The sequence below is a fragment of the Mesorhizobium sp. B283B1A genome, assembly GCF_020165735.1.
Classification (GTDB): Bacteria; Pseudomonadota; Alphaproteobacteria; order Rhizobiales; family Rhizobiaceae; genus Mesorhizobium; species Mesorhizobium opportunistum.
This window is the reverse complement of record NZ_JAIUIQ010000022.1, coordinates 55,747-113,417: the sequence shown is the minus strand read 5'-3', so window position 1 is coordinate 113,417 and position 57,671 is coordinate 55,747. Positions and strand designations below refer to the sequence as shown.

General features: G+C 63.8%; 46 protein-coding genes (2 of these 46 only partly in view). 27 read left to right on the top strand and 19 right to left on the bottom strand.

The genetic code is table 11. The annotated features are described in order from the left end of the window. The 4 genes from LB577_RS19970 to LB577_RS19955 form a co-directional block, all read right to left on the bottom strand. Positions 1–134 carry the 5' portion of a DUF983 domain-containing protein gene (locus tag LB577_RS19970; RefSeq protein WP_031257380.1) on the bottom strand. 319 nt of this gene lie to the left of the window's left edge, so only the first 134 of its 453 coding nucleotides appear in the window; its start codon is at positions 132–134; the stop codon falls past the left edge of the window. Further along, a complete protein-coding gene (rnr, locus tag LB577_RS19965) occupies positions 134–2,452 on the bottom strand; it encodes a ribonuclease R (protein ID WP_224688007.1) in 2,319 nt (772 codons plus the stop codon). Before rnr ends, LB577_RS19970 begins: the two co-directional genes overlap by 1 nt. A 6-nt stretch (positions 2,453–2,458) precedes the next feature. Then, on the bottom strand, positions 2,459–5,071 hold the full coding sequence (gene topA / locus LB577_RS19960) for a type I DNA topoisomerase (RefSeq protein WP_224688006.1): 2,613 nt from the start codon (positions 5,069–5,071) through the stop codon (positions 2,459–2,461). Between the two features lie 339 nt (positions 5,072–5,410). After that, positions 5,411–5,788, bottom strand: a complete 378-nt coding sequence (locus tag LB577_RS19955; RefSeq protein WP_224688005.1) for a hypothetical protein — start codon at positions 5,786–5,788, stop codon at positions 5,411–5,413. A 280-nt stretch (positions 5,789–6,068) separates the two neighbouring features. Here LB577_RS19955 and LB577_RS19950 point away from each other — a divergent pair, with 280 nt between their 5' ends. The 5 genes from LB577_RS19950 to LB577_RS19930 all read left to right on the top strand — a co-directional run bounded on the left by LB577_RS19950 (position 6,069) and on the right by LB577_RS19930 (position 11,504). Beyond that, positions 6,069–6,815: a cytochrome c biogenesis CcdA family protein gene (locus LB577_RS19950; RefSeq protein ID WP_224688004.1), complete on the top strand. Its 747-nt coding sequence runs from the start codon at positions 6,069–6,071 to the stop codon at positions 6,813–6,815. Positions 6,816–6,977: 162 nt separating this feature from the next. Next, on the top strand, positions 6,978–8,336 hold the full coding sequence (gene glmU / locus LB577_RS19945) for a bifunctional UDP-N-acetylglucosamine diphosphorylase/glucosamine-1-phosphate N-acetyltransferase GlmU (protein WP_224688003.1): 1,359 nt from the start codon (positions 6,978–6,980) through the stop codon (positions 8,334–8,336). A 173-nt stretch (positions 8,337–8,509) separates the two neighbouring features. Further along, positions 8,510–10,333, top strand: coding sequence for a glutamine--fructose-6-phosphate transaminase (isomerizing) (gene glmS / locus LB577_RS19940; RefSeq protein WP_224688002.1), 1,824 nt, complete (start codon positions 8,510–8,512; stop codon positions 10,331–10,333). 32 nt (positions 10,334–10,365) lie between these two features. Next, on the top strand, positions 10,366–10,668 hold the full coding sequence (locus tag LB577_RS19935; protein ID WP_031250641.1) for a HigA family addiction module antitoxin: 303 nt from the start codon (positions 10,366–10,368) through the stop codon (positions 10,666–10,668). Between the two features lie 80 nt (positions 10,669–10,748). Beyond that, positions 10,749–11,504 (top strand): DUF502 domain-containing protein, encoded by a 756-nt coding sequence (locus LB577_RS19930; protein WP_023780589.1) that lies wholly within the window; start codon positions 10,749–10,751, stop codon positions 11,502–11,504. Here LB577_RS19930 and recG read toward each other — a convergent pair. Next, a complete protein-coding gene (gene recG / locus LB577_RS19925) occupies positions 11,456–13,564 on the bottom strand; it encodes an ATP-dependent DNA helicase RecG (RefSeq protein ID WP_224688001.1) in 2,109 nt (702 codons plus the stop codon). The two genes, LB577_RS19930 and recG, sit on opposite strands and share 49 nt — an antisense overlap. A gap of 92 nt (positions 13,565–13,656) precedes the next feature. Here recG and LB577_RS19920 point away from each other — a divergent pair, with 92 nt between their 5' ends. From LB577_RS19920 to LB577_RS19910, 3 genes are all read left to right on the top strand, one after another. Then, entirely contained in the window at positions 13,657–13,944 is a 288-nt protein-coding gene (locus tag LB577_RS19920) for a succinate dehydrogenase assembly factor 2 (RefSeq protein ID WP_023780587.1), read from the top strand. Positions 13,945–14,015: 71 nt separating this feature from the next. Continuing rightward, positions 14,016–17,513 (top strand): transcription-repair coupling factor, encoded by a 3,498-nt coding sequence (gene mfd / locus LB577_RS19915; protein WP_224688000.1) that lies wholly within the window; start codon positions 14,016–14,018, stop codon positions 17,511–17,513. A gap of 135 nt (positions 17,514–17,648) precedes the next feature. Beyond that, positions 17,649–19,022, top strand: a complete 1,374-nt coding sequence (locus tag LB577_RS19910) for a class II 3-deoxy-7-phosphoheptulonate synthase (protein ID WP_224687999.1) — start codon at positions 17,649–17,651, stop codon at positions 19,020–19,022. Positions 19,023–19,128: 106 nt separating this feature from the next. On the opposite strand, the gene LB577_RS19905 is transcribed toward LB577_RS19910, so the two are convergent. Beyond that, positions 19,129–20,199, bottom strand: a complete 1,071-nt coding sequence (locus LB577_RS19905) for a GGDEF domain-containing protein (protein WP_224687998.1) — start codon at positions 20,197–20,199, stop codon at positions 19,129–19,131. A 404-nt stretch (positions 20,200–20,603) separates the two neighbouring features. Between LB577_RS19905 and LB577_RS19900 the strand changes: the two genes are divergently transcribed. Both LB577_RS19900 and LB577_RS19895 read left to right on the top strand, forming a co-directional pair. Continuing rightward, positions 20,604–21,020: a GFA family protein gene (locus tag LB577_RS19900; RefSeq protein ID WP_023763649.1), complete on the top strand. Its 417-nt coding sequence runs from the start codon at positions 20,604–20,606 to the stop codon at positions 21,018–21,020. Positions 21,021–21,098: 78 nt separating this feature from the next. Next, a complete protein-coding gene (locus LB577_RS19895) occupies positions 21,099–21,458 on the top strand; it encodes a diacylglycerol kinase (RefSeq protein ID WP_013895235.1) in 360 nt (119 codons plus the stop codon). Positions 21,459–21,478: 20 nt separating this feature from the next. Here LB577_RS19895 and LB577_RS19890 read toward each other — a convergent pair whose 3' ends face one another. Next, on the bottom strand, positions 21,479–22,066 hold the full coding sequence (locus tag LB577_RS19890; protein WP_224687997.1) for a DedA family protein: 588 nt from the start codon (positions 22,064–22,066) through the stop codon (positions 21,479–21,481). Next, positions 22,063–22,623, bottom strand: coding sequence for a DUF1003 domain-containing protein (locus tag LB577_RS19885; RefSeq protein ID WP_224687996.1), 561 nt, complete (start codon positions 22,621–22,623; stop codon positions 22,063–22,065). Before LB577_RS19885 ends, LB577_RS19890 begins: the two co-directional genes overlap by 4 nt. An 86-nt stretch (positions 22,624–22,709) precedes the next feature. Between LB577_RS19885 and LB577_RS19880 the strand changes: the two genes are divergently transcribed. Further along, on the top strand, positions 22,710–23,426 hold the full coding sequence (locus LB577_RS19880) for a DNA-3-methyladenine glycosylase I (RefSeq protein WP_224687995.1): 717 nt from the start codon (positions 22,710–22,712) through the stop codon (positions 23,424–23,426). A gap of 75 nt (positions 23,427–23,501) precedes the next feature. Beyond that, a complete protein-coding gene (locus tag LB577_RS19875) occupies positions 23,502–25,178 on the top strand; it encodes an NAD+ synthase (protein ID WP_224687994.1) in 1,677 nt (558 codons plus the stop codon). Positions 25,179–25,333: 155 nt separating this feature from the next. Here the strand turns inward: LB577_RS19875 and LB577_RS19870 are convergent, their stop codons facing one another. Further along, positions 25,334–25,864 carry a dihydrofolate reductase family protein gene (locus tag LB577_RS19870; RefSeq protein WP_023763655.1) on the bottom strand — a complete coding sequence of 177 codons (531 nt, stop codon included), beginning with the start codon at positions 25,862–25,864 and terminating at the stop codon, positions 25,334–25,336. A gap of 473 nt (positions 25,865–26,337) precedes the next feature. Here LB577_RS19870 and LB577_RS19865 point away from each other — a divergent pair, with 473 nt between their 5' ends. The 3 genes from LB577_RS19865 (at position 26,338) to gltX (ending at position 31,114) form a co-directional block, all read left to right on the top strand. Next, positions 26,338–28,143 (top strand): ABC transporter ATP-binding protein, encoded by a 1,806-nt coding sequence (locus LB577_RS19865; protein ID WP_224687993.1) that lies wholly within the window; start codon positions 26,338–26,340, stop codon positions 28,141–28,143. Positions 28,144–28,368: 225 nt separating this feature from the next. After that, complete coding sequence (locus tag LB577_RS19860; RefSeq protein WP_224687992.1) at positions 28,369–29,547, top strand: hypothetical protein; 1,179 nt, start codon at positions 28,369–28,371, stop codon at positions 29,545–29,547. Between the two features lie 193 nt (positions 29,548–29,740). Beyond that, positions 29,741–31,114, top strand: a complete 1,374-nt coding sequence (gene gltX, locus LB577_RS19855) for a glutamate--tRNA ligase (RefSeq protein WP_224687991.1) — start codon at positions 29,741–29,743, stop codon at positions 31,112–31,114. On the opposite strand, the gene LB577_RS19850 is transcribed toward gltX, so the two are convergent. The 3 genes from LB577_RS19850 to LB577_RS19840 all read right to left on the bottom strand — a co-directional run bounded on the left by LB577_RS19850 (position 31,032) and on the right by LB577_RS19840 (position 35,595). Further along, a complete protein-coding gene (locus LB577_RS19850; RefSeq protein ID WP_224687990.1) occupies positions 31,032–32,255 on the bottom strand; it encodes a DUF2865 domain-containing protein in 1,224 nt (407 codons plus the stop codon). The genes gltX and LB577_RS19850 overlap by 83 nt on opposite strands. Positions 32,256–32,311: 56 nt before the next feature. Beyond that, on the bottom strand, positions 32,312–34,654 hold the full coding sequence (locus LB577_RS19845; protein ID WP_224687989.1) for an NADP-dependent malic enzyme: 2,343 nt from the start codon (positions 34,652–34,654) through the stop codon (positions 32,312–32,314). Between the two features lie 161 nt (positions 34,655–34,815). Further along, positions 34,816–35,595, bottom strand: coding sequence for an SDR family oxidoreductase (locus LB577_RS19840; RefSeq protein WP_023763661.1), 780 nt, complete (start codon positions 35,593–35,595; stop codon positions 34,816–34,818). 119 nt (positions 35,596–35,714) lie between these two features. On the opposite strand from LB577_RS19840, the gene LB577_RS19835 reads away from it, so the two are divergent. Beyond that, a complete protein-coding gene (locus LB577_RS19835; protein ID WP_013895247.1) occupies positions 35,715–36,530 on the top strand; it encodes a UDP-2,3-diacylglucosamine diphosphatase in 816 nt (271 codons plus the stop codon). Positions 36,531–36,655: 125 nt separating this feature from the next. Beyond that, complete coding sequence (locus tag LB577_RS19830; RefSeq protein WP_224687988.1) at positions 36,656–37,870, top strand: MFS transporter; 1,215 nt, start codon at positions 36,656–36,658, stop codon at positions 37,868–37,870. Here LB577_RS19830 and dgcA read toward each other — a convergent pair. Next, on the bottom strand, positions 37,841–38,824 hold the full coding sequence (gene dgcA, locus LB577_RS19825; RefSeq protein WP_224687987.1) for an N-acetyl-D-Glu racemase DgcA: 984 nt from the start codon (positions 38,822–38,824) through the stop codon (positions 37,841–37,843). The genes LB577_RS19830 and dgcA overlap by 30 nt on opposite strands. A 77-nt stretch (positions 38,825–38,901) precedes the next feature. Between dgcA and LB577_RS19820 the strand changes: the two genes are divergently transcribed. From LB577_RS19820 to LB577_RS19805, 4 genes are all read left to right on the top strand, one after another. Then, a complete protein-coding gene (locus LB577_RS19820; RefSeq protein WP_224687986.1) occupies positions 38,902–40,089 on the top strand; it encodes an ABC transporter permease in 1,188 nt (395 codons plus the stop codon). A 1-nt stretch (position 40,090) separates the two neighbouring features. Next, complete coding sequence (locus LB577_RS19815; protein WP_224687985.1) at positions 40,091–40,900, top strand: ABC transporter ATP-binding protein; 810 nt, start codon at positions 40,091–40,093, stop codon at positions 40,898–40,900. 14 nt (positions 40,901–40,914) lie between these two features. Next, positions 40,915–42,288, top strand: a complete 1,374-nt coding sequence (locus tag LB577_RS19810) for an MCE family protein (RefSeq protein WP_224687984.1) — start codon at positions 40,915–40,917, stop codon at positions 42,286–42,288. A gap of 79 nt (positions 42,289–42,367) precedes the next feature. After that, a complete protein-coding gene (locus tag LB577_RS19805) occupies positions 42,368–42,976 on the top strand; it encodes an ABC-type transport auxiliary lipoprotein family protein (protein WP_031257385.1) in 609 nt (202 codons plus the stop codon). Between the two features lie 40 nt (positions 42,977–43,016). Here LB577_RS19805 and LB577_RS19800 read toward each other — a convergent pair whose 3' ends face one another. Both LB577_RS19800 and LB577_RS19795 read right to left on the bottom strand, forming a co-directional pair. Next, positions 43,017–43,631 (bottom strand): 3'-5' exonuclease, encoded by a 615-nt coding sequence (locus tag LB577_RS19800; RefSeq protein ID WP_224687982.1) that lies wholly within the window; start codon positions 43,629–43,631, stop codon positions 43,017–43,019. A gap of 185 nt (positions 43,632–43,816) precedes the next feature. Next, positions 43,817–50,113: a kinesin gene (locus tag LB577_RS19795; RefSeq protein WP_224687981.1), complete on the bottom strand. Its 6,297-nt coding sequence runs from the start codon at positions 50,111–50,113 to the stop codon at positions 43,817–43,819. 271 nt (positions 50,114–50,384) lie between these two features. Between LB577_RS19795 and LB577_RS19790 the strand changes: the two genes are divergently transcribed. The 3 genes from LB577_RS19790 (at position 50,385) to LB577_RS19780 (ending at position 52,285) form a co-directional block, all read left to right on the top strand. Next, positions 50,385–50,753, top strand: a complete 369-nt coding sequence (locus LB577_RS19790) for an Hpt domain-containing protein (RefSeq protein ID WP_013895256.1) — start codon at positions 50,385–50,387, stop codon at positions 50,751–50,753. Positions 50,754–50,850: 97 nt separating this feature from the next. Beyond that, positions 50,851–51,171, top strand: a complete 321-nt coding sequence (locus tag LB577_RS19785) for a 2Fe-2S iron-sulfur cluster-binding protein (protein WP_013895257.1) — start codon at positions 50,851–50,853, stop codon at positions 51,169–51,171. A gap of 82 nt (positions 51,172–51,253) precedes the next feature. Continuing rightward, a complete protein-coding gene (locus LB577_RS19780; protein WP_224687980.1) occupies positions 51,254–52,285 on the top strand; it encodes an NAD(P)/FAD-dependent oxidoreductase in 1,032 nt (343 codons plus the stop codon). A gap of 15 nt (positions 52,286–52,300) precedes the next feature. On the opposite strand, the gene LB577_RS19775 is transcribed toward LB577_RS19780, so the two are convergent. After that, entirely contained in the window at positions 52,301–53,779 is a 1,479-nt protein-coding gene (locus LB577_RS19775) for an MDR family MFS transporter (RefSeq protein WP_224687979.1), read from the bottom strand. A gap of 220 nt (positions 53,780–53,999) precedes the next feature. Then, a complete protein-coding gene (locus LB577_RS19770) occupies positions 54,000–54,623 on the bottom strand; it encodes a DUF922 domain-containing Zn-dependent protease (RefSeq protein WP_224687978.1) in 624 nt (207 codons plus the stop codon). Positions 54,624–54,836: 213 nt separating this feature from the next. On the opposite strand from LB577_RS19770, the gene folP reads away from it, so the two are divergent. The 3 genes from folP to folK all read left to right on the top strand — a co-directional run bounded on the left by folP (position 54,837) and on the right by folK (position 56,650). Further along, positions 54,837–55,721: a dihydropteroate synthase gene (folP, locus tag LB577_RS19765; RefSeq protein ID WP_224687977.1), complete on the top strand. Its 885-nt coding sequence runs from the start codon at positions 54,837–54,839 to the stop codon at positions 55,719–55,721. Between the two features lie 73 nt (positions 55,722–55,794). Next, complete coding sequence (gene folB / locus LB577_RS19760; protein WP_224687976.1) at positions 55,795–56,154, top strand: dihydroneopterin aldolase; 360 nt, start codon at positions 55,795–55,797, stop codon at positions 56,152–56,154. Next, positions 56,138–56,650 (top strand): 2-amino-4-hydroxy-6-hydroxymethyldihydropteridine diphosphokinase, encoded by a 513-nt coding sequence (folK, locus tag LB577_RS19755; protein WP_224687975.1) that lies wholly within the window; start codon positions 56,138–56,140, stop codon positions 56,648–56,650. The genes folB and folK overlap by 17 nt, the downstream gene beginning before the upstream one ends. 12 nt (positions 56,651–56,662) lie before the next feature. Here folK and LB577_RS19750 read toward each other — a convergent pair whose 3' ends face one another. After that, positions 56,663–57,208: a DUF924 family protein gene (locus tag LB577_RS19750; RefSeq protein WP_224687974.1), complete on the bottom strand. Its 546-nt coding sequence runs from the start codon at positions 57,206–57,208 to the stop codon at positions 56,663–56,665. Between the two features lie 13 nt (positions 57,209–57,221). Then, a protein-coding gene (locus tag LB577_RS19745; protein ID WP_224687973.1) for a monovalent cation:proton antiporter-2 (CPA2) family protein crosses the window boundary here: on the bottom strand, positions 57,222–57,671 show its end. Its footprint extends 1,386 nt past the window's final position; the window shows 450 of its 1,836 coding nt (coding positions 1,387–1,836); the start codon falls outside the window, past its right edge; it ends in the stop codon at positions 57,222–57,224.

Below are 57,671 nucleotides of genomic sequence, written 5' to 3'. Positions count from 1 at the left end.
AGCTTGCCTTCGCCGCAATTCGGGCAGCGGCCCAGCAGGCCGCGCTTCATCGCCGTCCACAGCGGGCGGGCAACCCGGCCCGAATGATGTTCGCCGCCGAAAACCTGTTCTTGCATCCCTAATTCTTTTGGCATCATCGTCTCCTGCCGCGCGAACCCGGTCGCGATTGCGACGCGCGGGCGCGGCCCTTGGCCTTGTGAAACGACTTGACGGAGCCTGGCAGGGGCTTCGGGTCGGTCAACATCTCGAAGCGCATCGCGCCGGCCATCGGTGCCACCTCGACGAGCCGGACCTCGACCCGATCCGCGAGCTGGTAGCCTTTGCCCGAGCGTTCTCCAAACAGGGAGCGGGCCGTTTCGTCGTATATATAGTAATCGCCGCCCAGAGTTGACACCGGGATGAAACCATCGGCGCCATACTGCGGCAATTGGACAAATAGTCCCGATTTGGTGACGCCGGAGATGCGGGCGTCGAAGCGGTCGTCGATACGCTCGGCGAGGTAGGCGGCGATAAGCCGGTCGACCGTATCGCGTTCGGCAGCCATTGCGCGGCGTTCCGTGCCGGAGATCAGCACCGCGACGTCCTCGAGCCGGGCTTCTTCGTCGCGCGTCAGTCCGCCCGGGCCGAGGCCGAGTGCGGCGATAAGTCCGCGATGCACGATGAGGTCGGCATAGCGGCGGATCGGCGAGGTGAAATGCGCGTAGCGCCTGAGGTTCAGGCCGAAATGGCCGATATTCCCAGGCGAATATTCGGCCTGGCTCTGCGAACGCAGCACCACTTCGTTGACCAGCCCTTCATTGTCGGCGCCGCGCACCCGCTCCAGGATGCCGTTGAACTGGCTGGGCCGCATCTGCGCGCCGCGCGCCAGCGACAGCCCAAGCGTCTGCAGGAATTCGCGCAGCGATTCCTGCTTGGCGAGCGACGGTGCGTCGTGGACGCGGTAGACCAGCGCCTGCTTCTTGGCCTCGAGCGACTCGGCGGCGGCGACATTGGCCTGGATCATGAATTCTTCGATCAGCTTGTGGGCATCGAGCCGCTCCGGCACGATGACGCGGTCTACCGTGCCGTCAGCTTTAAGCAGGATCTTGCGCTCCGGCAGGTCGAGTTCGAGCGGCTGGCGGCCGTCGCGTCCGCGCTTGAGGATCGCATAGGCATCCCACAACGGCTTCAGCACCGTGTCGAGGATCGGGCCGGTCTTGTCGTCCGGCACGCCGTCGATCGCCGCCTGCGCCTGCGGGTAGGCCAGCTTGGCCGCCGATTTCATCATGATGCGGTGGAAGGAGTGCCTGATCTTGTGACCGTCGGCGGAGAAGGTCATGCGCACCGCCAGCGCCGGGCGGTCCTGGCCCTCGCGTAGCGAACAGAGATCATTGGAAATGCGTTCGGGCAGCATCGGCACGACGCGATCCGGGAAATAGACCGAATTGCCGCGCTTCAAGGCTTCGCGGTCGAGCGCCGTGCCATAGCGCACATAGGCGGCGACATCGGCGATGGCGACCGTGACGACCACTCCGCCCGGATTCTTCTCATCGAGGTCCGGCGTGGCGAACACCGCGTCGTCATGGTCCTTGGCGTCGGCCGGATCGATGGTGACCAGCGGCAGGTCTCGCCAGTCCTCACGGTGATCGAGCGTTGCCGGCTTGACGGCCTCGGATTCGGCGATGACGTCGGCCGGGAAAATGTGGGGAATGTCGTGGGCGTGGATGGCGATCATCGAGACCGCCTTTTCGCTGGTCAGCGAACCCAGCACATTGAGCACCTTGGCCTGGGGCAGACCGTAGCGCGAGGCGCGCGCGGGCTCGACCTCGACCAGATCGCCGTTTTTGGCGCCGTTCTGGAATTCCTTGTTTACGATCAGTTCCGGCTGGCGCCGTTCCACCGGTTCGATGCGAAAGGTGCCGTCCTTGAGCACGCGGAAGACGCCGAGAACGGCATCGGTGCGTTTCTCGAAGATCTTCATCACCCGGCCGGTATAGGCAGGGCCGCCCAGGGCGACATTCGTCTCGTCGGCGGGAAAGGTCTTGGCCAGCACGCGGTCGCCAATGCCGGGCGCCGGTCCACCACCACTGCGCGACAGGCGGATGGACACGATGGGCGGCGGTCCATTGGCCGTGTGTTCGATGGGACGCGCCAACAGCACGCCGTCGGCGTCACGGTCGAAAATATCGAGGACCGTGACGTGGGGCAGGGCGCCAACGCGGGCCAGCCCCTTGCGTTCCTTGGTCAGGACACCTTCGTCCTGCAGGTCACGCAAAATGTCCTTCAGCCAGATGCGGTCGTCGCCGTGCAAGGCGAACGCCTTGGCGATGTCGCGCTTTCCGGCGCGATCGGGATTTTCGGCGATGTAGCGCAGGATCTCGTCACGCGAGGGCCGGTAATCGTCCTTGACCTTGGCCCTGGTGTCGGCGGTGCGCGGATCGCCGTGGCTTCTTCCGGTGATCTTGCGCGCCACGCCGTGCTACCCTTTTTTCTTCGCGGCCGGCTTCTTGGTCGCCGCTTTCTTGGTTGCCGGGGCTGCTGCCTTGCGGAACGGCTTCTTGCCGCCGCCGCCCTTGGCTTCCCTCTCGGCGATCAGCGCCAGCGCATCCTCGATCGTCACCGATTGCGGATCCTTGCCCTTGGGCAGCGTAGCATTGACCTTGCCGAAATTGACGTAAGGCCCGTATTTGCCGTCGCGAACGACGATCTTGCCACCGCCGTCCGGATGGTCGCCCAGTTCTTTCAAGGCAGCGGCGGTGCCGCCGTTGCGGCCGCCCTTGGCCTTCGATTGCTTCTCGGCAATCACCGTGACGGCGCGGTTGAGGCCGATCGAGAACACGTCCTCGATGCTGTCGACATTGGCGTAGGTGCCGTCGTGCAGCACGAACGGACCGTAACGACCGAGCCCGGCCGAGATCATCTTGCCAGATTCGGGATGTTTTCCCACATCGCGCGGCAATGACAGCAGTGCCAGCGCTTTCTCATGGTCGATGGATTCCGGCGTCCAACCCTTGGGCAGACTGGAGCGCTTGGCTTCCTTGCCGTCGCCGCGCTGGATGTAGGGGCCGAAGCGGCCTGAGCGCAGCGTGATTTCCTCGGCCGTGTAAGGATCCTTGCCGAGCACCTTGGTGCCGTCCTCGCCGCCACCATTCTCGCCATTGGGGTTGGCGGCGTCGCCGAGCTGGCGGGTGAAGGAGCATTCCGGATAGTTCGAACAGCCGACGAAAGCGCCGAACTTGCCGAGCTTCAGCGATAGATTGCCGGTGCCGCATTTCGGGCAGATGCGCGGGTTCGAGCCGTCCTCGCGCGCGGGAAATACCAGCGGCGCCAGCTCCTCGTTCAGCGCATCGAGCACGTCGGTGACGCGCAGTTCCTTGATATCGGCGACGGCGCCTGAAAAATCCTTCCAGAAGTCGCGCAGCACGTCCTTCCAGGCGAGCTTGCCGTCGGAAATCTCGTCGAGCTTTTCCTCGAGCGAGGCGGTGAAATCATATTCGACATAGCGCTCGAAGAAGCTCTCCAGGAAGGCCGACAGCAGCCGCCCCTTGGCCTGCGGCACCAGCCGGCGCTTGTCGATCGTGACATAATCGCGGTCTTCGAGCGTCTTCAGGATCGCGGTGTAGGTCGACGGCCGTCCGATGCCGAGTTCTTCCAGCTTCTTGATCAGCGACGCCTCGGAATAACGCGGCGGCGGCTCGGTGGTGTGCTGGGTGGCGTTGATCGCCTGGCGGGCGAGCTGCTCGCCGGCGCGGATCTCGGGCAGGCGGCGGTTTTCCTCGTCCTCCGCGTCGTCTTCCTTCTGGTCGGTGTAGGCTGCGATGAAGCCGTCGAAGCGGACGACGGAACCGACGGCGCGAAGCTCGGCGGTGCGCGAGCCGTTCACCGCCTCGATCTCGACGGTGGTCCGCTCGATCTCGGCCGGCTGCATCTGGCTGGAGATGGCGCGCTTCCAGATCAGCTCATAGAGCCGCATCTGGTCGGAATCGAGGTACTGCCTGACCGATGCCGGGGTGCGCATGAAATCCGTCGGACGGATCGCCTCGTGCGCTTCCTGCGCGTTCTTGGCCTTGGTCGTGTAGACGCGCGGCTTTTCCGGCAGGTATTTCGGACCGAATTCCTTGGCGATCGCATCGCGGGCAGCGTCGATCGCTTCCGGCGCCATCTGCACGCCGTCGGTTCGCATATAGGTGATCAGGCCGGTGGTTTCGCCGCCAATCTCCATGCCTTCATAGAGCCGCTGCGCCACCTGCATGGTGCGGGTGGCGGAGAAACCGAGGCCCGAGGAAGCCGCCTGTTGCAGCGTCGAGGTGGTGAAGGGCGGGCCCGGATTGCGCTTGGTCGGCTTGGCCTCGACGGACAGCGCCTTGAAGGTGGCACCCTCGAGCATCGCCTTGATGTCGTCGGCCTGCGCCTTGTTGGCAATGTCGAGCTTCTGCAGCTTCTTGCGCTCGAAGGCGGTGAGCCGGGCTTCGAAAGTCTCGTTGCGGGGCGTGCCGAGGATGGCGGCGATCTGCCAATATTCCTCGCGGATGAAGCGCTCGATCTCGGATTCGCGGTCGCAGACCAGGCGCAGCGCCACCGACTGGACGCGGCCGGCCGAGCGGGCGCCCGGCAATTTGCGCCACAGGACCGGCGACAGCGTGAAGCCGACGAGATAATCGAGCGCCCGGCGGGCCAGATAGGCATCGACCAGCGGCGCATCGATCTGGCGCGGATTGGCCATCGCTTCCAGCACCGACGACTTGGTGATGGCGTTGAAGACGACACGGCTGACCGGCTTGTCCTTCAGCGCACGCTTCTGCTTCAGCACTTCCAGCACGTGCCAGGAGATGGCTTCGCCCTCGCGATCCGGGTCGGTGGCGAGGATCAGGCCATCGGCATCCTTGACCGCCTTGGCGATGTCGGCGAGGCGCTTGCCCGAAGCGGTGTCGACCGCCCAGGACATGGCGAAATCCTCGTCCGGACGCACCGAGCCGTCCTTGGCCGGCAGATCGCGGACATGGCCGAACGAGGCCAGAACCTTGTAGTTCTTGCCGAGGTATTTGTTGATTGTCTTTGCCTTGGCCGGCGATTCGACGACGACGACGTCCATGAGGTCTCTTATTCAGCTGTGATGCGCCAGAAGAATTCCGCTGCGCGCGACGAAATCTCGTTCCTGTTGCCGCTCACATGGCCGCGCTTTCGCATCCGGTCAAGGGGAAGCGCCCAAATTGCGGGGATGCCGGCAGCAATACACTCTTAGAGTGTATGGAGAAAATCACAGAATTTGGCTGAGAAAAACGATGGTCGCAAATTGGCGAAAACGACCGAGCTCCGTTTCGATGAGTCGAGGAATGCCGTCCCTCGATCATGAGGCCGGCCGCCGACGGTATCGAAGGATGCCCGGCGACCAGCTGATGCCCCGCCAACAGGCGTGAAGCGGGAAGGAGGCTCAGTCGGCCTTGACGACGTGCCAGACGCCGGCGACACCGTCACCGCTCATGTCGCCAGCCTTCTTGTCGTTGACGAAGGTGTAAACCGGCTTGCCGTCATAGGCCCACATCTTGGTGCCGTCGGTGCGTTTGACAACGCTCCATTCGTCGTCCGCCTTGGCGCTGGCCGCGGCCTTCAGCGGCGGCCAGTTGGCGGCGCATTTGTCGTAGCAGTTCGACTTGCCCTTGCTGTCCTTGTCATAGGTGTAAAGCGTCATGCCCTTGGCATCGGTGTAGATCTTGGTGCCGCCGACATCGGCTTCCTTCCACGCCTCGGCGGCGAAGGATGCGGCGGTGCTGAGCAGAAGCGCGGCCAGCCCTGCGGTTATGATTTTCATGGAAACCTCCCTGATATGTGGAGACGCGCGGGAAATCGCGGTCTCGTTGTGTCAACGCCTGCCGGCCGGAGGTTCTTCCCGAAAGGGCTTGTGGGATATCGGTTGCTGGGCTTTGGTTGTCAGTAACAATTCCCTCGTTTCGGTCGTACTTGGTTGGGTGGGGTCAGCGAGATTGCCCGAACAGCGACTGGTTGCCACACATTGGTGATTGGCGCACAGGCCAGGGCTTCGCTATATCGGCGCCCAAACAGTATCGTCGCCGAAACAGCAGGGTTTTGGAATGGCATTGGATATCGGCTATGTCAGCGCGGTCGGGGCGGGCGCCATCTCGTTCCTGTCGCCTTGCGTGCTGCCGCTGGTGCCGCCCTATCTCTGCTACATGGCCGGTGTCTCGGTCGACGATTTTCGAGGCAATACAGGTGCGACGGCGCGTGAAGGCACGCGCGGCGCGCTGCTCTATTCCTCGATCGCGTTCGTGCTCGGCTTCTCGACCGTGTTCGTGGCGCTCGGCGCGGGCGCCTCGACCATCGGCCGGCTGCTGCGCGTCTGGCAGGAGCCGCTGGCGATGGGTGCCGGCGTGCTGATCATCCTGATGGGCCTGAATTTCCTCGGTATCCTGCGCATCCCGCTGTTGTCGCGCGAGGCGCGCTTCCAGTCGCAGGGCAAGCCGGCAAGTGCTGTCGCCGCCTATGTCATGGGACTGGCCTTCGCCTTCGGCTGGACACCTTGCATCGGCCCGGTGCTGGGACCGATCCTGACGCTGGCCGGCGGTCGCGAAACCGTGGGCGAGGGCGCGCTGCTGCTCGCCGCCTATTCGCTTGGGCTTGGCATACCCTTCCTGATCGCGGCGCTGTTTTCCGGCGCCTTCATGCGTTTTCTCGGCAAATTCCGCGTCCATCTCGGCCGAGTGGAAAAAGCAATTGGTGCGCTGCTGGTCGTTGCCGGCGTGTTTTTCCTGACCGGCGGGGTGCAGGCCGTATCGTACTGGCTGCTGGAAAATTTCCCCGTGTTGGGGCGGCTGGGCTAGCGGTCCGGCCGCAGGACGGGCGTTTAACGGACCGGGCGGTAGACCTACTGATTAAAAGCCACCTGCTCCGCCATCTCACCGGAATTTAACCGCATTGGTGCAGCATGGCGCCACTGCTAGCATGCTTTGATTCCCAACGCTTTTTCATATGGTTGTCCATCCATGAGCCAGAGAACCTGCCTGTCGATCATCCTCGCCGCCGGCGAAGGCACGCGCATGAAGAGTGCGCTGCCGAAGGTGCTGCACAAAATCGCCGGCCTGCCGATGGTCGCGCATGTGGTGAAGGCCGCGGAAGCCGCCGGGGCCGGCGACCAGGCGCTGGTGATCGGCCATGGGGCGGAGGAAATGCGCAAGGCCGCGGCAAAATTCGCTGTGAAGGCCGAGACCTTCGTGCAGGAAAAACGGCTTGGCACCGCGCATGCCGTGCTGGCTGCGCGCGAAGCGATATCAAGGGGTTACGACGATGTCCTGGTGATGTTCGGGGATACGCCGCTGATCGACCCGGGGGCGCTGACCGTGGCGCGACTGAAGCTGGCGGAAGGTGCTGCCGTCGCCGTCATCGGCTTCCGTACACCCAATCCAACCGGCTATGGCCGGCTGATCGAAAAGGGCGGCAAACTGGTCGCCATCCGCGAGGAGAAGGATTGCAGCGAGGAAGAGAAGAAGATCACCTTCTGCAATGGCGGGCTGATGGCGGTGGCCGGTAGCCAGGCGCTGAAGCTGCTCGACGCGGTCGGCAACAAGAACGCCAAGGGCGAATATTACCTCACCGACATCGTCGAGATCGCTAGCGGGCAAGGCCTCGATGTGGTTGCGACCGAAGCCAGCTTTGAAAATGCGCTCGGCATCAACAACCGCGCCGAACTGGCGCAAGCCGAGGGTATCTGGCAGGCTCGCCGCCGGCATGAGGCGATGCTATCGGGCGTGACGCTGATCGCACCGGAAACCGTGTTCTTTTCGCACGACACCGAAATCGGCGCCGACACCGTCGTCGAGCCGAATGTCTGGTTTGGGGCGGGTGTAAAGATCGCCGGCGGCGCCAAGATCCATGCCTTCAGCCATATCGAAGGCGCCACTGTCGCGGGCAATTGCGATGTCGGTCCGTTCGCACGACTGCGGCCGGGCGCCGATCTGCGGGAAAAGGCAAAAGTCGGCAATTTCTGCGAGGTCAAGCAGGCTGTTATCGAGGAAGGCGCCAAGGTCAACCATCTGACCTATGTCGGTGATGCGCGTGTCGGCGCGGGGGCCAATATCGGCGCCGGCACCATTACCTGCAACTATGACGGCTACTCGAAATTCTTCACCGACATCGGCGAGGGCGCCTTCATCGGCTCGAATTCCTCGCTGGTCGCGCCTATTACAATCGGCAAGGGCGGCTATATCGCCTCCGGTAGCGTGATCACTGAAAGCGTGCCCGACGATGCGCTGGCTTTCGGGCGCGCCCGCCAGAAGACGATTCCCGGCAAGGGCAAGGAATTGCGCGAGCGCTTTGCCTCGGCCGCGGCTGCCAAAAAGAAGTAAGACCGGCCTTCAAAAACTGAACGATTGCGGTAACCGGATTGCAAGTGCGCTGTGTCATGATGCATGCGTGCAGAAGCGTCCGTTACAGCGGACGAAATGCAATGTGACTTTCGCGGCGAACCGGCCATCCCTAAATAACGCTGGTTTTCCACGGGGAATTGGGGGCTGTCTGCATGTGCGGTATCGTTGGAATCGTCGGCCACTCGCAGGTCGCGCCCCTCATTGTCGATGCGCTCAAGCGGCTCGAGTATCGCGGCTATGACTCGGCCGGCGTCGCCACTATCGAGAAGGGTGAGCTCAGCCGCCGCCGCGCCGAAGGCAAGCTGGTCAACCTCGAACGCCGGCTCAAGGACGAGCCGCTCGAAGGCACCATCGGCATCGGCCATACACGCTGGGCGACCCATGGCGTACCCAACGAGACCAATGCGCATCCGCATTTTTCCGCCGGCGTCGCCATCGTCCACAACGGCATCATCGAGAATTTCGCCGAGTTGCGCGACGAACTGATCCGCGACGGCTACTCTTTCTCGTCGCAGACAGACACCGAGGTCGTTGCCCATTTGGTGGCGCGCGAACTGGCCAAGGGCCTGAAGCCGGTCGAGGCCGCGCATCAGGCGCTGAAGCGGCTGGAAGGCGCCTTTGCGCTGGCCATCATGTTCAAGGGCGACGAGGATCTGATCGTCGGTGCCCGCAACGGTCCGCCCCTGGCCGTCGGCCATGGCGATGGCGAGATGTTCCTGGGCTCGGACGCCATCGCGCTCGCGCCGTTCACCAATTCGATCACCTATCTCGAAGACGGCGACTGGGCGGTGGTGCGCCGCGGCGGCGTCGCCATCTTCGACATCGACGGCAAAAAGGTTGCCCGCAAGCGCCAGCAGTCGCTGTCGACCAGCTTTATGGTCGACAAGGGCAATCGCCGCCATTTCATGGAGAAGGAAATCCATGAGCAGCCCGAGGTGATCTCGCACACGCTGGCCCACTATGTGGATTTCGTCTCCGGCGTCTCCAAGCCGCTCGACCTGCCGTTCGATTTCGCCAAGATCGACCGGCTGGCGATCTCCGCCTGCGGCACCGCCTATCTCGCCGGCCTGATCGGCAAATACTGGTTCGAGCGCTATGCGCGGCTGCCGGTCGATATCGATGTCGCCTCGGAATTCCGCTACCGCGAAATGCCGCTGTCGGCCAACGATGCCGCTTTCTTCATCTCGCAATCGGGCGAGACCGCCGACACGCTGGCCTCGCTGCGCTACTGCCGCAAGGCCGGCATGAAGATCGGCGCCGTCGTCAATGTGCGGGAATCGACCATGGCGCGCGAATCCGACGTCGTGCTGCCGACACTTGCCGGACCCGAGATCGGCGTCGCCTCGACCAAGGCCTTCACCTGCCAGCTGTCCGTTCTGGCCGCGCTTGCGGTGCGCGCCGGCGTGGCCCGCGGCACAATCTCGAAGGAACAGGAGAAAACCCTGGTGCGCGCGCTTTCGGAAGCGCCGCGCTATGCCAACCAGGTGCTCAAGCTCGAAGAACAGATCGAGCGCATCGCACGCGAACTGTCGCGCTACAAGGACGTGCTCTATCTCGGCCGCGACACCAATTTCCCGCTGGCCATGGAAGGCGCGCTGAAGCTCAAGGAAATCTCCTACATCCACGCTGAAGGCTATGCCGCGGGCGAGTTGAAGCATGGCCCGATCGCGCTGATCGACGAGAATATGCCGGTCATCGTCATCGCGCCGCATGACCGCATCTTCGAGAAAACCGTTTCCAACATGCAGGAAGTGGCGGCGCGCGGCGGCAAGATCATCCTGATCACCGACAGCAAGGGCGCGGCACAGGTAAGCGTGAAGACGATGGAAACGATCGTGCTGCCGGATGTGCCGGAAATCATCTCGCCGATCATCTATGCGCTGCCGATCCAGATGCTGGCCTATTTCGCCGCCGTGTTCATGGGCACCGACGTCGACCAGCCGCGCAATCTGGCGAAATCGGTGACGGTGGAGTAAGTTTTACCTCTCAAATCGGGAGGTTGAGCCGAATGGCATCGAAGTTCGCCCGTCCAGTTCACCCCGGAGAATTCCTGCGTGAAGAATATCTCGTTCCCCTTGGCATGAGCGCTGGCGCCCTCGCAAAAAAGCTCAATCTTCCGCGTACCCGTATCGAACGCATTGCCAAGGAGGAGATCGGCTTGACCCCCGACACTGCTTTGCGACTGGCGCGGTTTTTCAACACCACGCCTCAATTCTGGATGAATTTTCAGCAGGCTTACGAGCTTGAGACCGAAGCGAAGAAACTAGCGTTGGAACTTGAGAAGATAGAACCGCTGGAAGCGGCGGCATAATCGGGCCTTTAAAAACTTCGCAGTTCCAAACGGCTTTGCTGTTCACTAATGTTGCGCTGCAACCCGCGCCCCGGTGAACCATGTCCGACGCTCCGAAGACTTCTGGCATGACCCGGCTGAGGAACTATTTCCTCACAGGCTTCGTCGTCTGCGCACCGCTGGCGATCACCGCCTATATTGCCTGGTCGTTCATTGGCTGGGTCGATTCCTGGGTAAAACCTTATATTCCCGCGCGTTACAGCCCCGATACCTACCTGCCGTTCCCGGTGCCGGGCTTCGGGCTGATCGTCGCCCTGATCCTGATCACGCTGATCGGCTTCCTGACGGCCAACATCGTCGGCCGCGCCATCGTCAATTTCGGTGAGCGCATGCTTGGCCGCATGCCGCTGGTGCGCGGCATCTATGGCTCGCTGAAGCAGATTTTCGAGACCGTGCTGTCGAACAAGGGCGACATGTTCCGCCAGGTCGGGCTGGTCGAGTATCCGCGCAAGGGCGTCTGGTCGCTGGTCTTCGTCGCCAGCGAGAAAGAGACCGAGATCAACCAGAAGCTTGATCAGGAAGGCGATCCGCTGATTGCCGTGTTCATGCCCTGCACGCCGAACCCGACCACCGGCTTCCTGATGTACGTGCCGAAGTCGGACATCGTGCTGCTCGACATGACGATCGAGGACGGTGCCAAGCTGATCGTGTCGGCCGGACTGGTGGCGCCCGAGGTCAAGCAAATGGTTGTCGTGAATGGTGAGCCTATCGAGGGAATGCTTGCCAACCCATCGGTTGCCGCCTTGGCTCATCCGGCGCGCAGGAGCCGAACGGCTTCGTCGCGACCGAACAAATAGAGCAACAGGCGCAGCGCCTCGCCGCGGTCGGATTGCAGCTCAGGGTCGCGCGACAGGATCAACCTTGCATCGTCGCGGGCAGCTTCCAGAAGATCGGCATGAGCCTCGATACGCGCCACCTGGAAGCCCGGCGTGCCGGACTGGCGGGTGCCCAAAAGCTCGCCTTCACCGCGCAATTTCAGGTCTTCCTCGGCGATCAGGAAGCCGTCCTCCGTCTCGCGCATCGCCGACAGCCGGCGTTTAGCGGTCTCGCCGAGCGGATCCTTGTAGAGCAGCACGCAGGAGGACGGCTTGTCGCCGCGTCCGACACGACCGCGCAGCTGATGCAACTGCGCCAGGCCAAAGCGCTCGGCATGCTCGATGACCATGACGGTGGCATCGGGCACGTCGACGCCGACCTCGATGACCGTGGTGGCGATCAGGATGCGTGTCTCGCCCTGCTTGAAGGCGCGCATCGCCTCGTCCTTCTCCGCACCCTTCATGCGGCCATGGACAAGGCCGATACGATCGCCGAACAGCGGTTTCAGCGAGGCGAAACGATCTTCCGCCGACATCAGCTTGATCTCTTCGGATTCTTCGACCAACGGACAGATCCAGTAGATCTTCTGGCCGCCGGCGACGGCGTCCTCCATGCGGCCGACCAGTTCGTCCAGGCGCTCCAGCGGCAGCGTGACGGTTCGGATCGGCTGGCGGCCGGCCGGCTTTTCCGTCAATTTCGACACGTCCATGTCACCGAAGGCGGTCAGCACCAGCGTGCGCGGGATGGGTGTCGCCGTCATCACCAGCATGTCGGGCGCATCGCCCTTGGCGGTGATGGCAAGTCGCTGGTGGACGCCGAAGCGATGCTGCTCGTCGATGACGGCCAGCACCAGGTCGTGGAAAGTTACCGTTTCCTGGAACAGCGCGTGGGTGCCGACGACGATGTCGATCTCGCCGCTGGCCAGGCCGGCCAGCGTGTCGGCGCGTTCGCGGCCTTTCTCGCGCCCGGTCAGGATTGCGATGCGCAGGCCTATGCTGGCGGCAAGCGGGGCGATCGTCGCCAGATGCTGGCGCGCCAGGATTTCGGTCGGCGCCATCAACGCCGCCTGGCCGCCAGCCTCGACGGCGCACGCCATGGCAAGCAGCGCGACAACCGTCTTGCCGGACCCGACATCGCCTTGCAAAAGCCGCAGCATGCGCTCGGGGTCGGCGAGGTCGGCATTGATTTCGGCCAGTGCGAATTCCTGGGAAGCGGTCAGCGAATAGGGAAGCGCGGCGCGGAGTTTCTCTACGATGCTGCCGTCGCCGACCAGGGGACGGCCAGACAAGCGGCGGATCTTTGCCCGCACCAGCGCCAGCGATACCTGGCCCGCCAGCAATTCGTCATAGGCGAGGCGCCGCCAGGCGGCTCCGTCGATGGAGACGTCGATCGGATCGGCCGGGTTGTGGATGCGGGCGAGCGCATCGCCAAAGGTCGGAAAGGTGTGCCGGCGCATGAAGGCGCTGTCCTGCCACTCGGGCAATTCCGGCAAGCGGCCGAGCGCCTGGCCGATCGCCCGGCGCAGCACCTTGCCGGACAGCCCCGCGGTGAGCGGGTAAACCGGTTCGACCAGCGGCAGGTTTTCCGCCTCGCTGGCCAGGGCGATATGGTCGGGATGGACCATGGTCGGGCGGCCGTTGAACCATTCCATGCGGCCCGAGACCACGACATGCCCGCCGACCGGCATCGCCTTTTCGAGGTAGGAGGCATGGGCATGGAAGAAGGTCAGGCCGATTTCGCCGGTATCGTCATGGGCAAAGACCCGGTAGGGCACCGACCGGTTGCCGCGCGGCGGCGGCTGATGACGGTCGATGCGCACCTCGAGCGTGACGATCGCGCCTTCGGCGGCGAGCGCGATGCCCGGCCGGTTGCGGCGATCGATGACGGTGTGCGGCAGCACGAACAGAAGGTCGCCGGCGCGCGCCGCGCGATCGCCGAGGTCGGCGGCGACGACCTTCTCGATCAGCGCGCCGACCTTCGGCCCGACGCCGGCGAGCGAGGTGATCGGGACAAAGAGGGGGTCGAGGATGGAAGGACGCATGATGTCAGCTTATGTCGCGACGGCAGCAGCGCAAGGCTGACAGCCCCTTCTATCCACGCTATATGCGCCGCAGCAAGTGAGGATGCGCCACAATGACCGGAACGAAACGATCAAGCGAGGGGCTGGACGTCCACCGCCGCAAGCTCTTGTTCCGCTCCTGGCATCGCGGCTTGCGCGAGATGGATCTGATCCTCGGCACCTTCGCCGATGCCGAGATCGCCGCCTTGACGGCCGAGGAGATCGACCAATATGAGAGGCTCCTCGACATTCCCGACACCGAATTCCTGCCGCTGATAACCGGCGAACGCCCGGTGCCGGCGGATATCGACTGCGTCGTCCTGCAAAAGATCCTGGCGTCCCGCCGGACCATGATTTTCTGAACACAAGCAATTCCCAGGAAAAGTCCCAAGCAGTTTTCCTGGGAATTGCGACAAAACAAGACCGTGATTTGATGAGCCTCATTCCCACCATTGGTCTGCCGAAGGGCCATGCCGGCCAGTTCATCGTCGACGGTGTCGCCGATGGCTACGAAGCCTTCGCGCTGGTGCAGGCCGCGCTGGAGATCGCGCCCGACAAGCCGGTATTGTTCGTGGCGCGTGACGGCCAGCGCCTGCCGGCAATCATCGAGGCGTTGTCCTTCGCGGCCCCCGGCCTTCCGGTGCTCGAATTGCCGGCCTGGGATTGCCTGCCCTATGACCGCGTTTCGCCCGGTTCGGATGCCGCGGCCAAGCGCCTCGATGCGCTGACTGCCATGATCGCGCTGGCCAGGAAGCCGCACCGCGCCGTCATCCTCACCACCGCCAATGCGCTGCTGCAGCGCATTCCGCCGGCAGAGCTTGTCGAAGCGCAGACCTTTCACGCCAGGCCAGGCAACCAGATCGACATGAACGCGCTGGTGTCGCGGCTGGAAACGTCGGGCTTCGAACGGGTGCCGACGGTGCGCGGTATCGGCGAGTTCGCCGTGCGTGGCGGCATTCTCGACCTGTTCGCGCCGGGATGGACCGAGGCGCTGAGGCTCGATTTCTTCGGCGATACGCTGGAATCGATCCGCGTCTTCGATGCCGCCACGCAGCGTACCACCGGCCAGCGCAAGTCGATGGCGCTGCAGGCGATGAGCGAGGTGGCGCTGACGCCCGAAACCATCAGCCGCTTCCGCCGCGCCTATATCGAAGCTTTCGGCGCGCCGCAGCGTGATGACGGTCTCTATGCGGCGGTCAGCGAGGGCAGGCGTTTCGCTGGCATGGAGCACTGGCTGCCGTTCTTCTACGAGCGACTGGAGACCGTGTTCGACTATCTGCCCGACACGCCTGTCGTCTTCGACCACCTGGCGCACGAGGCGTTGGCCGAACGCCATACGCTGATTCTCGACCATTACGAGGCGCGCAAGAAGCAGGCGGACGCCGCACTGAAGGATGCGGTGCCCTACAAGCCGGTGGCGCCAGATCTGCTTTATCTCTCGCCGGAAAACCTGATCGCCTCGCTCGGGCCGCGCGACGCGATCGACTTCACGCCCTTCGACGCGCCCGATGCCGGCGCCAAAAAGGTCTACCACGCCGGTTCGCGCCATGGCCGCAGCTTCGTCGAGGAGCGCGCCGATCCGAACGTCAATGTTTTCGACGCCGTCGTCAGGCACATCGCCGACGAGCGCGCGGCACGCCGCCGCGTCGTCATCGCCGGCTGGACCGAAGGCTCGCTCGACCGGCTTGGCCAGATCCTGGCCGAGCATCATCTCGGCAACCTCAAACAGGTCGATACGCTGGCCGAAGCCGAACAACTCGAGCCGGGGCAAGCGGCCTTGGCCGTGCTGCCGCTGGAATCCGGTTTCGAGACCGAAAAACTGGTCGTCGTCGCCGAACAGGACATTCTGGGCGACCGGCTGATCCGCCGCTCGAAGCGCAAGAAGCGGGCATCCGACTTCATCGCCGAGGCATCGGCCTTGTCGGCCGGCGATATCGTCGTCCATGCCGACCACGGCATCGGCCGCTTCATCGGCCTGCGCACCATCGAAGCCGTCGGTGCGCCGCATGACTGCCTGGAAATCCACTATGCTGGCGACGACCGGCTGTTCCTGCCGGTGGAAAACATCGAGCTTCTGTCGCGTTACGGCTCCGACACAGCCGAGGCGACGCTGGACAAGCTCGGCGGCGGCGCCTGGCAGTCGCGCAAGGCGAAGCTGAAGAAGCGCTTGCTCGACATGGCCGGGCAACTGATCCGCATCGCCGCCGAGCGGCAGATGCGCGCCGCACCGGCGCTGGTGCCGGCCGAAGGCCTTTATGACGAATTCTCGGCCCGTTTCCCGTATGAGGAAACCGACGACCAGCAGACGGCGATCGACTCGGTCAGGGATGATCTCGGCGCCGGCAAGCCGATGGACCGGCTGATCTGCGGCGACGTCGGCTTCGGCAAGACCGAAGTGGCGCTGCGCGCCGCCTTCATCGCCGCCATGGAAGGGTTCCAGGTCGCAGTGGTGGTGCCGACGACGCTGTTGTCGCGCCAGCACTTCAAGACCTTTTCGCAGCGGTTTTCCGGCCTGCCGATCCGTGTTGCCCAAGCCTCGCGGCTGGTCGGCGCCAAGGAACTGGCCGAAACCAAGAAAGGCATTGCCGAGGGCCAGGTCGATATCGTCATCGGCACCCATGCGCTGCTCGGGTCTGCCATTTCGTTCAAGAATCTCGGCCTGCTGATCATCGACGAGGAGCAGCACTTTGGCGTCAAGCACAAGGAACGGCTGAAAGACCTGAAGACCGACGTCCACGTGCTGACGCTGTCGGCGACGCCGATCCCGCGCACGCTGCAACTGGCGCTGACCGGCGTGCGCGAATTGTCGCTGATCGCCACCCCGCCGGTCGACCGCATGGCGGTGCGCACCTTCATCTCGCCCTTCGATCCGCTGGTCATCCGCGAGACGCTGCTGCGCGAGCGCTATCGTGGCGGACATTCGTTCTATGTGGTTCCACGAATCAGCGATCTCGCCGAAATCCATGATTTTCTGCGTGAATCCGTGCCGGAACTGAAGGTCGCCGTGGCCCATGGCCAGATGCCGCCAGGCGAACTCGACGACATCATGAATGCGTTCTATGACGGCCAGTACGACGTGCTTCTGTCGACGACCATCGTCGAATCTGGCCTGGATATCCCGACCGCCAACACGCTGATCATCCATCGCGCCGACATGTTCGGCCTGTCGCAGCTCTACCAGCTGCGCGGCCGCGTCGGGCGCTCGAAGGTGCGCGCCTATGCGCTGTTCACCCTGCCGGCCAACCGCAAGCTGACCGACACGGCCGAGCGCCGGCTGAAAGTGCTGCAGTCGCTCGACACGCTGGGCGCCGGCTTCCAGCTCGCCAGCCACGATCTCGATATCCGTGGCGCCGGCAACCTTCTGGGCGAAGAACAGTCCGGCCACATCAAGGAGGTCGGCTTCGAACTCTACCAGCAGATGCTGGAAGAGGCGGTGGCCGAGGTGAAGGATTCCGGCGAGGTCCAGGATGGCGGCTGGTCGCCGCAGATCGCCGTCGGCACCGCGGTGATGATCCCGGAAAGCTATGTGCCCGACCTGCAGCTCAGGCTGGCGCTCTACCGCCGTCTCGGCGATCTCGAAAACACCGAGGAGATCGACGCTTTTGGCGCCGAGCTGATCGACCGTTTCGGCCCGCTGCCGGACGAGGTGAAGCATCTCTTGAAGATCGTCTTCATCAAGGCGCTCTGCCGCAAGGCCAATGTGGAAAAACTCGACGCCGGGCCGAAAGGCGTCGTCATCCATTTCCGCAAGCGCGAATTCTCCAACCCGGTCGGGCTGGTCAAGTTCATTGGCGAACAGGGGTCATTGGCCAAGATCCGGCCTGACCACAGCGTCGTCTTCACTCGCGACTGGCCGACGGCCGAGAAGCGGCTTGCGGGCTCCGCGGTCGTCATGACGCAGCTGGCGCGACTGGTGGAGAAGGCCGCCTAGCCGCCGGCCATCATTCGCCAGCGCTGAAATTCCGGTCTAGAATAGAAAATCGGCTTCGTGTATGGAGCCGCCACCCCTATAGGGGCTGGAAATGGCGGGCGAGGGTGCTTGCCGGAAAGAGCGTTGGGTGCAGCGATGACGAAATGGTCGCCGAATTCGTGGAGAGCAAAGCCGATCAAGCAGGTTCCTGCTTATCCGGATCTTGGCGCGCTGAAGAACACGGAGGCCCAGCTCGCCACCTTTCCGCCGCTGGTCTTTGCAGGCGAGGCGCGCAAGCTGAAGAAGCAGCTCGCGGTTGTTGCCGCCGGCGAGGCCTTCCTGCTCCAGGGCGGCGACTGCGCCGAGAGTTTTGCCGAACATGGCGCGGACAATATCCGCGACTTCTTCCGCGTCTTCCTGCAAATGTCGGTGGTGCTGACCTTTGCCGGCGCGCAGCCGGTGGTGAAGGTTGGCCGTGTTGCCGGCCAGTTCGCCAAGCCGCGCTCGTCCGACAACGAGACCAAGGGCGAGGTGACGCTGCCAAGCTATCGCGGCGACATCATCAACGGCATCGAATTCGATGCCAAATCGCGCATTCCCGATCCCGCCCGCCAGGAAATGGCGTACCGCCAGTCGGCCGCGACGCTCAACCTTCTGCGCGCTTTCGCGCAGGGCGGCTATGCCAGCCTGGAGAACGTGCATCGCTGGATGCTCGGCTTTGTCTCCGACAGCCCGCAAGGCGAGAAGTACGAGTCGCTCGCCAACCGCATCACCGAGACGATGGACTTCATGAAGGCCGTCGGCATCACCTCGGAAACCAACTATGCCCTGCGCGAGACCGATTTCTACACCAGCCACGAGGCGCTGCTACTCGGCTACGAGGAGGCGCTGACCCGTGTCGATTCGACCTCCGGCGACTGGTACGCCACGTCAGGCCACATGATCTGGATCGGCGACCGCACCCGCCAGCCCGACCATGCCCATGTCGAGTATTGCCGCGGCATCAAGAACCCGCTCGGCCTGAAATGCGGCCCGTCGCTTACGCCGGACGGCTTGCTGGAGCTGATCGACCTGCTCAATCCGGACAATGAGCCCGGCCGGCTGACGCTGATCGCGCGCTTCGGTTCCGACAAGGTCGCCGACCATCTGCCGAAGTTGGTGCGCGCGGTGCAGAAGGAAGGCCGCAGCGTCGTCTGGTCGTCGGATCCGATGCACGGCAACACCATCGAGGCCGCCGGCTACAAGACGCGGCCTTTCGACCGCATCCTGAAGGAGGTGCAGACCTTCTTCGAGGTGCACCGCGCCGAAGGCACGCATCCGGGCGGCATCCATGTCGAGATGACCGGCAAGAACGTCACCGAATGCACCGGTGGCGCGCGCGCCATCACCGCCGAGGAACTGCAGGACCGCTACCACACGCATTGCGACCCGCGCCTCAATGCCGATCAGGCGATCGAACTGGCGTTCCTGGTGTCGGATCTCCTGAAGAAGAGCCATCCGGTGCGGCACAAGCAGGTCGTGAACGGCTGATTGCTGCCAGGCTGGACTGACGCAAAGAAAAGGCGCCTGGGAAATCCGGCGCCTTTTCCGTTTGTGGTCAAATACTTGCCGAGCCGACAGGGCGGGATGGAAGGCTTCAGTCCTTCTTGTAGAGAAGCCAACTCTTGCCGGCGCGGCCGGCCATCGTCGAATGCTTGGTGACGCGGTTGCGCCCGCTGACCTTGGAACGGTAAAGCGCCCGGTCGGCCTTGGTGTAGAGGTCTTCGGGGCCATCGGCCTCGGATGCCATGCAGATGCCCATGGAGACGGTGACGGTGCCGTAATTGGCGCCGGTCTGGCTGCTGGTGAACGGCGTCTGCTCGATCAGCGCACGGATGCGCTCCGAGATCTCGTAGGTGGCGTCCTCGCTGGCGCCCTCGATGATCAGCGCGAACTCCTCGCCGCCGGTGCGGGCGACGAACATGTCGCCGCGAATGCTGGTCTGGAAAATCTCGGCGATGATCTGGATGATCTTGTCGCCGACCGGATGGCCGTAGCGGTCGTTGATGTCCTTGAACCGATCGATGTCGGCAAGGATCAGGGCATTGAACAGGATGCCATTGTTGCTGTTGTAGATTCTGGTGATTTCCTTGTCGAAGGCGCGGCGGTTCCAGATCTGGGTCAACGGGTCGGTGTCGGCCAGCCGCTTGTATTCCTCGAGCTTCGACTTGACGCTCTCGAGTTCGGCGGTCTTGTCACGGAGTGTCGATGCAATCTGCCTGCCATGATCGATCGTCGAACTGGTGGCGACCGACATGGCGTTGGCGATCTTCTGCAAGAGGTCCTGCGACAGTAGGCTGCGGCCGCTGAGGCCGCTCGAAGTCTCGTCGAGGATCCTGCCGTATTTCTCGATGTGGCTGCGCTCGCTCCGCAGGAGTGATGCGACTTCCTCAAGCTCCCTGGCGATGACGTCCCGCGCATGCTCAACGATGCCGGGGCCATGGTTGTGGGCAAAGAAGGTGCGCCCGATCTGATCCAGCTCATCCTGCGTCGGCCGGCTGCTCAGCGACACGACGGCGAGACTGAGCTCGCGGTTGGTGCCGCTCAATGCCTCGTAGAAAATCTCGTAGTTGCGCGGCACGCCGAGCACGCCAAGCTGGCGCATGGTCGTGACGACGGTGCTGGCGATATCGGTGTTTCTTTCGGTCTGGGTGGCTGCCGGCTGCATGTCTGATCCACTCTTCCCCTCGGATCCCGGCGAAGATTTGCGGGTCCACTTATCGCCGACATGGGGGAATGCTACCGACATTCCAGAACGAGACGCGAAGAGGCGCGTCCCCACCCGCAACCTTCACACGACATGACCATAGATGCGCCAGCGCTAAAGTTTCCTTAATTCGCGTAAAATCCGCAGGTTTTTCTCCGGCTACGGCTGTAAAGGCTTCTGCCTGCCACCAACAATCCGAAAACAATGCCGGTTTGGCAGCCTGAGTTCGCAGGCCTGTTACGCTGTTGGAGAAACCGAATTTCGGATTTGCTGCACCAGAGCATGTCGCATTTGCTTGCGTGCGGCCGGCGCAAAGCTGGAATCCTGGCGGTGAGGACGATGCCGCGTTTTCGGAGGAGGTTGGAATGAGTGACAGTCACCAGGGATCTTGTCTGTGCGGAGCGGTCCGCTTCCGGACGCGCGGCGCGCTGCGCGGCGTTGTCTATTGTCACTGCTCGCAGTGCCGCAAGCAGAGCGGCCATTTCTACGCCGCGACCAATGTCGCCGACGCCGATATCGTCATCGAAGGTTCGGAAAGCATCACCTGGTACGAGGCGTCCTCCTTCGCCAGGCGGGGCTTTTGCAAGGCATGCGGGTCGGTGCTTTTCTGGAAGCCGGGGGATCAAGACTACATTTCGGTCATGGCGGGATCGTTCGACAGGCCGACGGGCCTCAAGGGCGACTGTCATATCTTCGTTGGCGACAAGGGCGACTATTATTCGATCGACGACGGGCTGCCGCAGTTTGAAAAGTCGACGCCATCGATACCGGTCGCGGAATGAATTTTGGACGAGACGGCTTATTCCATTGATCGGGCCATTGCTTTATCCCGTGCCGGTGGTTCGGAGAGGGATTTGGGCATGCAGCGGCTGATCGACGCTTTTATCAATTCGGTGCGAGCGTTTCGCAAGCTGGCCGCCAACGAGAAGGCATTCCAGCAGGAGCTGACGCTCCTTGCGCTCGCCTTGCCGGCAGGGTGGTTCGTTTCGGTCTCGTGGCGCGGTTATGCGTTGCTGATCGGCGCGGTTCTGCTGCTGATCATGGTCGAGGTCTTGAACACCGGCATCGAGGCGGCCTGCGACGCCTTCAGCCGCGAGTTCAATGTCGACATCCAGCTGGCCAAGGATTGTGGTTCGCTGGCGGTGCTGATTTCGGTGGTCATCGTCGCCGGCGTCTGGGGCATTGCGCTCATCGAGCGGCTCACCGGCTTTCCCATCTGACCCATCTGACGTCCGCGACATCACTGCTCGTGGCCGCGCTCCTGCTTGGCGATATGGTGGGCGACCAGCCAGGCAAGTACGGCCACGGCGAGGCCGATGCCAAGTCCGATGAACAGCCGCTCGTGGCGCATCAGCGCCTGGCCGATCAAATGCTCGGCCCCCAGTCCAAAGACATAGCCGATCGAGCTGAACAGCACCGCCCAGATCATCGACGAGATGGCATTGAGGATGACGAAGCGCGGTGCGGCTATGGTCGAAAGGCCGGCCGCGATGCCGCCGACCAGGCGCATGCCGTAGACGTAGCGGTTCGACAGCACGAAGATGTTGGGATGGGTGTTGAGCAGGCGGTAAGCGCGGCGGAAACCGGGCCGGCCGCGCAGCCTGACGACATGGCGATTATCGGCGAAACTTCTGCCCAGGATGAAGAACAAGGTGTCGCCGGCAAAGGCCCCGAGGGCTGCCGCGACAACGGCATGCCACAGCACGAAAACGTCCTGGTGGGCGAAGAAGCCGCCGAGTATGGCAGCACTTTCCCCTTCGGCAACGCAGCCGAGAAAGACGGCAAGCAGGCCATACTGTTCGATGAAATGATGGATCGCGTCGGTCATGAAGCCGACTGTTGCGACAGCCTCTCGTCGATCCTCGTGACGAGATCGGCCAGCCGCGCGATCTCTTCGCGCATGCCGAGGATCTGGCTGTGGCGCAGCTCATCCAGCTTTTCGTGCAGTGCCATGATCTCGATCTCGGCCTTCAGGTTGACCTCGTAGTCATGGGCGGCATCGATGCGGTCGCGTTCGGTCTGGCGGTTCTGCGCCATCATGATCACCGGCGCCTGCAGGGCGGCGACCATCGACAGCACCAGGTTGAGGAAGATGAACGGGTAGGGGTCGAAAGCATCGCGCGACAGCAGCCAGACATTGCCGGTGGTCCACAGGGCCAGAAAAGCCAGGAAGGCCAGGATGAAGGACCAGGAGCCGCCGATGCGGGCGATCGTATCGGCGAGGCGGTCGCCGAAGGTCTGGTGGAAAGCCACCGCCTTGTTGGTGTCCCTGGAGATCGTGGTGCGCTCGAGCGCCGATTGCAGCACCCGGCTTTCCAACGGGCTGAGGCCGTCCGGCCGACGCTTGAGCCAGCGGTTCGCCAGTTCATCGATCGTCTTGTTCATGGCCATCTCCATCGTCGGTGGAGATAGACGTAGAGGCTGCCGGCCCTGACGGGAAGTGGTACATTCAGGCAGACAGCGAGGGACCGATGGCCGATTTCAAGAAAATTCGCCTGCGCGCGGCAAAACGCAAGGGCGGCGAGGCCGAGCTTGCGACGCTGCTGGGGCCTGTGCCCGACAATGCAGCCGTGGCCGACATACCGGACGATCGCATCCTCTCGACCATGGCCGAGCGCGTTTTCGCGGCGGGTTTCGTCTGGCGCGTCATCGAGCAGAAGTGGCCGGGCTTCGAGGAAGCGTTCCTGCGTTTCGAGCCGAAGCGGCTGTTGTTCCAGCCTGACGATTTCTGGCACGAGTTGGTTTCCGACCAGCGCATCGTGCGCAACCCGCAGAAGATCAGGTCCGTCCGGGAAAATGCGGCCTTCGTCGAACGCGTATCCAGGGAACATGGCGGCTTCGGCAATTTCCTCGCCGATTGGCCAGCCGATGATCAAGTCGGGCTGATGGCCTATCTCGGCAAGCACGGCAGCCGGCTCGGCGGCAACACCGGCCAGTATTTCCTGCGCTGGCTGGGCTGGGACGCCTTCGTCATTTCGGCCGATATTTCCGCAGCCCTTCGCGATGCCGGCCTCGACATCGCCGATAGTCCGACCTCGAAGCGGGACCTCGACAAGATCCAGGCACAGATCAATCGATGGGTGGCGGACACCGGCCTGCCGCGCCGGCACATTTCGCGCATCCTGGCGATGTCGATCGGCGAGAACCATTCGCCACAGTCGTTGCGCGAGTATGTGGGCGACGATTGAACGCCAAAGCCTGGCCCGAATTGGTCCAAACGAACGCCATTGCGAGGCCAATTCCGCCGCGCTAAACCGGAAAGCATGACCAAGAAGCTCGACATCCTGCGCATCGCGATCGCCCAGCTCAACCCGACCGTCGGCGATGTCGCCGGTAACCTTGCCAAGGCGCGGGAGGCGAGGGCGGATGCCGCGCGCCAGGGCGCCGACCTCGTGCTCTACACCGAACTTTTCCTCGCCGGCTATCCGCCGGAGGATCTGGTGCTGAAGCCGGCCTTCCTGAAAGCCTGTGAGAAGGCTGCGCAGGACTTTGCCGCCGACACTGCCGATGGCGGCCCCGGCGTCATCATCGGCACGCCGCTGAAGCGCAGGAGCGGCACCCACAATTCGATCGTCTTCGCCGATGGCGGCAAGATCATCGCCGAGCGCTACAAGCTCGACCTGCCGAACTATGGCGAGTTCGACGAGAAGCGCGTCTTCCAGGCTGGGCCGGAGATCCAGGGGCCGGTCAACTTCCGCGGCGTGCGGGTGGGGATTCCGATCTGCGAGGACATCTGGGGCGAAGTCGGCATCTGCGAGACGTTGGCCGAAAGCGGGGCGGAAATCCTGCTGGTGCCGAACGGTTCGCCCTACTACCGCGCCAAGATCGATGTCCGCCACCAGGTCGTCATCCGCCAGGTCATCGAATGCGGGCTGCCGATCATCTATGCCAACCAACTCGGCGGCCAGGACGAGCTGATCTTCGACGGTGCGTCGTTTGCCATCGGCGCCGACAAGACGCTCGCATTCCAGATGAGCCAATTCGAGGACGCGGTCGACGTCACGACCTGGAAGCGCACGGACGACGGCTGGGCCTGCGCGGAAGGGCCAATGTCGAAAATCCCCGAACGGGAAGAGGCCGACTACCGCGCCTGCATGCTGGGCCTGCGCGACTACGTCAACAAGAACGGCTTCAAGAATGTCGTGCTTGGCCTGTCCGGCGGCATCGATTCGGCGATCTGCGCCGCCCTTGCCGTCGATGCGCTCGGCGAGGAGCGGCTGCGCGCGGTGATGATGCCTTACCGCTACACGTCGAAGGATTCGCTGAAGGACGCCGAGGACTGTGCCCGCGCGCTCGGCTGCCGCTATGACATCGTGCCGATCTTCGAGCCGGTCGAGGGCTTCCTGCATGCGCTGACGCAGCTTTTCGAGGGCACCAAGGAAGGCATCACCGAAGAAAACCTGCAGAGCCGCGCGCGTGGCACCATCCTGATGGCGATCTCCAACAAGTTCGGCTCGATGGTGGTCACTACCGGCAACAAGAGCGAGATGTCGGTCGGCTATGCCACGCTCTACGGCGACATGAATGGCGGCTTCAATCCGATCAAGGACCTGTACAAGATGCAGGTCTACGCGCTGTCGCGCTGGCGCAACAGCCATGTGCCGCCAGGCGCGCTCGGGCCTTCCGGCGAGGTGATCCCTAAGAACATCATCGACAAGGCGCCGTCGGCGGAGTTGCGCGAAAACCAGACCGACCAGGATTCGCTACCACCCTATCCGGTGCTGGACGACATCCTCGAATGCCTGGTCGAGAACGAGATGGGGGTCGACGACATCGTCGCGCGCGGCCATGACCGGGCGACGGTGACGCGCATCGAGCACCTGCTCTACATCGCCGAGTACAAGCGCCGGCAAGCGGCACCGGGTGTGAAGATCACCAGGAAGAATTTCGGCCGCGACCGCCGCTATCCCATCACCAACCGATTCCGGGATCGCGGCTAGAGCAATTCCAGGAAAAGTGTGAAACGGTTTTCCCGGGAAAAGCGCGTTGCGCTTTCCCTTAGGAATTGCGTTAAAACAAAGAGTTAGAGCAGTTCGCCGTTTCCGTGAAACGGCGAACTGCTCTAGGGGATCGATGCCGGATGCGCGTTGGCGGATCAGGCAGGAACGTAGGTCAACCTGATCACGTCGTCGTCAATCAGATCGCTGGCCACAAAGCGAAGCGGCGGCCGAGGGCCGGCGAAGAACGGCTTGCCGTGACCAAGCACGACCGGGTGGAAGTAGAGTTGGTACTCGTCGATCAGACCAAGGTCGGTCACGCTTCGGGCAAGGTTGGGGCCAGACAGCGAAATCTCCCCAGCGAGATCAGCCTTCAGCCCACGGATCACCGCCTCGACGTCGTCCTGGACAAGTGTGGCATTGGGGCCGACTGATTTCAGCGAGCGCGACACAACCCATTTCGGTTGGTTTCGCCACGCCGCCGCGAACTCGTGTCCTTCCGCGCTCCACTCGGGACGGTCTTCGTCCCAATAACGCATGACCTCGTACATGCCGCGACCGTACACACTGCCGGTAATGGCGCGCACTTGCTCTATCCAGTGACGAAAGATCGTGGGGCGTGAGGGCATTGCCAGGTGGTCGACGTAACCATCGAGGGACTGGTTCATCCTGAAAATGAGCTTGGCCATGCTGCAAGGTCTCCAACCCGGGGTTTTCAGCATAATCAGGCCCGCAGTTACGCAGAAGCGAGATTGGGCGCAAACTGTGCGCCGACGGCACGCGGCTAAGCGTCCACCAGCGGTTGTTGCAAAATAACCTCAGTAGCTGGACCAGATATACTTTCGGGCATGGGCTGGTCTTGGCGATGCGTCAGGCTGTCATTATAAGGGCCGTTCCGCGATTCATTTGCGGGAGGTCCGAATGGCAGTATTTCAAATGGTAATGCGAGGCCGCGAAGCTTAGGTCTCATCCAGCGCTCCGCGAGGGTCTGTCTCTCGTGCCGAAGCCGGATCGAGCTCAGGCTTATGCCGATGCCGGTCGCCGCCCTCCCGAGGGCTCGACGCCAATATGCCACTCCGCATCCCGGGCACCATCTGCCTCAGCGCGGCTTTTCAATTTTCGACCTTACTGGGATCGGGCTCGTTTGCGCCCGAATGACATCATGGCTCGTTTTAAGATCGATCTGCGCGCGAGCGCCTTTCGCAGCGTTCTTGGCTTCACGCTCACTCATTGGCGGCGCCAGCGATGGCGGCTGTCGCTCATCATGGGTGGGTTTCTGCTGTCGACGCTGGCCGATGTGCTGACGCCGCTCTATTCCGGCCGGCTGGTCGACGCCGTCGCCAGCAGCGCCGGCGCGGATGCCATTGCCTGGAATGCCGCGATGACGGCGTTTTCCATCCTGATGGCGCTCGCCCTGACCGGCGTCGTGCTGCGCAACCTGGCCTTCATGGGAATCGTCGAGCTGACGCTGAAGATGATGGCCGACATCGCCGCCGATGCCTTCCATCGCGTCCAGCGTTTTTCCACCGACTGGCATGCCAACAGCTTTCCCGGCTCGACGGTGCGCAAGGTGACGCGCGGCATGTGGGCGCTCGACCTGCTCAACGACACGATCCTCATCGCGCTGCTGCCGTCGGTTGTCATGCTCGTCGGCTCGACGCTGCTGCTTGGCTGGTTCTGGCCGCTGATGGGCGCGGTCGTCGCGGCAGGCTCGGTGCTGTTCATCATGGTGACGGCGATGCTGTCGCTCGGCTATGTCGCGCCGGCGGCGAGGCTTGCCAACACCTGGGACACGCGCCTCGGCGGATCGCTGGCTGACGCGGTGAGCTGCAACGCCGTGGTCAAGGGTTTTGGCGCCGAGGAGCGCGAGGAGCGCCGCCTTGCCAAGGTGGTTGCCAAATGGCGTGCGCGCACGCGGCGCACCTGGGTGCGCGGCACCATCAACGGCACCACGCAAGGAGCGCTGCTGCTGGCCATGCGCGCCGCGGTGATCGGCCTGGCGCTGATGCTGTGGTCGTGGGGGCAGGCGAGCGCCGGCGACGTCGCCTTCGTGCTCACTTCGTTCTTTGTGCTGCAGGGCTATTTGCGCGATATCGGCACGCATATCCGCAACCTGCAGCGCTCGATCAACGACATGGAGGAACTGGTCGATTTCCAGTCCGAGCCGCTCGGCATCGAGGACCGGCCCGGCGCCAGCCCGATCCGGATCACGCAAGGGGCGATCAGCTTCGGCAACGTCACCTTCCATTATGGCAGCCACCGGTCGCCGCTCTATCGCGACTTCTCGGTCTACATCGCACCGGGTGAACGTGTGGGGCTGGTCGGCCATTCGGGGTCGGGCAAGACGACTTTCGTCAAGCTGATCCAGCGGCTCTACGATGTGAACGCTGGAAAGATCCTGATCGACGGCCAGGATATCTCGCAGGTGGCACAGGCATCGCTGCGCGGGCAGATCGCGATCGTCCAGCAGGAGCCGATCCTGTTCCACCGGTCGCTGGCCGAAAACATCGCATATGCCAGGCCAAGCGCGACGCAGGATGAGATCGAGCATGCCGCACGCCTGGCGAGCGCGCACGACTTCATCACCAGCCTGCCGAAGGGGTACGGTACGCTGGTAGGCGAGCGCGGCGTGAAACTGTCGGGCGGCGAGCGGCAACGCGTGGCGATCGCGCGTGCCTTCCTCGCCGATGCCCGCATCCTGATCCTGGACGAGGCGACATCGAGCCTCGATTCGGAATCGGAGGTGCTGATCCAGCAGGCGATGGAACGGCTGATGGTCGGCCGCACCACGCTGGTCATCGCGCACCGGCTCTCGACGGTGCGGGCGCTCGACAGGCTGCTGGTCTTCGATCGCGGCAAGATCGTCGAGGAAGGCTCGCATGACGAGCTGATCCGGCTGAAAGGCGGCATCTACCGCCGCCTGTTCGAGCGCCAGGCGCTTGAACTGACCAAGGGCCTGGTCATTTGAGCAGAAGGGGCCTCCGGCTTCGGCTGGAGGCCCCTCCCAGGCATCAGTCAGCTGGAGCGACGTACGCGGCATCGTTTTTGCGCCCCCGGTTTCTAGGCGTTTTGGTTATAACGCAGGCCGCGACACGTCGTTTCTACCACCGGTTGCCGCTCATTTACTCAAAAGCAACTCAGAGATAGTAGGTGCGTATCCTGGGGATCGGATTGATCAGCGCAGGATTTTGGCTTGCCTCTTGTTTCCACAAATGCTGGTCCAGAAAAGGTGGCTTCGCCTTTGGTGCTGGACTCCCAACACGGTTCGGTTCGGCCGCTGGCCGCCGAAGATCTCGAGCGGGTCGCAGCACTCTTCCTGACCAAGTTTCGGCGGCGGCGTCACCTCCGCGATCGCGCGGTCGCGGAGACGGCCGCGTATATGAGGGAGATCTATCTCGACCCTGCCGGCCAGTCGGGTCCGAGCAACGCTCTTGTCCAGATCAACCCGCAAGGTGATCTGGGCGGGTTCCTCGGCGTCCTGAAAGCCCGCTACGAGCTCAACGGAACGACATTGAAAGCGGCGATCATCGGTCCGCTGATGGCCGACCCCGGCACCGATCACGGTTCCGCCGGCCCGCAATTGCTGCGTGTCCTGCATCAAGGCGAATTCGATCTGTATCTGACCGATTCCGCCAACCGGGTGTCCCTGGCCTTCGCGCGCCCGATGAAATATCAGCTCCTGCCGGTGCATTGTCTGGGATGGACCTGTATTTTCCGGCCGGCCGCGATGGCCGCCGCCATGTTGCACCGTAGATGGCCCGGCCTGCCTCGCCTGGTACTCGATCCCGGCGCCAGAGCATTCGATGCCCTTGCGAAAAGAAGGTTCGGGTCCCCCGTCCAGCCTTCATCGTCGCACCGGGTCCACCATGAACCGATGGATGCCGCGCAGTTTGCCGAGCGGCTGCCGACCCTCCTGTCCGATTACGCTCTTCGGCCGAGCTGGGAGGATGGCGAGCTGCCACGGCTGCTGGCGCTGGCGGCCGAGAAGCGGGCCGACGGTCCGCTTCATTTCGGTGGCACCTACGACGAAACGGGCAAAATACTCGGTTGTCATGCCTTCTACGGTCAAACCGGCGGCATCGCGAACCTGTTGCAAATCCAGGCGTCCGGGTCTCACTGGGGTGCGACGCTGGACGGACTTGTCGCGGCTGCGTGGGATTTGGGCTGCGTGGGCATCACCGGGCAGACGCAGAGCCGATTCATGCCTCAACTCTTCGGCTACAGGAATGTCTTCTTCCGCTATGCCGGGGGGACGATGGTCCGCTCGCGAATTGCCGAGGTCACGGAAGCGGTCCGCTCCGGCGACATCTTTATCGGTGGGCTGATGGGCGACCGCTGGACCCGCCTCAGTTCCGACGACTTCGGCCACTGATCGGCTTCAACGACCTGTTTGCCGGCGCCGTCCCTCGACGAGTTGACCTGCGGCCTCAGGGGGAAGGCCGCCTATGTGCCGCCTGGGACGCAGGCCACCCCGGTCTTTTCATTGCTTGCGCCATGTTCTATGTCTGCCGCACGGCGCGGGGGCGCATCTTGTCAATCACCAAGGCATCCGGTACGCCCCGCTCATGACAGTTACCGTTCGTTTCGCTCCGTCACCGACCGGCCGCATCCATATCGGCAATGCGCGCACCGCTCTGTTCAATTGGCTGTTTGCGCTCAACAACAAGGGCCGCTTCATCCAGCGCTTCGACGACACCGACATCGCCCGCTCGAAGCAGGAATTCTCCGACGCCATCCTCTACGACCTGCATTGGCTGGGCATTTTTCCGGATGCCACCGAATATCAGTCGCGACGCTTCGAGATCTATGACGCGGCGGTCGAGCGGCTGAAGGCCGCGGGCGTTCTCTATGCCTGCTACGAAACGCCCGAGGAACTCGATCTCAGGCGCAAGGTGCGCCGCACGCGCGGCCTGCCGCCGGTCTATGGCCGCGAGGCCTTGACGCTGACGCAGGAGCAGGTGGCCGAGTACCAGGCCGACGGCCGCCGGCCGCACTGGCGCTTCCTGTTGCCCAATTTCTCCGCCGATCCGCAGCAGCCGGAGCGCACCGAGATCCATTGGAACGACTTGGTGCGCGGCGAGGAAACGGTTGACCTGGCCTCGCTGTCCGACCCGGTCCTGGTGCGCGAGGACGGTACCTATCTCTACACGCTGCCTTCCGTCGTCGATGACATGGAGATGGGCATCAGCCATGTCATCCGCGGCGACGACCATGTCACCAATACGGGTGTCCAGATCGCCTTGTTCCGGGCATTAGGTGCCGAGCCTCCGGTGTTCGGCCACCACAATCTGTTGACCACCGTCTCGGGCGAGGGGCTGTCGAAGCGTACCGGCGCGCTGTCCATCGAAAGCCTGCGCGAGGATGGCATCGAGCCGATGGCGGTCGCTTCGCTCGCCGTGCTGGTTGGCACTTCGGAAAACGTCGCTGCCGCGCATGACCTCGGCGAACTCGCCGGCCACTTCGACCCGGCCGCGACGTCGAAATCATCGGCCAAGTTCGATCCGGACGAGCTTTTCGTGCTCAACCGCGTGCTGCTGCACCATATGCCGTTCGACGAGGCGCGCGACCGGCTAATGGTGCTTGGCATTTCCGGCGAGCAGGCCGAACCGTTCTGGCTGGCGGTGCGCGGCAATCTGGACAGGTTGGCGGATGCCGTGGCTTGGTGGCGGATCCTGCGCGAGGGGCCGCAGGAGAAGCCCGAATTTTCCACGGACGACCGCGATTTCCTTCACCAGGCCTTCGATGTCCTGCCTGAAGATCCCTGGACCGGGACAGTCTGGAAGGATTGGACGGGCAAGATCAGGGAAGCGACCGGGCGCAAGGGCAAGGCACTGTTCATGCCGCTGAGGCTTGCCCTTACCGGGCTGCCTTCGGGACCGGAGCTTGCAGATCTATTGCCGCTGATGGGTCGGGAAGGAACGCTGGTCCGACGACCCTGACCTTGCGCTGCTCCGGCGGCAAGGCGGACACGGGCGACGTCACCGGCTTGGCGGAGAGACGCTTGATGGCTTCGCGGTCGAGCCCGCCTTCCGTATTCGCCAGGGTCTCCGGATCCGCCCCCGGATCGGGCTTGGAAGGCGGAACCGGGGTGAACGATGTTGCGTTCGTCTCGGGCTGGGACTGCTCAGGGACGGGCGGGTTGCCGCCGATGATCTGGAAATTCTGCGCGGCGTTGCAACCGCAGGCCGGCGGCCGCGCCACGTTGGACTGCTTGTAGAGATAGGCGGTCGGCAATTCGCTGTAGGGCCTGCCGGTGACCGATGACGTCATCGATGCCGAATCGTCGTCCATGCCGCGTGAATAGAAGACCTGCATCTCGGTGCCGGGGCAGCTCGATTCGCAGTTCTTCTGGTCACGCTCGAAGTCGCTGGTCGAGGCGGCGTTCGACATCGGGAAGAAATAGCCGTCGCAGGTGCGCACGCAGGTGGTGTGGAACTCACCGCCGGTGCTCGGAAAGTCCGGAATGCCGGGCCGGTTCAGGACGCGGCTTACGCCGCGCTCCTCCTCCGTATCGTCAGGCTGGTCCCTCGTATCGTCGGATTGGTCCGACCTGTCGGCCTGCCGGTCGTCGCCGCCGAAAAGCTGGTCGAACAGGTTTGCGCTGCCGTCTTCACGGCTTGCTTCCCGCAAGGGTTCCCGGCGCGGCGCAACCGGGTCGTCGCGGCAGCCATTGGCGTCGAGCGCGGCCAGGATGCGGCCACGGTCGCGGCGCGATCCGCCGCCGCCGGCGAGCTGGGCTCGCTTGGCCTGCAGGCTGTCGAGATTGGCGTTCATGCGGTCGATGGTGGCGTTGAGGCCGGCGCACTGGTTGACGTTGCGGGAAAACAACGAAAACCCGCATCCGGCGCCGTTCGCCTGGCCGCGGGCTTTTGAAATCTGCTCACGCTGCCGTTCGATCGCGGCGTCGTATTTGCGGATCATTGCCGGACCGCCGCCACCGCCGCGCGAGGCAGCGGCAAGATCGGCTTCCAACTGGCGGCAAACCCGCGAGGCAGCCTGCGGCTCGGTGATTGTGGCGCCGGACAGCAAAAGGCCAAGCAGCACGGCAGCATGCGCCTGCTTCAACCCTCCGACTGTCATCCGTCCAACTCCGCCTGATCGTCAGCAAGGCTATCGTATTCGCGGTTAACCGCAATTTACTGCGAAAGCTGCGTTGCGCCCAGATCGACGATCGCCTGTGCCTTGTGCGCGGCTTCGACGACGGCCAGCGCGGTCATGTTGACCACGCCGCGCGACGTGACCGAAGGCGTCAGAATATGCGCCGGCTTGTCGGTGCCGAGCAGGATCGGCCCGACATGCAGCGCATCCATCATGGCACGCAGCGCCGTCAGCGTGATGTTGGCCGAATCGAGGTTCGGGAACACCAGGAGATTGGCTTCGCCCTTCAGCCGCGAATGCGGATAGACGCGCTGGCGCAGATGCTCCGACAAAGCGGAATCGGCATGCATTTCGCCGTCGCACTGCAATTCCGGGGCGATGCGCGCCAGGATCGCCGCCGCCTGCCGCATCTTGAGCGCGCTCGGCGAATCGCGCGAGCCGAAATCCGAATGCGACAGAAGTGCCGCCTTCGGCTCGATACCGAAGCGCTGGATCTCCTCGGCCGCCAGCACGGTCATCTCGGCGATCTCCTCGGCGGTCGGGTCGACGGAGACGTGGGTGTCGGTGAGGAAGATGATGCCGCGCTGCGAGATCAGCATCGACAGCGTCGACAAATCATAATCCTTGATGCCGGCGCGCGGCCCGATGATCAGCGTCACGTTGCGCAGATGCCGCTCGAAGCGTCCTTCGAGGCCGCAGACCATGGCGTCGGCATCGCCACGCTTCAGCGCCAGTGCGGCGATCACCGTATTGTCGGTGCGCACCATGGTGCGCGCGGCCTCCGTCGTCACGCCGCGCCGGCCGGCGAGTTCGATCAGGAGGTCGACATAGTGGCGATAACGCGGATCGTCTTCCGGGTTGATCAGGCCGAAATCGACACCCGGCTTGATGCGCAGGCCGTAGCGCTTCAGCCTGACTTCGATGACATGCGGACGGCCGATCAGGATCGGTTCGGCTATGCCTTCCTCGAGCACCACCTGGGCGGCGCGCAGCACACGCTCATCCTCGCCGTCGGCGTAGATGACGCGCTTGGCGCTCGAGGCCTTGGCGGACGAGAACACCGGCTTCATCACCAGGCCGGAGCGGAAGACGAAGCGGTTGAGCTTGTCGATATAGGCGGCGAAATCGGTGATCGGCCGTGTCGCGACGCCGGTGTCGCAGGCCGCCTTGGCGACCGCCGGCGCGATGCGCAGGATGAGCCTAGGATCGAAGGGCGAGGGGATCAGGAAATCGGGTCCGAAGATCGGCGTCTCGCCCGAATAGGCGCGCGCGGCGACGTCCGAAGGCTCTTCGCGGGCAAGGGCCGCGATGGCGCGGACCGCCGCCATCTTCATCTCCTCGTTGATGGCGCTGGCGCCGCAGTCCAGCGCACCACGGAAGATGTAGGGGAAGCAGAGTACGTTGTTGACTTGGTTGGGGAAATCGGACCGGCCCGTGCAGATCATCGCGTCGGGGCGCGCCGCGCGCGCAACCTCCGGCATGATCTCCGGATTGGGATTGGCCAGCGCCAGGATCAGCGGCTTCGGCGCCATGTGCTGGAGCAGTTCCGGTTTCAGCACGCCGGCGGCCGAAAGGCCGAGGAAGACGTCTGCACCCGCAATGACGTCGGCCAGCGTGCGCGCCTCGGTATCCTTCACATAGGGGTCTTTCCAGCGGTCCATCTCGTCGATGCGGCCCTTGTAGGCGACGCCGAAGCGGTCGGTGACCCAGATATTTTCGACGCGCACGCCGAGCGAGACCAGGAGGTTGAGGCAGGCGAGGGCCGCGGCACCGGCGCCGGAGGTGACGACCTTGATGTCCGAAATGGTCTTGCCGGCGAATTCCAGCCCGTTGAGCACGGCCGCGGCGACGATGATGGCGGTGCCGTGCTGGTCGTCGTGGAACACCGGTATCTTCATGCGCGCCTTGAGCCGCTCCTCGACCTCGAAACACTCAGGCGCCTTGATGTCCTCGAGGTTGATGCCGCCGAAGGTCGGCTCCAGGGCGGCGACCGTTTCGACCATGCGCTCGATTTCGGGCGCGTCGATCTCGATGTCGAAGACGTCGATGCCGGCGAATTTCTTGAACAGGACCGCCTTGCCCTCCATGACCGGCTTGGACGCCAGCGGGCCGATATTGCCTAGGCCGAGCACGGCCGATCCGTTGGAGACGACGCCGACCAGGTTGGCGCGCGCCGTATAGTCGGCGGCGGTCGCCGGATCGTCGCGGATCTCCAGGCAAGGGGCCGCCACGCCAGGCGAATAGGCGAGCGCCAGGTCGCGCTGGTTGCCGAGCGGCTTGGTCGCCTGGATTTCAAGTTTTCCAGGCGTCGGATACTTGTGGAAGTAGAGGGCGGCTTCGTCGAGGTCCGAACGTGCCGTTTTCTTGCTCTCGCCAGTCATTCCGGCCCTCCCTGCGCTCTGCCTGCGACCCTTCTTAGCATGCGGCCGCGGTTTTTCGAGACGCCAAATGACGCAATCGCGGATCACATTGGCGAGACAGGAATAGCTGATTTATTTCAGCCGCTTGGGCAGGGTTTCTTTCGCGTTGTGATTGTCGGGGCTCAGAACGCGCTGACGTAGAGGCCGCCATCCACCGGAATGTTCTGCCCGGTCAGGTAGCCCGCATGGACCGAGCACAGGAAGGCGCAGATCTGGCCGAATTCCTCGGGCGTGCCGAGCCGCTTGGCCGGCACGTCGGCGCTGATGCGGGTCTTGCGCGCCGCCGCTGCGGCGGGCTCCTCGACGGTGCCTGCCTCATGCGGGCCGCGCAGCCGGTCGGTGTCGAGCTTGCCCGGCAGCAGGCTGTTGATGGTGACGTTGCGGTCGATCACCGTGCGCGCCACGCCGGCGAGGAACGAGGTCAGGCCGGCGCGCGCGCCCGACGACAGGTCGAGGCCGGGGATCGGCACGTAGACCGACAGCGAGGTGATGTTGACGATGCGGCCGAAGCCACGTTTGGCCATGCCGTCGATGACGGCCTGCACCAGCTCGATAGGTGTGACCATGTTCTGGGTGACGCCTTCGAGGATTTTGCCGCGATCGAGTTCGCGGAAATCGCGCAATGGCGGGCCGCCATTGTTGTTGACGAGAATGTCGGGTTCGGGGCAGGCGGCAAGCAGAGCCTTCTGCACTTCGGGTTTCGAGACATCACCGACGACTTCCGTGACCGTCACGCCGTAGCGCTCGCGCAGCTCGGCGGCGGTTTTCGCCACCAGTTCGGCGTTTCGTCCGTTAACGACGATGTCGCAGCCGGCCTCGGCCAGCGCCATGGCGCAGCCTTTTCCAAGTCCCTTGCTCGAAGCGCAGACGATGGCTTTCTTGCCGCGAATACCGAGATCCATGACGATTTCTCCTGTGATTTGGCCGGCAGGCTAGCTCTTAGGCTGGCCCAATCGCAACCGTCATACGGTTGTTGCATGAATCGGGGCATAGGCTGCGCGAAAGCAACGGTGAAAACGCGATGTCCGGCCAAGAGCCCCGCACCTTCCGCAGCATGTTCATTTCCGATGTCCATCTCGGCTCGAAGGCTGCCAAGGCCGAATTCCTGATCGATTTCCTTCGCTATCACGACGCCGACATCATCTATCTGGTCGGTGACATCGTCGACGGCTGGCGGCTGCGGCGGAGCTGGCACTGGCCGCAAAGCCACAATGACGTCGTGCAGAAATTGCTGCGCAAGGCGCGCAAGGGCGCCTCGATCACCTATATCGCCGGCAACCACGATGAGTTCGCCCGCCAGTTCCAGGGCGTGCATTTCGGCGGCATCGTCGTTGCCGACCGCGCCATCCATGAGACCGCCGACGGCAGGCGCCTGCTGGTCATCCATGGCGACCAGTTCGACACCGTCGTCCACAACCAGCGCTGGCTCGCCTATCTCGGCGACCATGCCTATGACGCGGCCATGCAGGTCAACCGTGTCATCACGCGTCTGCGCCAGCTGCTCGGCCTGCCTTACTGGTCGTTCTCGTCCTGGGCCAAAGTCAAGGTCAAGAAGGCGGTGAACTTCATCGGTTCGTTCCAAACCGTGCTCAGCGAGGAAGCGCGGCGCTCGCATGTCGACGGCGTCATCTGCGGCCACATCCACCACGCCGCGATCGAGAATTATGGCGATGTGCAGTACATCAACACAGGCGACTGGGTGGAGAGCTGCACGGCGGTGGTCGAACATTTCGACGGCCGCATGGAAATCCTGACCTGGGCGCATGTCCTGCCTGAAGCGCCGGACGAGCCTTTCATCCCGATGTTGATCGAAGACCGGGTCGGGCAGGCGGCCTGACACGGAATTCACGGGGGCTTTCAGCGTTAATCGGTTAGTCCAGCCGGTTTCGCCCGGTTTTCCGCCATGTTAAGGGATCGATCTACATCGCCAGCCGGCCGAGCGCGGCGTAATTGGATCGATTCATGTCCCTGCCGCCGCTTTCGCCAGAACAACTCGTCAAGCCGCGCCATTTCGAGCTGCGCATGAGCCTCATCTTCGCGACATTGTTCGTGTCGCAAGGTACGCATCTGCCCTATTTTCCGCTCTGGCTGCAGGCGAAAGGTTTTGGCGCCGAACAGATCGCCGTCATCCTTGCCGCGCCGATGTTCCTGCGCGTTCTGACGACGCCCATGCTGACGGCACTTGCCGACCGGGCGAAGGACCGCGCCGACGTCTATATCGTGCTTGTCGCGGCAACGATGGTCATTTCGGCGGGCTATTTCCTGCCGGCGACCTACGCGATCGTGCTGGCCGTATCACTGATTCTGACGATCGTCTGGACACCGCATTCGCCAATGGCCGATTCGCTTGCATTGTCCGGGGTGCGCCGCTTCGGCTCGAACTACACCGCCATGCGCAAATGGGGTTCAATCTCCTATCTGTGCGCCAATATCGTGGGCGGCTTCATCCTGGCGGCGGCCGGAGCCAAAGCCGTGCCGGTGATCATTTTCGCGGCGCTTGCCGCAGCGCTTGCCGCGGCCTTGTTCGCGCCGCGCATGGGGCGGCCGCGTAAGGCTTCGCCGTTGTCGGCCACTGAAATCCAGCACGCGGCGCCGAGCCTCTTCAACGCCTATTTCCTCTATTTCACCTTTGGCGTCGGCATCATCACCGCCAGCCACGCCTTCCTCTACGGTTTCGTTTCCATCTATTGGAAATCGATCGGCATCAGCGATTCCGTCGTTGGCCTTCTGTGGGCCTGGGGCGTGGTGTCCGAAGTCTGCATGTTTTTGTTTTTCAATCGCATTTTCGCGTCCGTATCCGTGGTCAAGGTGATGGTGATCGCCGGCATCGGTTCGATCGTGCGCTGGACCGTCTTTCCACTAGTATGGCCGCTAGGCCTTGGCGTCCCCGGCTTCTTCGCCGTGCAGTCGCTGCATTCGGTGTCTGTCGCAATGGTGCTGATCGGATTGCAGAAAATGATCGGCGAGACCGTCTCCGAAGAGCGCACCGGTGCCGCGCAAGGCATCGCCTATTTCTTCAACGGCTTCTTCATGGCAGCCGTCACGCTTGCGTCCGGTCCGCTCTATGACCGTCTCGGCGTCGATGGGTTCCTGGCGATGATCCCGATCGCGATCGTCGGCCTCGTGCTGATCGGGCTTGCGGCGCGCTCAGCCCCAAAGCACCCGGTCCGGGGGTGAGACGAGCGAACCCCGGTAGACAAGGCCCGGCTCGCGGTCGCGCGCAAGCAACAGCGGACCGTCGAGGTCGACGAAATCGGCGTCCTGGGCGAGCAGCACCGCCGGCGCCATCGCCAGCGAGGTGCCGACCATGCAGCCGACCATGACGCCGAAACCGAGTTCCCGGGCGCGGTCGCGCAGGACGAGCGCCGCCGTCAGTCCGCCGGACTTGTCGAGCTTGATGTTGACGGCGTCATAGAGGCCGATAAGCAAATCCAGGTTTTTCGCCTCGTGTACGCTTTCATCGGCGCAGATCGGCACCGGATGCGCGATGTGGCGCAGGATGCCGTCATGGCCGGCCGGCAGCGGCTGTTCGATCAGCGCGATGCCTTGTTGCGCGGCAAAGGCGAGGTTCGCGACGATGTTGTAGTCGGTCCAGCCCTCATTGGCATCGAGGATGATTCGGCTCTCGGGCGCGGCCTGCCTCACCGCCTGGATCCGGGCGATGTCGTTGTCGCCGCCGATCTTGACCTTCAGCAGCGGCCGGCTGGCATTGGCGCTGGCCTGTGCCGCCATCGCCGAGGGTTCGCCGAGCGACAGCGTGTAGGCGGTTTCCAGCGGTCGCAGCCCGGCCGGCCAGATTGCGTTCGCCACGGGAGTGCCGCTGATCTTGGCTTCGAGGTCCCACAGGGCGCAGTCGACGGCGTTGCGGGCCGCGCCCGCCGGCATCGCATCGAGCAGGGCGATCCGGTCGATGCCGCCGGCGATCCGCCCGCCCATGGCCTCTATCGCCGCATGCACGCCGTCCATGGTCTCGCCGTAGCGCTTGTAGGGAACGCATTCGCCGCGCCCGACATGCCCATCCTGGCCGATCGTGCAGGTGATGACCTCGGCTTCGGTCTTGGAGCCGCGCGAAATGGTGAAGGTACCGGCGATCGGGAAACGCTCGGCCTCGACCGAAATGACACGCGCCATATTTTTCTGCTCCGGCTGTGCGAGAAGGGTTGTCGGCAAATCGACAAGGTCGGACCCATCAGGCTAAACAGGACGCCATGTTGACCATAGGCAAGCGCGACGCAAGCGGCACGACCGCCTCGGAGGCTGACCACCAGCCGCGCGTGGCTATCGGCGAGGAGGGCGGCGTTCTCGGCTGCGCCTTCTCCGGTGTCTGGACGACACGGACCGTGGCACTGATCGACGCGGAGATGCGCAAGATCGAGAAACGAAGCGGTTTCAAGACTTTGGCCCTCGATCTTTCCAAGATCGAGAAGATCGACACCGCCGGCGCCTGGCTGATCGACCGGCTGGTCAGCGTCTTCGAGAAGAAGAACGTCGAGGTCCGGCTGCAGGGCCAGAGCGAGATCGCGTCCATCCTGCTCGATGCGGTGGGTGAGGCCGTCCGCCGCGAACCCGAATCCGGGCCGGCGCGGCCGCCCAACATCATCCTTCGCGCCCTCGAGGCGGTTGGCCGGCGCGTCTATGAGATGCGCGACGATTTCCTTGCCTCGATGAATATTTTGGGCGCCACCATCCGCGGCGCGCAAATGAAGCTCGGCCGCGGCCATGCCGTCAATCCGGCGGCGATCTTCAACCAGATCGATCGCATGGGCGTCGGCGCCATACCGGTGGTGGTGCTGATGTCGGCCATCGTCGGCGCCATCGTCGCCCAGCAAGGCGCCTACCAGCTCAGCTATTTCGGCGCCGATATCTTCGTCGTCGACCTCGTCGGCGTGCTGATCCTGCGCGAACTAGGCGTGCTGATGACGGCAATCATGATCGCTGGCCGTTCCGGCAGCGCGATCACCGCCGAGATCGGTTCGATGAAGATGCGCGAGGAGGTCGACGCGCTGAAGGTCATCGGCCTCAATCCGATCGGCGTGCTGGTCTTTCCACGCCTGGTTGCGCTGGTGATCGCCTTGCCGTGCCTGACGATCATCGCCAATTTCGCGGCGCTCGGCGGCGGCATCGCCGCGGCCTGGCTCTACTCCGACATTCCGCCGGCCGCCTTCCTCGACCGGCTGCGCGTCGCCATCGATCTCAGCACCATTTTCGCCGGCCTGATCAAGGCACCGTTCATGGCGATGATCATCGGCACGATTGCGTCCGTCGAGGGTATGAAGGTCGGCGGCAGCGCCGAATCGCTCGGCCAGCACGTGACCGCCTCGGTGGTGAAGTCGATCTTCGTCGTCATCATCCTCGACGGGCTTTTCGCCATGTTCTACGCAGCGATCGAGTTCTGACATGGCTGAGGGGAATGGGACCGCGACGAAGGAGCAGGACGAGGGCGACCTCGTGCTTTCGGTGCGCGACGTCACGGTTGCCATCGAGGACAAGCTGATCCTCGACAAACTATCGCTCGACATCAAACGCGGTGAGATCCTGGGTTTCGTGGGCGCTTCGGGCGCCGGCAAGTCGGTCCTGTTGCGGACCATTCTCGGGCTGATGCCCAAGCAGTCGGGAACGATCAAACTGTTCGGCGTCGACGTCGACAAGGCAAGCGATATCGAGCGGCTGCGCATCGACATGCGCCTGGGCGTGCTGTTCCAGCATGGCGCGCTGTTTTCGGCGCTGACCGTGCTGGAGAACGTGCAGGTGCCAATGCGCGAATATCTCGACCTGCCGAGAAAGCTGATGGACGAGCTGGCACTGCTCAAGATCGAGCTGGTCGGCCTGCCGCCGGATGCGGCGCAGAAATTCCCTTCCGAACTCTCCGGCGGCATGATCAAGCGCGCCGCCCTGGCGCGCGCGCTGGCGCTCGACCCGGATATCGTCTTTCTCGACGAGCCGACGTCGGGCCTCGATCCGATCAGCGCGGCCGAGTTCGACGAACTCGTCGTCAAGCTGCGCGACACCATGGACCTGACCGTCTATATGGTCACGCACGACCTCGACACGCTGTTTACCGCCTGCGACCACGTGGCGGTGCTGGGCAAGAAAAAGGTGCTGGTCGAAGGCACCATCGACGACATGCTGAAAAGCGAGGAACCGTGGGTGAAATCCTATTTCCGCGGAAAACGCGCCCGGCAACTTGATCTTGCGGCGCGCGCATAGCCATAAGTGAAGCAATGGAAACCAGAGCCAACTACGTCATTGTCGGGATTTTCACGCTGGTTGCGATCCTGGCGGCGTTCGGCTTCGTCTATTGGACGGCCGCGATCGGTGACAGGGGCGAGACGACGCTGCTGCGCGTGCGCATCCCGGGCTCGGCTTCCGGCCTCGGCCGCGGCAGCTTCGTGCTGTTCAACGGCGTCAAGGTCGGCGACGTCAAGCGTGTCTATATCGACGTCGATAATCCGACCGTCGCCATCGCGGACACCGAGATCGACCGGATGACGCCGATCACCAAGTCGACGCAGGCCGATATCGGCCTTGCCGGCCTCACCGGGCAGGCCAACATCGAGCTCAAGGGCGCCGACCCCAAGGAAGTGAAGCTGCTCGACCAGGCGGAAAAGGAAGGCAAGGTCGCCGAGATCGTCGCCAACCCATCCGCCGTGACCAATCTGTTGCAGACGGCGCAGAACATCTTCAACCGCGCCGACAAGGTGCTGAGCGAACTCGAAGGCTTCACCAAGGATGTTCGCGGGCCGCTGACGCAGACCGTGAAGAACGTGCAGACATTCTCCGACGCGCTGGCCAAGAATTCGGACGGCATCGACAAGTTCCTGTCCTCGGTCAGCGCCCTCTCGGACGAACTGAAGGGCGTGTCCGGCAAGCTCGACGGCACGCTGAAGGCGGCGGAAGGCCTGCTCAATGCTGTCGACAAGGACAAGATCAAGAGCATCGTGGCCAATGTCGACACGGTGACCGCGAACCTCAAGCAAACCTCGCAGCAGCTCGACGGCGTCATCAAGAATGTCGACACGGCGGTCGGGTCCGTCAACGACTTCGCCAAGCAGACGCAGGGCACGCTGGCCAAGGTCGACGGCGTGCTCGATGGCATCGACCCGGCGCAGGTGCGCACGGCGCTGGCCAACATCCAGAAGGCCAGCGAAAACGCCAACAAGGCCGCCGCCGACATCGCCGTCGTGACCAACAAGTTCGCCAACCGGGCCGACGACATCGACCAGACGATCAGGGATGCAAAGCAATTGGCGCAACGGCTCAACGATGCCTCGGTGCGTGTCGACGGTATCCTCGCCAGGGTCGACAAATTGCTCGGCTCCGGCCAGGCGGATGGTGTGATGGCCGACGCAAGGGCGACGCTGAAATCGTTCAAGCAGGTCGCCGACACGCTGAATGCGCGGCTTGGCGTCATCACCGACAATCTGGCGCGCTTCTCGGGCCAGGGCCTGACGAATGTCGAGGCGCTGGTGCAGGACAGCCGCCGTTCGATCAACCGCATCGAGGAAGCGGTGACGGATCTCAGCCGCAATCCGCAGCGCATCCTTTCGGGCGGCGACGGCGAGGTTCGGCAATTCGATGGCAGGGCTCGGCGTTGACTTCGGGACCGGCTCGCCCCAAAAACATGAGCTGCAAAAGCGGGTTGATCTTACGATCCGGGGACAACGGGGATCGCGCGTGAAGTCTGTGTGGGTGAGAACGGGCGGGTTGACGTCGGCTGCGGCACTGCTTGCCCTGACGCTGGCGGGCTGCGCGGCGTTAGGCGGCAAGCCTGCGCCGCTCGACACCTTTGAGCTGTCTGCGCCTTCGGTCGACGCGCATGGCCATAGCCGCAAGCAGATCCTGATCGCCCAGCCTTCGGCGCTCAAGGCGCTGGACAGCCAGAACATCGTCATCAAGCCATCCGACGGCTCGATCCAGTATCTCAAGGGCGCGCAATGGGCCGATCGCCTGCCGCTGATCGTGCAGGCGCGGCTTGCCGAGACGTTCCAGCGCTCGGGCAGCTTTGCCGGTGTCGGCAAGCCGGGCGAGGGTCTGGCGATCGATTACCAGGTCATCGTCGAGGTCCGGTCCTTCGAAGTGCGCGTCGATGGTGGCGAACACGCCGAGGTCGACCTGTTCGTGCGCTTGCTCAACGACCGCAATGGCGAGGTGCGCGCCTCCAAGAGCTTCAACGCATCCGCACCCGTTTCGGGCAAAGGCAACTCCGCCTATGTCGGTGCGCTCGACAATGCGTTCGGTGATGCCGCCAGGCAGATCGTTCGCTGGACGGATTCGGTGATCTGAGCGCCGGTCTCGTTAGCTGAATCTCGCCAACGCTTTCAAGCTACAGGCGCTCGAAGACATCCGGCCGCAGCTTTGCGGTCAGCATCAGATGCTGCAGCGTGTAGGCCAAGGACAGCGCATCGTCGAGCGCGTCGTGCCCATGCAATGGCGGGTGCTCGACGCCGTAGTAGTCCGCGAGCTTGTTGCTCGGCGTCCTCGCCAGATCCTCGATCGGCATCCCGGCCGCGATCAGCAGCTTGACGGCATTGTCAAACCGGGTAGCCGGGATCGAAGGCTGACTGCCCGCGACATAGCAGCTGATGGCGATCATGTTCAGTTCGTCCTTGCCCCAGGACCAGAACCGCGCGCCACCGGAAAAACGGTCGATTTCGGCGAGGGCTGCTCCGAGCTCGACTCCCTTGGTCTCGACGTCCTCCTCGGTGACGCCGGTCAGCTTGGTGAAGAACGGGTCGAGGGCGTATCTTTGACCGAACCGGTCGACCGGTCTGATATAGGCCTTGTGCGTGCCGAGCAGGGGAAAGTCGTCCTCGAGCCCAAGCTTGACCGCGCCGATCTGCGCGATGACGGGGTCGGGATCGTGGGCCGCGCACCAGAATCGGCGCTGCGAACCCTCAAGGCAAAGAAATTCGCAGTCGAATATGATTGCCGTCTTCACGATCACACCCTTTGAGCGTCAGGGCTGCGGCTTTTCCGGCCGATTTTCCGCGCTGTGGGGTAGGTCGAACCTTGGACGGACGCATCCATCGGCTCGCAACAGTCGTTGTTGGCAGGTTAAGCGCTTGCCGGAGGTTTGGAAGAGTAACAGGCGGGACCATGGTCCCGCCTGTCCAATTCCTGGCTTTAGTGCAGCCGGCCGCTGGCGTGGGCCAGCATGGTGTAGACCTTGCCGGTGTCCGACGTCAGGTAGGTCTGCGCCATGATGTTGTCGCGGTCGTTGCGCGAGACATCCTTGAGCAGTTTTTCGAAGTCGTCGCAGTAGCGGTCGACGGCGGCGCGGAATTCGGCCTCGGCCTGGTACTTGCGGCGGATCTCGTCGAACGTCTGCTGGCCCTTCAGCGTGTAGAGCCGGCGCGTGAACACGTCCCGCTCGCCGCGCCGATAGCGGTTCCACAACTCGATCGAGGCATCATGATCGATGGCCCGTGCGATGTCGACGGAGAGCGAGTTCAGCGATTCCACGACGTGCAGCGGCGAGCGCTGGGCAGGGGCCGCCGCGCGTGGTGCTTCCGTGGGAGCGGAAGGCGTCGTGGGCCTGAGGTCTCCTTCGTTCGACGCCGCGGTCAAGAGATCGCGTACCCAGCCACCCTGCGGCGTGCGGGTGTTGGCGTCGGCGCGAGGGCGCGGTGCCGCCTCGGCCGGACGATCGAGGTCGAGCGTGCCGCGCAACGCGGTGCCGCCCAGCGGCGCCTGAGGCGTGCGCAGGTCCGGCTGCGGGGCCGGGGCGCGACGCGGCGGCTCGGCCGGGCGTGCCGCCGGTGCTTGCGGTGCCGGACGCAAGGGGCGTTGCTCCGAAACATCGCCGCCGCCACGACCGGACTTGGCAACGATGTCCGAGAGCTCCTTCAGGGCGTTGATCTGCTCCGAAACGGCGCGGCGAATGGCAGAGGTCGATTCCTTTGCCTCTTCCGGCATCTCGATGACGCCCTTCTTGAGCTCGGCGCGGGTGAGGTCGAGCTCGCTCTTGATCGAGCCAGCGGTGCGCCGCATCTCCTCGGTCGCATCGGCGAAGCGCTTGGTGGCCGAGTCGACGACGTCGGTGATGGCGTTGCGGATCTTGTCGGCCGACTCCATCGTCTTGCCTTCGGCGTTCTGCAGCGTCTGGCCGACGAGGTTTTCGAACGAGCGCATGACCCTTTCGAGATCTTCCGACTTCTTGACCAGGCCGACCGCGAGATCCTCGAGCGACGATTGCCTTTCGAGCGTGTGTTCGAGGTTGCTCTGGGCCGAACTCAACAGGTCCGAGGCGCTGGCCAGCAGACGGCTGTGTTCGTCGAACTTGGTGGCGATCGAGGCGACTTCACGCAAGGTCGACGAGGACAGGTCCGTCAGTCTTGTCGTGTTCGAATCGACCAGACGCGCCGAGCTGGCAAAGGTCTGTGCCGCCTTTTCGGTGGTGGCCGCGAAGCTCTGCGTGCTGCCGGTCAAGCGTTCGTCGACCTCGCCGAGATTGACCGCGGCCTGCTCGATCAGCTGGCCGAGCTGCGAGCTGGACTTGGTCATGCGGCCGATGAGGTCGGCGACGCTGTCGGACAGCGACGAGCGCGCGCCTTCGACCGCCGACAGGGTCTCGGCGGTGCGGCTGGCGAGCGCGTTGACCAGGGCTGCATTCTCGCTGCGCAGCTTCTCGGTGGCGCGTTCCGTGACCTCTTCCATGCTCTTTTGCAGCTCCGAGCCGCCCTGGGCGAAACGCTCGACCAATGGGCGGGCGGTTTCGTCGAGGATCTTCGACATCTCGGCGGAGCGCGCCGCGAGCATGGTGTTGAGCTCACGGGTGTTGGCGCCGATCGTCTTGGCGGCGTCGTTGGTGCTCTGGCCGATATGCTGGCCGACCGCCGTGAAGGTCTCGGCGATCACATTGGCGCGTGACACCAGTTGTGCCTCGGCGCTCGAGACCTGCTCGTTGAGCCTCTGGCCCATCGTCTCGGCGGTGTAGGCGAGCCGGTTCTCGACGCTGGCGACCTGCTCCTCGACACGGGCAGCCGCGGCCGCCGCGCTCGATGCGAGACGCTCGTCGGCGCCGGCAAGCGCCTGCTCGATTTCGCGGGCATGCACGGCCAGTTCCTGGCCGGTCTGGCGCGCACGATCGGCGACCCTCTGCTCGGTGTTGGCGAAGGCGCCGACGATGGTCTGCGCGTGCTCGCCGATCGTCGACGTGCTGTCGGCGATGCGCGAAACCAGGCGTTGGTCGGCCTCTTCGAAGATGCGGCCGATCTCGGACGCGCGGTTGGAGAGTGCGTCCGAACCTTCCGCGATGCGCGACACCAATTGCTGGTCGGCGGCATCGAAGATGCGGCCGAGGTCCGATGCGCGGGCAGCGAGCGCCTCGGCCGATTCGCCGATGCGCACGCCGAGCCGCTGGTCGGCGCTTTCGAAGTTGCGCAGGATGTCGCCGGCGCGGGCGGCCAGCGACTGTGCCGTCTCGACGGCGCGGGCAACAAGCTTCTGGTCGGCCGCGTCGAAGGTGCCGGCGATCTCGTTGGCGCGGGCGGAGAGCTGATCGGCGGTCTCCTGGGCGCGGGCGGCGAGCTTCTGGTCGGCCATGTCGAAGGTTCCGGCGATCTCGCTGGCACGGGCAGCCAGTTGGTCGGCGGTTTCATGGGCGCGGGCCAGCAGCGTGCTGGACGTATCGTCCGCCCGGGCAAGCAAGGCGTTCGAAGTGTCTTCGGCACGGGCGTGGAGACGACGATCCGCATCCTCGAAGGTACGGGCGATGTCTTCGGCCCGCGCCAGCAATGCGGCGGAGGTCTGTTCGGCGCGCTCGGCGATCTTGCGATCGGCGTCGCTGAACGCCGCACCCGCCTGCTCATGCAGCGCGCTGGTGACTTCCAGGACCTTTTCGCGCAAAGCGCCGGCGACGAAGACGGCGCTCTTTTCGAGCACGTTGCGGACGTTGTCGACGCCGGTCGAGAGCGCGCGTTCCATGGTGCCGGCGCGTTCCTCGATGATCCCGGTCTGACGGCTGAACGCCTCTTCGATCTTTTCCACGTCGGCCGCGATCGCGGTGGAAATATCGGTGCTCCTGGCCGCGATCTGATCGATGTGGCCAGACAGCGAGCGGTCGACGTCCCTGCGGGTCTCGGCGAGCTTGCCGAGATCCTCTTCAAGCGCGCGGCTCAGCATGTTGCGGCCTTCGGCCAGCTTGCCGACATGGCCGGCGATGACACCGTCGATGTCGCCTCGGCTCTCGGTCAGCTTCTGCAGGTCGGCTTCGAGCGCCCGCTTGAGAATGTCGCGGCCCTCGGCCAGCTTCTCCACCTGGCCGGCAACCAGACCGTCGATGCTGGAGCGGCTTTCGGCCAGCTTGGCAAGATCGGCTTCGAGCGCGCGCTTGAGAACGTCGCGGCCTTCGGCCAGCTTCTCCACCTGGCCGGCGACCAGGCCGTCGATGCTGGAGCGGCTTTCGGCCAGCTTGGCAAGGTCGTCCTCGAGTGCCCTGGACAGGGTCGAACGTTCCTGGACAAGCCTGTCCGCGTGGCTGTTGACAAGGCTGTTAACGCCTTCGAGGTCGTCCTCCAGCGCCTTCGACAGCGTCGAACGATCCTGGACGAGCCGCTCGGAATGGCTGTTGACAAGGCTGTTGACGCTTTCGAGATCGGCTTCGAGTGCCCTGGCGAACTGAGCACGGTCATCGACCAGTTTTTGCGACTGGTCGGCGACGGTGTTCTTGACGGTGTTGAGGTCGGCTTCCAGGGCGCGCCGCAGGATGTCGCGGCCTTCCGAAAGCTTCTCGACCTGACCGGCGACCAGACCGTCGATGCTGGAGCGGCTTTCGGCCAGCTTGGCAAGGTCGTCCTCGAGAGCCTTCGACAGGGTAGAGCGATCCTGAACGAGCCTGTTCATGTGGTCGGCGATGACGCTGTTCACATTCTGCAGGTCGGCCTCCAGGACCCGCGAAAGCTGTCCACGATCCTCGGCCAGTTTCTCCGACTGGCTGGATATGACGCCCTTGATGGTGTTGAGGTCCGATTCCAGCGCCCGCTTGAGGATGTCGCGGCCTTCGGCGAGCTTTTCGACCTGGCCGGCGACCAAGCCGTCGATGCTCGAGCGGCTCTCGGCCAGCTTGGCAAGGTCGGCTTCGAGCGTCTGCGACAGCAGGCTGCGGTCGTTGGAGAGCCGTCCCGAATGATCTTCGATCAGGTTCCTTATGCCCGAAAGGTCGTCCTCGAGCGAACGGCCGAGCAGGCTGCGGTCTTCGGCCAGCTTTGCCGAGTGCGACTCGATGAGGCTCTTGATGCCGGCGATGTCGTTTTCCAACGCCTTGGCGAGCACGGCACGGCCTTCGGCGATCTTCTCGACCTGACCGGCGACGAGGCCATCGATGTCGGCGCGGCTGTCGGACAGTTTGCCGAGATCGGCCTCAAGGGCACGCGACAGGATGTTGCGGCCTTCAGCCAGTTTCCCGACATGCCCGGCGACCATTTCATCAATGATCGTACGGGCTTGCACAAGCTTCCCGGAGTCTTCGTTCAGAGCCAGGGAGAGCCGGTTGCGGCCTTCCTCCAGCCTTTCGAGATGGCTGCCGAGCGATGCATCGATGGCAGCGCGCGATTCGTTGACCTTGCGCAGATCCTCTTCGAGCGCACGCGCGATCAGGCTGCGGCCTTCGGCCAGCTTCTGCACCTGGTTGGTCACCGCGGCATCGATGCCGGCACGGCTCTCGTCGAATTTCGCCAGGTCCGCCTCCATGGCGGCCGCCATGCGCTCACGGCTTTCGGACAGCTTGCGGCTGTGGTTCTCGACGGCTTCCTCGATGCCGACGCGGGCATCGGAAAGGCGCTGGATGTCGGAATCGAACGAACGCGAGACGACATGACGCGCCGCTTCCATGCGGCCGGCAAAGTCGCTGGCGCGGGCCTCCAGCATGGTCGAAGTCGAGTTGACGATGTCGGCCATGTCGGCGCCGATCTGGGTCTTGCCCTGATCGATCATCGCGGACAACGTATCCTTGCTTTCGGCGAAGGTGTGGGCGATTTCGCGGGCGCGTTCGACCAGTGTCTCGTTGATCTGGCGGGCGCGGGCCTCGAGCGCCGCATTGAGCTTCTGCGTGCCGGTGTCGAGTGCCTCGGCGCGGGTCTGGAATTCGCTGATCAGCGCCTGGCCACGTTCGGCGAGCGTGCGCTCGATGCCGTTGAGGCTGGCTTCGAATTCCGAATTGAGGGTGCGGGCGGCGCCGCCAAGCAGCGACACCATGCCGGTGGTGCGATCGTCGAGCAGGTCGGTCAGCGACCGGGTCAGGCCGTCCGTCGTGTCCGTCAACTTGGCGATGCGGGTGTCGAGCAGGGAGGCAAAAGCCTCGCCGGAGGTCGACAGCCTGTCGGTGATGGTGTCGAGGCGGCCTTCAACCGAATCGAAGATCGACATCGAGCTTTCATTGATGCGGTCTATGAGCGTGTCACCGGAATTGGTGATCGTCATCGACAGCTTGGTCGACGCGTTGAGGATCGAGTCGCGGATGATGTCGCTGGCGGCGCCGATTTCCTCCTTGAGCGTTTCATGCGCGCCCGAAATCGAGGCGCGGACACGCTCCGCATGGGTGACGACCGCCTCGCGCTCGCTGCCGAGCCCGTCGACGAGCGAGCGGATGCGGGTTTCGTTTTCCGAATAGGAGCGCTCGATCTGGTTGACCTCGCTGTGGACCAGCGTTTCCAGTTCCACGGCGCGGGCGAGCGTGCGTTCGATGCCTTCGCCCATGGCCGCGACCTCGCGGCGAACGGCTTGGCCGATCATCATGACGCGATCCTGGGCGAGGTTTTCCGGCTCGGTCAGGCGGAAAGCCACTTCGGTCATCGACTGGGCGGCAATGCGCATGTCCTGGGCGCGTCGGATCATCGCCGCGAAGGCCCAGAACAGGATCACCGGCACGATCGCCGCGACGGCGAGGCCAATCAGTTCGGGACGGGCAAAGAACTGGTCGAGCGTGCGGATCCGCCAGATGCTCGGTCCGAAAAGCAGGTTGGCCAAGCCGCCGGCGCCCGCGATCCAGGCGAGCGAGACAAAGGCAATGACCCAATAGACGGTGTTGGAGGCGCGCCGGTTGAGGCTGTGCAGGAGTGTCTTGTAATCCTTCTGGCGATCGTCATTGGCCGGCGCGAAGCCCGTCGCCTGTGTGCCGAAACCCGTCGCCTGTGTGCCATTGCCATTGCGCGTCTCAACGGGGCGCAGTTCGGCGGGTTTGGCTTTTGGCGCGGGCTTGGCGGGCTGGGCCTGACTGACGGTGGGCTCCGGCTTCTGGTTGCGCCCCTCTCGTGCCAATTCGTCGGCGGCCTGGGATATCTGTGCTTCCAGATCTTCCATTGAAGCTGCGATATCGAGATCGCCGTCAGCGTCGCTGCTGAGGTCGATATCGAGCGCTTTTTCCAGTTCCCTGGCTACGTCGTTGTCGAGAGTTCTCGTCGTCGTCGTTGGTTTCTTCGCCATGCCTTCGCTACCCTGTACTAGCTGCCGCGGGCTTATAATTGTCTTTATCGTACCCCGCGCAGGAGGCTGAAAATGGACCCTCGTATCGTAATGACACAGGGGGGTAAAGAAAACATGCATTCCGTGGGATACGTAAAACTTTAAATATAAGGTTAACAGAAGCGTGATTCCGGTGCCGCTTTCGCAACATTTTTCCGGGCCACTCATTAACTCGTTATCCACTGGATTCGCCTAGTTTTCCAGGCGACCGAAGAAAACGGAGTTCGAGTTCATGCGTGGCGAAAGCGGCATTGCCTTCTCAATGCCCGGGGGCGACGTATCGGGAACGAGGCAGTCCCGGCCGGTCGATTTGGCACACCTTGCCCGGCAAACGATGGGCGATCGCGCCCTCGAGCAAGAGGTGCTGGCCCTGTTTGTACAGCAGGCGCTGTCGGTGCGCGACAAAATAGTCGACGCCGACGTCAAGGGACGGCTTCTGCTGGCGCATGGGCTGAAAGGCTCGGCGCGCGGCGTGGGCGCCTTCGCCATCGCCGATTGCGCCACCGAAATCGAGCGTCGTCCGGAGGACGGTCAGACACTCAAACGGCTTGGCACGCTGATCGACGAAGTGCGCGATTTCATCGCCGCCATCAATCGCTGATCCCGGTTTGCGGAAAAACGTCACGGAGCGGCGCTTTCGCGCGGCAGTTGACTTGTCTGCCGGAGTGATTATCTCGGCGGAAACTCTCAGGTGACAAATGACAAAACTGACCTTCATCGCCCATGACGGCACACATTTCGACGTGGACGCCGAAAACGGCTCGACGGTCATGGAAAACGCCATCCGCAACGCCGTGCCGGGGATCGAGGCGGAGTGCGGCGGCGCCTGCGCCTGCGCGACCTGCCATGTCTATGTCGATGAGGCGTGGACGGCCGAAGTCGGAGAGCCGGAGGCGATGGAAGAGGACATGCTGGACTTCGCCTACGAGGTCCAGCCCAATTCGCGGCTTTCCTGCCAGATCAAGGTGCGCGACGCGCTCGACGGCCTCGTCGTGCGGGTGCCGGAGCGCCAGGGCTGAAAAGCCGATTTTTCCCGCTGCCGCTTGGCAGCGAGCCGGTGGTCATGCAGTCTCACGCCAACACAGCAGCGAGGCAGAGCGCATGACCGGCACCATCAGCACAGACGTCCTCATTGTCGGGGCAGGGCCTGTCGGCCTGTTTGCGGTGTTCGAGCTCGGCCTGTTCGACATGAAGTGCCACCTGATCGATATTCTCGACCGGCCAGGCGGCCAATGCGCGGAACTCTATCCCGAGAAGCCGATCTACGACATTCCCGGCTGGCCTTCGATCTCGGCGCAGGGGCTGGTCGACAAGCTGCTCGAGCAGATCGCGCCGTTCAAGCCGGATTTCACCTACAACCGGATGGTTTCCAGCCTCGAGAAGCTGGAGGATGGCGGCTTTCGCGTCACCACGGACGAAAACGAGGTGTTCGAGGCCAAGGTTGTGGTGATCGCCGCCGGTGGCGGCTCGTTCCAACCGAAGCGCCCGCCGATCCCCGGCATCGAACCCTATGAAGGCAAGAGCGTCTTCTATTCGGTGCGCCGCATGGAGGATTTTCGCGGCCACGACCTGGTCATCGTCGGCGGCGGCGACTCGGCGCTCGACTGGACGCTGAACCTGCAGCCGGTGGCAAAGAGCGTCACGCTGGTCCACCGACGGCCCGAATTCCGGGCCGCACCCGACAGCGTCAACAAGATGTATGCCATGCAGGAGATGAAGCAGCTGGAATTCAAGGTTGGCCAGGTGACCGGGCTCACCGGCGCCGACGGCCAGCTCTCATCCGCGACCATCAAGGGTGGTCCGGAGGGCGATGTCGAGGTGCCTTGCACCCGCATGCTGCCATTCTTCGGCCTGACCATGAAGCTCGGCCCGATCGCGGAATGGGGGCTCAATCTCCACGAGAACCTGATCCCGGTCGACACCGAGAAGTTCCAGACATCGGTGCCCGGCATTTTCGCGGTGGGCGACATCAACTGGTATCCCGGCAAGCTGAAGCTGATCCTGTCGGGTTTTCACGAGGTGGCGCTGATGGCGCAGGCCGCCAAGCGCATCATCAGCCCCGGCGAACGTATCGTGTTCCAGTACACGACATCGTCCACGAGCTTGCAAAAGAAGCTCGGCGTGGTGGAGTGACCTGGCTGACCGGCTCTACTCGGCCATCACCGGCGGGTGCTCGGCCTGGCCGCGAAGCGGTTTTTCCGGCATCAACGCAAGCGTGATCAGCGCCAGGAACAGCGTCGCCGCGGCGGCAAGGAAGATCATCACGAAGGGCTCGGCGGATATGACCTGGCCGACGGCCAGTGTGCCTTCGCCGGCCAGCGGCAGGCCATAGCCGAGGGCGACGGCGCCGAGCATTGCAACGCCCAGCGCGCTGCCCAGCGAACGCAGGAAGGTCAGCACGCCGGTCGCGACGCCAAGATGCGCCCGGTCGACGGCGTTCTGGACCGATACGGTGGCGACCGGGAAGGTCGTCCCGCTGCCCAGGCCGACACAGACCGTCAGGACTTCGACAACCAGCAGCGAAGCGCGCCCGGCGACGAGGGCGAGCAGGCCGAGGCATATGATCGAGAAGAGCACGCCCACCATGGCGATCCGCTTGTAGTGGACGAAGCGCGGTATTGTTCGCCCGCTGAATGTCGCGCCGGCCACGGTGCCAAGCAGAAGCCCCAGCATCGCAAGACCCGACTCGCTGACCGACAGGCCGACGATCGACTGCAGGTAAACAGGCAGGTAGACCGCCAGGCCTATGTTGGCAGCCTGCAGAAGGAACATCGACAAGGTGCCGGCGCGGACGATCGGGTTGCTCAGCACTTCAAGCGAGATCAGCGGTTCGGCCGCGCGCAGCAGCCGCAGCGAAAACGCCGCCCAGAAAACCACCGATGCCGCCAGCAGCCCGAGGATTTCGCCGGACAGCCACGGATACTCGCTGCCGCCCCAGTTGAGCGCCAGCAGCAGCAAGGCCGTGGCCGCGACGAGCAGCAGCGCGCCCAGGCCGTCGATGCGATGCCGCTTGGCGGCGATCGGCAGTTTCTTGAGCGGGTTGTTGATGATCGCCATCGCCAGCAGGCCGAGCGGGATGTTGATCCAGAAAATCAGCGACCAGTGAAGATGTTCGGCGAAGGTGCCGCCAAGCAGCGGCCCGGCGATGCTGGCGACTGCCCAGGTGCCGGAGATCCAGGCGGCGTAGCGCGCACGTTCGCGTGGCGGGACGAGGTCGCCGATGACGGTTTGCGTCAAGGTGAACAGTCCGCCGCCGCCGGCGCCCTGGATGGCCCTGCCGACGACCAGCACAAACATGTTGGGCGCCATCGCGCTGACCACCGATCCGAGGAGAAAGATCAGGATAGCGGCATAAACGGTTGGCCGGCGGCCATAAACATCCGAGATCTTGCCGTAGAGCGGTGCCATGGCGGTCGCGGTCAGGAGATAGCCGGTGACGATCCATGGCAGATACTGCGCGTGGCCGAGCGCGTGGCCGATGGTCGGCATCGCCGGCGCGACGATGGTCTGGTCGAGCGCCGCCAACAGCATCGACAGAAGCACGCCGGCGATGATGGCGTTCTTCTCGCTTTCGGTCAGCGGCGTGGCTGCAGCCGTCATGGTCTGCTTGTCGACAGCCTGGTCCATAGTCTTTGTCCATGTGCTTGCGCGCCTTGCGGTTCACCGACAGGGCTGGCCTGGTGCGTCCGCCACGCGATCGGTCGTGGTGCTCGTGCTCGATGGGTCGTGCGCTGCCAACCCGTGATATGTCGTTCCCTATAGGCCGATTTCGACCGCCGCTCGAAAATTTTTCGAATCTGGCACTACGCTTCGGCCGGGTTGGCGCCATGGATGCGCCGAGGAAAATTCAGGCCGGCGGCCGCAATTGGCCACTCTCGATACGCTCGATGCGATAGCGCAGGAGCCGCAGGATGCGGCTTTCGAAATTGACGCCCTCGACGCGATCGAACTGCACCTGGGCGCGGTCGTGCTCGGCGAGGACGGCGGCGGTGATTTGGGCCGCCTTGGCCTTTGCCGCATCGCAATCCTTCCGCGGATAGGTCGCCTTCAGCGCCTCTTCCAGCTTGCGGGCGTGATTCTTGGCAATCTCGACATGGCGCTCCTCATGGCGCTTGATGTCGGCCGACAGCGTGTCCCAGAACAGCTTCACGTCGGCATCCGCCTTGCGCGGGCGGCGCCATTCCGGAAGGATCACCTTGACCTTGACGGTCACGGCGGCGTCGGCGATCCGGCAGGAACCTGCCTGCCGGGCGTAGCTGATGCGGGTGGTGAAGGCCATCTGGGTGGCACCGGGGTGGCGGGAGCCCGTGCTCTTGACCTGTGGCCCGCGTTTGGAAAGCTGCGTCTCGATATCGTCGAGGGTGCTGCCGCCGATGGAAAAATAGCTGTATGTCTTCACGAGATTGGCCGCGCCCGCCGGGATGGCGGTCATGGCAAGCAGCAGTGCGCAGAGCAGGGATCGTTTCATCATGTTGCCTCTTCGAGCACCTTGCTTTACGGCCGTTGCCGGCGCAACGGAATTGATCCGGCGCGGATCACACATCGTTGATGAGCCTAGAGTCGGATGGTTTCGGGTCGGGTCGACCTGAAATCTGAATTCGCCTCCAAATCAAAGGGGTAGAGCATCATGTCGTCCGAAAACTGCTTCACATTTTTCGGCATCATGCTCCGAGGTTGACGAGCAATGACGGCGAGGCGATGGCAACTGGCCCATGGACGCCATCTCGACCTTGGCGAAAGAGCCGTGGTTGCCGGCATCCTCAACGTCACTCCTGACAGCTTTTCCGACGGCGGCCTGTTCGATGCAACCGAGACGGCACTGGCCCAGGCACGCCGCATGATCGCCGAAGGGGCGGGGATTGTCGATGTCGGCGGGGAATCGACCAGGCCCGGCGCTGCCGCGATATCGGCCGGGGAGGAACAGGCGCGCGTCCTGCCTGTGATCGAGGCGCTGGCGAGCGCCGGCGACGTGCTGATTTCCGTCGATACCTATCGAGCCGAAACCGCGCGCCTTGCGGTGGCTGCCGGCGCGCACATCGTCAACGATGTCTGGGGTTTGCAGCGCGAGCCTGACATTGCGCGCATCGCGGTTGAAACCGGTGCCGGGCTCATCGTCATGCATACCGGGCGGGACCGCGAGAAGCTGCCCGACGTCATTGCCGACCAGTTGGCTTTCCTGGGAAAATCACTGGAGATTGCCCGCGGGCACGGTGTCGCCGACGACCATATCGTGCTCGACCCCGGTTTCGGCTTCGCCAAGGAGACGGCGGAGGAAAACCTCGACCTGATGGCGCGGTTCTCCGAGCTTCATGGGCTCGGCTTGCCGCTGATGGCCGGCACCTCGCGAAAGCGCTTCATCGGCACCGTCACCGGCCGCGATGTGGCCGACCGCGCCGCCGGCCCGGCGGCGCCCAGCGTCATTCTCAGGCTCAAGGGCGCGCATCTGTTTCGCGTCCACGATGTCGCAATCAACGTGGACGCACTGGCCATGGCGGATGCTATGCTGGCGCGCGAAACCGCCGCATCGGCCCGAAAACCGGAATCGATTGTCGGAAAGCACGATGCGTAGATTCAAAAGTGTTAGAGCGTGCTTTGTGCGTCCAAATGGACGCACAAAGCTCTATAGACCGGAACGCTGAGCCATGTATGTCATCCGCTTGAAGAATTGCGCCTTCTTTGCCCGGCATGGCGTGCTGGACGAGGAGGAGGCGCTGGGCCAGCGTTTCTATGTCGACGCGGTGCTGTCCGTCGAACCCGGGCGCGCCCTTGTCGACGACGCGATCGGGGAAACCGTCAATTATGGCATCGCCTTCATGGTGATCGAGAAGATCATCACCGGCGAGCGGCGCTTCCTGATCGAGGCCCTGGCAATGCAGGTGGCAAAGGCGCTGACGGAACGGTTTCCCCAAATCAGGAAGGCCGAAATCACCGTGCGCAAGCCCAATGCCCCGGTGCCCGGCGTGCTCGATTACGTCGAGGTGACCGTTGTCTGGCCAGAATAACACCGTCTATCTCAGCCTCGGCGGCAATCTCGGCGACCCGGCGGCCTCGATGGCCGCGGCGCTGCGCATTCTCGACGCCGATGCCGATACAAGCGTGGCCGCTGTTTCCTCGCTCTACCGCACGCCGCCCTGGGGCAAGCTCGATCAGCCGGATTTCCTCAATGCCGCCGCCGAACTGTCGACGCGGCTTTCGCCTCGCGCGCTGCTCGACCTCTGCCTCGACGCGGAGCGCAAGCTGAAGCGGGTGCGCGAGGAGCGCTGGGGGCCGCGCCTGATCGATATCGACATTCTGGTGTTCGGTGACCGTGTTATCCACGAAACCGGGCTGGAAGTGCCGCATCCGCGCATGCTGGAACGCGCCTTCGTGCTGGCGCCGCTGGCCGAGATCGCGCCCCGTCTGGCGGTCGACGGGCGAAGCGTATCGGAGCGTTTGGGCGGGGTGGATGCCGCCGGTATCGAGCGGCTGCCATCCGGCCGCGACTGGTGGCTACCCTAGGCGGCCGGGGCATCAGCCAGAGAAGCCACCACCGTCCAAAAAAGCCTGTTCCTCGGCCGTGGTTTCGCGGCCGAGCATCTTGTTGCGGTGCGGAAAGCGGCCGAAGCGCTGGATGATGTCGCGGTGCTCTTCGGCATATTTGAGGTATTCGGGCGCATTGGCGGCGGTGAGTGCCACGGACCTTTCCTGATCGGCGAGCAGTTCCGAGTGCTCGAACGGCAGATACAGGAACACGCGGAGTTCGGGTTCGAGCAACAGGTCGTGGCCGGCCATGACCGCTTTTTGAGCGAAATGCCTGGCAAGCGGGTCGGTGGCGCACATATGGCCGGTGCCGCGAAAGCAATTGCGCGGAAACTGGTCGAGCAGGACCATCAGCGCCAGCGAGCCTTCGGCATGATCCGACCAGGCGTCGCATTCACGCCGCGCGGCTGCGTAGTGCAGGTCGAGAAAGCGATTGCGGAAGTCGGCATCGAAAGCCTCGTTCTTCTCGAACCATGCATCCTCGCCGGCGTCCCGCCAGAATGTGGCGACCGACAGGGCTCTGCTGTCCAATTCCATGCGTGTTCCCTATTCAATCGGCAGTTTCGGATTTGTGCAGCACGCCGGCCGTTTCTTCATTGAGGGCCTGGCCGGCACGACGCGGCGTGGAGAGCGGCGTCGGAATCGGCGTTCCGATATTGCCCCTGAGGAAACGCTGTCCGGCGCGAATGCCTTCGGCGAGCTGGGTTTCGAAACGGTCGGTGTCGCGTCGCCTGACATCCTCGATCGTTTCGGCGACGTCCTCCGGATCCACGCCGAGCGATTCCAGGGCCGAGCCGCCGAACACCAGCGCCGATTCGAAGGTCTCGCGCAGCTGGAAGTCGACGCCCACGCGAATGAGCTGCAGTGCCGTGCCGCGATCGAAGGCGCGGGCCAATACGGTCAGCAACGGAAACTCGGCTTTGACAAGCTCGGCGATGCGAACCGCGACATCGGCCTTGTCGACGCAGATGAGCACGGCGCGCGCCCGGCCGGCACCGGC

What these genes read in the sequence shown, in the direction of transcription:
- topA (WP_224688006.1), bottom strand. Translation starts at nt 5,071, where the DNA reads ATGGACGTCGTCGTCGTCGAATCGCCGGCCAAGGCAAAGACAATCAAC.
- LB577_RS19955 (WP_224688005.1), bottom strand. Translation starts at nt 5,788, where the DNA reads ATGAAAATCATAACCGCAGGGCTGGCCGCGCTTCTGCTCAGCACCGCC.
- LB577_RS19950 (WP_224688004.1), top strand. Translation starts at nt 6,069, where the DNA reads ATGGCATTGGATATCGGCTATGTCAGCGCGGTCGGGGCGGGCGCCATC.
- glmU (WP_224688003.1), top strand. Translation starts at nt 6,978, where the DNA reads ATGAGCCAGAGAACCTGCCTGTCGATCATCCTCGCCGCCGGCGAAGGC.
- glmS (WP_224688002.1), top strand. Translation starts at nt 8,510, where the DNA reads ATGTGCGGTATCGTTGGAATCGTCGGCCACTCGCAGGTCGCGCCCCTC.
- LB577_RS19935 (WP_031250641.1), top strand. Translation starts at nt 10,366, where the DNA reads ATGGCATCGAAGTTCGCCCGTCCAGTTCACCCCGGAGAATTCCTGCGT.
- LB577_RS19930 (WP_023780589.1), top strand. Translation starts at nt 10,749, where the DNA reads ATGTCCGACGCTCCGAAGACTTCTGGCATGACCCGGCTGAGGAACTAT.
- recG (WP_224688001.1), bottom strand. Translation starts at nt 13,564, where the DNA reads ATGCGTCCTTCCATCCTCGACCCCCTCTTTGTCCCGATCACCTCGCTC.
- LB577_RS19920 (WP_023780587.1), top strand. Translation starts at nt 13,657, where the DNA reads ATGACCGGAACGAAACGATCAAGCGAGGGGCTGGACGTCCACCGCCGC.
- mfd (WP_224688000.1), top strand. Translation starts at nt 14,016, where the DNA reads ATGAGCCTCATTCCCACCATTGGTCTGCCGAAGGGCCATGCCGGCCAG.
- LB577_RS19910 (WP_224687999.1), top strand. Translation starts at nt 17,649, where the DNA reads ATGACGAAATGGTCGCCGAATTCGTGGAGAGCAAAGCCGATCAAGCAG.
- LB577_RS19905 (WP_224687998.1), bottom strand. Translation starts at nt 20,199, where the DNA reads ATGCAGCCGGCAGCCACCCAGACCGAAAGAAACACCGATATCGCCAGC.
- LB577_RS19900 (WP_023763649.1), top strand. Translation starts at nt 20,604, where the DNA reads ATGAGTGACAGTCACCAGGGATCTTGTCTGTGCGGAGCGGTCCGCTTC.
- LB577_RS19895 (WP_013895235.1), top strand. Translation starts at nt 21,099, where the DNA reads ATGCAGCGGCTGATCGACGCTTTTATCAATTCGGTGCGAGCGTTTCGC.
- LB577_RS19890 (WP_224687997.1), bottom strand. Translation starts at nt 22,066, where the DNA reads ATGACCGACGCGATCCATCATTTCATCGAACAGTATGGCCTGCTTGCC.
- LB577_RS19885 (WP_224687996.1), bottom strand. Translation starts at nt 22,623, where the DNA reads ATGAACAAGACGATCGATGAACTGGCGAACCGCTGGCTCAAGCGTCGG.
- LB577_RS19880 (WP_224687995.1), top strand. Translation starts at nt 22,710, where the DNA reads ATGGCCGATTTCAAGAAAATTCGCCTGCGCGCGGCAAAACGCAAGGGC.
- LB577_RS19875 (WP_224687994.1), top strand. Translation starts at nt 23,502, where the DNA reads ATGACCAAGAAGCTCGACATCCTGCGCATCGCGATCGCCCAGCTCAAC.
- LB577_RS19870 (WP_023763655.1), bottom strand. Translation starts at nt 25,864, where the DNA reads ATGGCCAAGCTCATTTTCAGGATGAACCAGTCCCTCGATGGTTACGTC.
- LB577_RS19865 (WP_224687993.1), top strand. Translation starts at nt 26,338, where the DNA reads ATGGCTCGTTTTAAGATCGATCTGCGCGCGAGCGCCTTTCGCAGCGTT.
- gltX (WP_224687991.1), top strand. Translation starts at nt 29,741, where the DNA reads ATGACAGTTACCGTTCGTTTCGCTCCGTCACCGACCGGCCGCATCCAT.
- LB577_RS19850 (WP_224687990.1), bottom strand. Translation starts at nt 32,255, where the DNA reads ATGACAGTCGGAGGGTTGAAGCAGGCGCATGCTGCCGTGCTGCTTGGC.
- LB577_RS19845 (WP_224687989.1), bottom strand. Translation starts at nt 34,654, where the DNA reads ATGACTGGCGAGAGCAAGAAAACGGCACGTTCGGACCTCGACGAAGCC.
- LB577_RS19840 (WP_023763661.1), bottom strand. Translation starts at nt 35,595, where the DNA reads ATGGATCTCGGTATTCGCGGCAAGAAAGCCATCGTCTGCGCTTCGAGC.
- LB577_RS19835 (WP_013895247.1), top strand. Translation starts at nt 35,715, where the DNA reads ATGTCCGGCCAAGAGCCCCGCACCTTCCGCAGCATGTTCATTTCCGAT.
- LB577_RS19830 (WP_224687988.1), top strand. Translation starts at nt 36,656, where the DNA reads ATGTCCCTGCCGCCGCTTTCGCCAGAACAACTCGTCAAGCCGCGCCAT.
- dgcA (WP_224687987.1), bottom strand. Translation starts at nt 38,824, where the DNA reads ATGGCGCGTGTCATTTCGGTCGAGGCCGAGCGTTTCCCGATCGCCGGT.
- LB577_RS19820 (WP_224687986.1), top strand. Translation starts at nt 38,902, where the DNA reads ATGTTGACCATAGGCAAGCGCGACGCAAGCGGCACGACCGCCTCGGAG.
- LB577_RS19815 (WP_224687985.1), top strand. Translation starts at nt 40,091, where the DNA reads ATGGCTGAGGGGAATGGGACCGCGACGAAGGAGCAGGACGAGGGCGAC.
- LB577_RS19810 (WP_224687984.1), top strand. Translation starts at nt 40,915, where the DNA reads ATGGAAACCAGAGCCAACTACGTCATTGTCGGGATTTTCACGCTGGTT.
- LB577_RS19795 (WP_224687981.1), bottom strand. Translation starts at nt 50,113, where the DNA reads ATGGCGAAGAAACCAACGACGACGACGAGAACTCTCGACAACGACGTA.
- LB577_RS19790 (WP_013895256.1), top strand. Translation starts at nt 50,385, where the DNA reads ATGCGTGGCGAAAGCGGCATTGCCTTCTCAATGCCCGGGGGCGACGTA.
- LB577_RS19785 (WP_013895257.1), top strand. Translation starts at nt 50,851, where the DNA reads ATGACAAAACTGACCTTCATCGCCCATGACGGCACACATTTCGACGTG.
- LB577_RS19780 (WP_224687980.1), top strand. Translation starts at nt 51,254, where the DNA reads ATGACCGGCACCATCAGCACAGACGTCCTCATTGTCGGGGCAGGGCCT.
- LB577_RS19775 (WP_224687979.1), bottom strand. Translation starts at nt 53,779, where the DNA reads ATGGACCAGGCTGTCGACAAGCAGACCATGACGGCTGCAGCCACGCCG.
- LB577_RS19770 (WP_224687978.1), bottom strand. Translation starts at nt 54,623, where the DNA reads ATGATGAAACGATCCCTGCTCTGCGCACTGCTGCTTGCCATGACCGCC.
- folP (WP_224687977.1), top strand. Translation starts at nt 54,837, where the DNA reads ATGACGGCGAGGCGATGGCAACTGGCCCATGGACGCCATCTCGACCTT.
- folB (WP_224687976.1), top strand. Translation starts at nt 55,795, where the DNA reads ATGTATGTCATCCGCTTGAAGAATTGCGCCTTCTTTGCCCGGCATGGC.
- LB577_RS19750 (WP_224687974.1), bottom strand. Translation starts at nt 57,208, where the DNA reads ATGGAATTGGACAGCAGAGCCCTGTCGGTCGCCACATTCTGGCGGGAC.